Source organism: Colwellia echini (assembly GCF_002843355.2).
In the GTDB taxonomy this organism is placed as follows: domain Bacteria; phylum Pseudomonadota; class Gammaproteobacteria; order Enterobacterales; family Alteromonadaceae; genus Colwellia; species Colwellia echini.
In genome coordinates, this window is sequence record NZ_PJAI02000002.1 from 1 (window position 1) to 57,671 (window position 57,671).

Genomic DNA, 57,671 nt, shown 5'->3' on the forward strand with positions numbered 1-57,671 from the left:
TCCCAATAACCCGTTATTGGCTTCGCTTTCCCGCCTTGTACTACGAATAATTAAAACTATTGTAGATACGTGAATACAAATAGTTGATATTGTTATACTTTAAAATTTCATTATCCCGAACTCAGGTTAACTAGTTTAAGCCTTATTGAACAAAATAGTCGATACTTTTAATGATTAATTTTAGCTATTAATTGTAATAATATGATCTATCTGAAAATTAATGTTTTTAGGGGGAAGCTGTATTTATAGGTCAACGAAATTAATCGTCTAGTTGAGTATCTAGGTATTGTATTTTGTCGGTTACGCCATCCCATTTTTTTGCATCGTCTAAAGGTGGTTTAACTTCTGTGATTCTGGGCCAGTGTTTGGCTAGTTCAGCATTAAGCTCTATAAATTCTTTCTGGTCTTCAGGTACTTCATCTTCTTGGTATATTGCATCAGCAGGGCATTCAACTGGGCATAAATCACAATCAATACAATCATCCGGGCTAATCACTAAAAAATTAGGACCTTCATAAAATGCATCGGCGGGACAAACCGCTACACAGTCAGTGTATTTACATAAGATACAGTTATCAGTTACTACAAATGCCATAGGAGTATTTAAAATCGTTAAAGTGGTTATCAATAATGAGGTAGATCATACCTTTGTTGAGCGCAATTTCAATCTCTTGTTTATAAAATGATAGCGTACAGGTAAAATACCGAAAAATATTACTCTTCTCCTGTTGGATTGCATAAAGAATGATTCGTTTAACCAATATTAAACTTGCGCTTGACCATAAAGATCACGAACTTGAACAAGCTGTTTTATCTAAACTATCTATTAACGCCGATCAATTAGTAAACTTTAGCGTATTTAAGCGTGGTTATGATGCACGTAAAAAAACGAATATTATTTTAATTTATACTTTAGATGTCGAAACCACCCTGAATGAACAACTACTTGTTAATTTTGGTAATGATAATCAAGTAAAAGCAACACCAGATATGGCTTATAAGTTTGTAGCACAAGCGCCAAAAGAACTTAAAAATCGTCCTGTGGTAATTGGCATGGGGCCATGTGGATTATTCGTAGGTTTAGTTCTTGCACAAATGGGCTTTAAACCGATTATATTAGAGCGCGGCCAAGAAGTAAGGCAACGCACTAAAGATACCTTTGGATTTTGGCGTAAAAAAATATTGAATACCGAATCAAACGTACAATTTGGTGAAGGTGGTGCAGGTACATTTTCTGACGGTAAATTATATAGTCAGGTTAAAGACCCAAAACATTATAGCCGTAAAGTATTACATGAATTTGTTGATGCAGGCGCACCAGAAGAAATTTTATATGTTAGCAAACCTCACATTGGTACTTTTAAATTAGTGACCATGGTTGAACAAATGCGCGCTAAAATTTTTGAGTTGGGTGGCGAAATTCGCTTTAATCAACGTGTAGATACCATTCATTTTGTTGATAATGATGGCGCTGAAAAAAACACACAAGGTATCGAAGGCTACCAAAATCAAAAAGTAACTGGTTTAACACTAGCTACCGGCGAACATATTGAAACCAACCATATTGCTTTAGCCATCGGCCATAGTGCCCGTGATACTTTTAGTATGTTGTTCGACTCAAATGTTTATATTAAAGCAAAACCTTTTTCTGTCGGTTTTAGAATAGAGCATGAACAATCAGTTATCGATGAAGCACGTTTTGGTGAGAATGCAGGTAACGAAATATTAGGCGCTGCAGATTATAAACTAGTGCATCATTGTAGTAATGGGCGTTCAGTTTACAGCTTTTGTATGTGCCCAGGTGGCACTGTTGTTGCTGCTGCTTCAGAAGAAGGACGTTTAGTAACTAATGGTATGAGCCAATACTCTCGTCATGAGCGTAATGCTAACAGCGCCATTGTTGTTGGAATTGAGCCGAGTGACTATGTAACTAGCGAGTTTGCTTCAACGCGAGATTACGTACTTGCTGGTATGGAATTTCAACGTAAATTAGAAGAAAAGGCTTATGCGCTTGGAGGCAGTAATTATGATGCACCAGTGCAACTTGTAGGTGACTTTTTAGCTGGGCGTAAAAGTGGCGAACATGGCAGCGTTACACCATCATATAAACCAGGTGTAAGGTATTGTGATTTAAGTGAAACCTTACCTGATTATGCTGTTGCTGCTATTAGAGAGGCACTTCCTGCTTTTGAGAAGAAAATTAAAGGTTTTTCTATGAGCGACGCTACCTTAACGGCGGTAGAAACTCGTACCTCATCACCGATTCAAATTACTCGAGATAAAGAAACATTACAAAGCTTGAACACGCAAGGTTTATACCCAGCAGGTGAGGGCGCAGGATATGCGGGCGGAATTTTATCTGCAGGTATTGACGGTATTAAAGTTGCTGAAGCTATGGCGTTAGCTATGATGGCTGAGCAATAATAGTTGCTGATAATGACTAAGGTTTAGGTAATAGTCGCTAGCAAAAAAGAACTAAAATTTTACCAAAGCCCTTGTTTAAAAAGAGTAAGGCTTTTACAATTGTCGCCGTAAATTTATATTTCAAGAAAGAGAGTTAAGCTCTTTTTTATGTTCAGGATGAACATTAGTAGGTAACCGCAAGAGGCGACAGCCAATACCATTTATTTTAAATTATTAATAAATTCATGCGACGCTTGGTATGCGCCGCCACTGAATAAGGAACAAACATGCCTGTAATTACTCTCCCAGATGGCTCACAACGTAGCTTTGAACAAGCAGTATCTGTAATGGATGTTGCTCTTGATATTGGCCCAGGTTTAGCAAAAGCGACCATTGCTGGCCGTATTAATGGAAATCTTGTTGATGCGTGTGAATTAATCACCCAAGACGCTGACTTACAACTTATCACCAGTAAAGATAGTGAAGGTCTTGAAATTATACGTCACTCTTGTGCACATTTATTAGGGCATGCAATAAAGCAATTATACCCAAATGTTAAAATGGCTATCGGTCCGACTATCGACAATGGTTTCTATTATGACATTGACCTTGAAGAGTCAATTACCGAAGACGATTTAGCTAAGCTTGAAAAGCGTATGACTGAACTAGCGCGTACAGGCTATGAAGTTGTGAAGAAAACTGGTACATGGCAAGACGCTTACGACGCTTTTACGGAGCGCGGCGAAACTTACAAATTACAAATTCTTGATGAAAATATCGAGAAAACAGATACCCCGGCTTTATATCATCACGAAGAATACATTGATATGTGTCGAGGTCCTCATGTACCAAGTATGCGTCATTGTCATCATTTTAAATTAATGAAAGTTGCCGGCGCATACTGGCGTGGTAACTCAGACAACAAAATGTTGCAACGTATTTACGGCACAGCATGGGCTGATAAAAAACAACTGAAAGCTTATATTGTACGTTTAGCTGAAGCTGAAAAGCGTGATCACCGTAAAATTGGTAAAACATTAGATTTATTCCATTGGCAAGAAGAAGCACCAGGTATGGTGTTTTGGCATAACGATGGTTGGACAATTTATACAGAATTAGAAAAATTTATTCGTGAAAAACTTCATGAATATGACTATGACGAAGTAAAAGGTCCATTAATGATGGATCGCGTACTTTGGGAAAAATCAGGCCACTGGGAAAAATACGCAGAAAACATGTTTACGACAACGTCGGAAAAACGTGAGTACGCGATTAAACCAATGAACTGTCCAGGTCATGTGCAAATATTTAACCAAGGCTTAAAGTCGTACCGTGATTTACCGCTGCGTATGGCTGAGTTTGGTTGTTGTCATCGTAATGAACCATCAGGCTCTTTACACGGTTTAATGCGCGTTCGTGGTTTTACTCAAGATGATGCGCATATTTTCTGTATGGAATCACAAGTTCAAGCTGAAGTAAGCAAATGTATTCAAATGGTGTACGATGTTTACGGCTCGTTTGGTTTTGAGGACATAGTCGTTAAATTGTCAACACGTCCTGAAAAACGTATTGGTAGTGATGAAATTTGGGACAAAGCCGAAGCTGGTTTAGCTCAAGCGTTAAAAGATAACGACATCAAGTTTGAATATTTACCTGGAGAAGGTGCATTTTACGGTCCTAAAATTGAATTCACATTAATGGATTGTTTAGGTCGTGGTTGGCAATGTGGTACAGTACAACTTGATTTTGCATTACCAGAGCGTTTAGGCGCAACTTATGTTGGTGAAGACAACGAAAGATATACTCCGGTAATGATTCACAGAGCTATTTTAGGTTCCTTAGAACGTTTTATTGGTATTTTAATTGAAGAATACTCAGGTAAGTTCCCAACATGGTTATCGCCAATTCAAGCGACAATTATGAATATTACCGACAAACAAGCGCCATATTGTGAAAAAGTTGTTAAAAAACTCAAAGAAAATGGCTTTAGAGCAAAAATAGACTTGAGAAATGAGAAGATAGGCTTTAAAATCCGCGAGCACACTTTGAAGCGAGTTCCTTATTTGCTAGTTGTTGGTGACCAAGAGATGGAAGCTGGCGAAATTGCAGTTAGAACTCGAAGTGGTGAAGATTTAGGAAAAATGTCTGTTGATAGCTTTATCGCTAAATTAAGCGAAGAAGTTAAAACAAGAATATAAACTAACTGACATACATTAATTTAATATTATAAGTGATAATTTTATCACTTATAAAGTAGAGTTTTATGTCTGTTTGCGGAGAAAGCGCTGAGTTGACCAACGTCAATAAGCACTTTTGATAAATAAACAGATATAAAGCTCAATTTATAAGTAAATAAAAAAGAGTTCTTTGGAGGAACATGGCTATTAAAGGTGGACAACGAGGCGGGCGTAAAGAGCCAGCTCATCGTTTAAATGAGTTAATTACAGATATACTAAATAACGAAGTTCGATTAATTAAGTTTGACGGAGAGCCTGGTGGCATCGTTACTTTAGATGAAGCAATGGATCAAGCGGATGACGCTGGTGTAGATCTTGTTGAAATTAGCCCTACTGCTAAACCACCGGTTTGTCGTGTGATGGATTACGGCAAGTTTATCTATGAGAAAGCTAAAGAACAAAAAGAACAACGTAAAAATCAGAAACAAATTCAGGTTAAGGAAATTAAATTCCGTCCTGGTACAGATGAAGGCGATTATCAAGTGAAATTACGTAGCTTGAAGCGCTTTTTGGAAGACGGCGACAAGGTCAAGGTTACATTACGTTTCCGTGGCCGTGAAATGGCCCACCAAGAGCTAGGTTTACAACTTTTAACTCGCGTTAAAAACGATTTAGAAGAGTTAACCGTGCTTGAGTTCTTCCCGCGTAGAGCGGAAGGGCGTCAAATGGTGATGGTCTTAGCCCCTAAAAATAGATAATTTTTGGTTTGACAAGTAATAAGTTATTTTCGGATAACTTATTCACCAACTTTATCTTTACGCTGGTAGTAAAGGCTTGCAAGTAAAGTGATTAAGTTAACATTTATGTTTACTGAGTCATTTTCGCCCTCGCTACTTAATATTTGGCATATACCTTCTTTTTAAAGAAAGTATAAATTTGAGAATTATTCACATGCCTAAAATGAAAACCAATAAAGGTGCTGCAAAGCGCTTTAAAAAAACAGCCTCAGGCTACAAGTTCAAACAAGCTGGCCTTCGTCATATCTTGACTAAGCGTCGTACTAAAGTTAAGCGTCATCTTCGTGCTAAGTGCATGATCGCCGCATCTGACATTAAGTCAGTTAAAAAACTTTTACGTCACGGTTAATTAGGAGTATAGAAAATGGCTAGAGTAAAACGTGGTGTACAAGCTCGTGCACGTCACAAAAAGGTTCTAAAGCAAGCTAAAGGTTATTACGGTGCACGTAGTCGTGTTTATCGTGTTGCTTTCCAAGCAGTAACTAAAGCAGGTCAATACGCTTACCGCGATCGTCGTCAACGTAAACGTCAATTCCGTCAACTTTGGATCGCTCGTATTAACGCAGCAGCTCGTCAAAATGGTTTATCTTACAGCAAATTCATCAATGGCTTGAAAATAGCTTCAATTGAAATTGATCGTAAGATCCTAGCTGACATCGCAGTATACGATAAAGCAGCATTTACTTTCTTAGTTGAAAAAGCGCAAGCTTCTTTAGCTGCCTAAGTTAAGAATGTAGTTTAACTAGGCCTTATTAGGTATTGGTTAAACTTGAAAAAAGGACGCTTTATAGCGTCCTTTTTACTTTTATACGTATTACTTATATAGGTATGTTAAATTACGTATAAATAATAATATTTCACCAAAACGACTTACTGCTTAGTACTTAACTGTTTAGTAAAAGTGTACAAGTCGCTTTAGTAAAACACTATTTTAAACATTGAAATATTTGATAATTAATCACGAGAAATAATGATGAACTTAGCTGATAAAGTTTTAGCCGTTAATAATGATCTTCCTATTCGTACTAATGCACCTGTTCATAGCGGTAAAGTGCGCTCTGTATATTGGTTAACTGAAACTGATAGCAAGCGCCTTATTGAAGAAAAGGGCTATGATGTACCTAGCGATACTTCATTAGCCATTATGGTTATTAGTGACCGTATTTCAGCCTTTGACTGTATTTGGTCTGGTGAAAACAATATGCGTGGCGTACCTGGCAAAGGCGCGGCTTTAAATGCTATTTCTAATCACTGGTTTAAATTATTTAAAGATCAAGGCTTAGCTGATAGTCATATTTTAGATATACCGCACCCATTTGTATGGATTGTACAAAAAGCTAAGCCAGTGATGATTGAAGCCATTTGTCGTCAATATATTACGGGTTCAATGTGGCGCGCTTACACCAAGGGTGAGAGAGATTTTTGTGGTATTGAATTACCAGAAGGCTTAGCAAAAGATAGTAAGCTACCTAAGCTATTACAAACACCATCTACTAAAGGAATTTTAAAAGATATTCCAGGTGTTCCTGCAGTTGATGACGTAAATATTACCCGTAAAAATATCGAAGACAATTTTGCGTCATTTAATTTTAAATCAGTTGAAGATATCTCTTTATATGAGAAATTATTAACTGAGGGGTTTGACGTTATTTCAACGGCATTAGCAAAAATAGACCAAGTGTTTGTAGATACTAAGTTTGAATTTGGTTACGTTAAAGATGTAAATGGTGAAGATAAGCTTATTTATATGGACGAGGTAGGTACGCCAGATTCTTCACGTATATGGGACGGTGAAGCTTACCGTGCGGGCAAAGTGGTTGAAAACTCAAAAGAAGGGTTTCGTCAATTACTCCTTAATCACTTCCCAGATCCTGATATTTTATTAAATAAAGATCGTATGGATGAGCGTGAAGCGTTAGCACGTGATAACGAATTACCTTTATCTGTGCTAATGGATGTCTCAAAAACTTACACAGAGATAGCTGAAAAAATAACGGGTCAGAAAATTATTTTATCGGATAACCCAAAAGCTGAAATTATTGCAATTTTACGTGAGCAATATCAATTAATTGATTAAGAATGTAAATTGAGTACGTAGCCACTATTCACGCTAGCAATTGATTACTTAATTGTGTAAAGGTTGAGTTAACATAAGTAGCTTGACGATAAATGACAAATCTTGTGATATATATAAAAGCTTCTGAATTTATTCAGGAGCTTTTTTGTTTTGAAATTCAAATAGTATTTGAGGATAACAGTGAAGGTTATTCGTATTTTCCTTATTTCCTCAAAAACAGTTGGTTCTTGCTTGTACCTCGCATATTATAATCAACAATTTTTAGCCTCTTAGTGAGGCGTTGAGGCTGTAGAATAACTCATTCAGCCAAAGTAACTGATTTTTTTATGCTCCTGTATCGCACTGTAAACCGTTAAAATGATATAGATAATGCATTTGGTACCCCTGATTTAGGGGGAAATTAATAACAAACGAGTAATTCTACAAGCTCATTAAAAGTCGGTAGCATATGTACATCGGTGAAGCATCAAAACAAGCGGGTTTATCTATCAAGGCTATTCGATTCTATGAAGAAAAAGGATTAATCAGGCAGCCTAACAGAAAAGGCCGATATAGAGTATATGATGAAACAGATTTAGAACTTCTCATATTAATTAAAGAGGCAAAGGACTTAGGAATTCCCTTGTCCAAGCTTAAAAGCGTTATTATTTACAGTAATGGTAAGATTGATTGGAAGGAAATAAAAAAATTTTTAAGAGAAATCAGAGAGCAATTAAGTAGTAAAATTGACGATATAAATAAACAAATCAATAATCTTGATAAATGCTATAACCAGATAATTCCCTAAATTAATATTTGACTCTCCCCTTAAGGGGAGACAGTACACTGAATCTCAAATAATTAATATTGGATAATGAGATGAGTAAACGAGTATTAGTTCTAGCAGCAAACCCTAAGAAAAATAGTTTTATAAGTTCTTTAGCTGAGGCGTATGCAAACTCAGCAGAAAAAAAACATGAAGTTCGGCTGTTAAAAATATCAGATATGGAGTTTAACATGGATCTTTCGGGTGGGTATGAAGTGCAAACTTCTATGGAGGATTCGTTAGAGTCATTTCAGGCTTCGCTAGAGTGGTGTGAACACCTAGTTATTCTTACACCCCTTTGGTGGGGGTCGTTACCTGCAAAATTAAAAGGATTAATTGATCGAACATTTTTACCTGGTTTTGCATTTCAATATGAAAAAGGTAAATTGATCCCCAAAAAACTACTAAAAGGTAAAACAGCCCGAATTATAATGACGATGGATACTCCCCCATGGTATTACTCTATAATTCAAGGAGCACCAGCTATCAAGCAGTTAAAGGCAACAACACTCGAATTTGTTGGTTTTCACTCTGTGAAAAGTAAAATGATTGGCCCCATTATAAGCTCTACAAAAAAGTCTAGAACACAATGGATTAATGATGTATCAAAGCTCGGATTTACTGCTAATTAAGCTAAGATTATTTTACTCATTAAAAGGAAGCTCCATGACAATTATAAAGCTTTTAAATCCAGGAGAGATTTGTCTAAAGTTAGTACTTATAGCAAACAAGTATCAAAAGACATAATGAAAGCTTCAGGAACCCTCTCGATGGGAAGATCACATTTTTGGTGTAATTGGGTGGCATAACTCATGAAATTATTCATTAACTTTGCTTTCCTGACTCTTATTTATACTACGAAAATTTAAACTATTGTAGAGGATATAGGTAAGTGATTGATACTATTAAACTACATGCTTTATTATCCTGAAATCAGCTTAAATAGTTAATTAAAGTAACCCAAGTTATTGTTGGGTTACTTTATCAAAAAGGTATGAATTTAATGATTTTGGGAGGTTACTTTATACTTTTCTGAGTTTTTTCACTTTCAGTAAAAATATCCCACTTTACTTCATAATCTTTATAATCTTTAGGCCATTGCAATACAGCAATTAAACGAGTTTTTCTGCCTTGTAAACTTGCGGGAATATGATTTTTCATGTTGTACACTTCATCTTTTAAGCGATTGGCTGCAACATTATTTTTTAACAATATTGATTGTACTGTATTAATTCTTCGCTTCGCTAGTTTTTCATTATAAGCATTAGTTCCTTCAATGCTGGTATCACCAATAAGATACAAACTTGTTTCAGGGTATTTATTTAGGAATGTTGCCATTTCTACCACTCTTTTTTGCTCAATTTTACTTAAGTGATATTTATCAAAGCCAAAATCAATTACTCGATATTTAACTTTTGGTTTACCGGTTAGCTTTTCACAGCCATCATTACTGATAACTGCATCGTCAGGAGTTGTTAAACACAAATCTCGGGCATTTATTACGCCATCTAGATCAGTGTCTTTTAAATCGCGTGTTTGCGCTTGTAGAGGATCTTGTTCGTTATAAAGCTCAGGGTTTGTTATACAAGCAGTTAAACTAGTTAAACAAAGTAGTAACATTGACTGGCGAGTGGTGTTAAAAATATTAGTGAATATTGAATATTTCATTAGTTACTTACCTCTTGCGCTGTTGAACTTGTTGTTTCATCAGTTTGATTATTCTCTTCATCGTCGTTATCTTTTAGCTTCCAAGCATCAGGTGTATCTACCCGTAATTCTTCAATTAATTTTCCTGTAGCGTTAATTAAGCGATATCGGGCTTTCTTTTCATCAAAAGAGGCTTTTAAGTAATTTTTTCGTGCATTAAATAATTCAATTTTTGAGTCGAGTACGTCTAATAGCGAACGACGACCAATAACAAATTGCTGCATATAACCTTTTTCTGTTTGGGTAGCAAAGTCTACATTTTGACGGTAAAAGCCTTTTTGCTCACCAACAAAATGAAAAGCATTCCAAGCGAGGGTAGTGCCTTCTATTACTTGGCGATAGGTATTGTTTCTGATCGCTTTTGCTTCTTCTTTACGCCATGCAGAAGCTTCAGTTCTTGCTGTTGTTCTACCACCGCTATAAATATCGTAACTCATGGTTAGCATAATACGACCATCATCGTCTGGTCCTTCAAAACCACCGATATTGTCGTTATTATTTATATCAAGCTCTAAATCTATTTTCGGCCAAAAACCACTTTTATCACGATCCATTTGTTTTTCTGCCGCTTGAACATCAAAAATTGAGGCTTTAATTTCTGGATGGTTATCTTTAGCACGATCAATAGCTATATCTAACGTTTCAGGTAAATAATTTGAATCGACTTCCGGATTATGCAAATCAATAGGGTATTCACCGACTAGATCAAAATACTGAGCTTTTAAATCAAATTGATTGTTTCTTGCAGCTAATAAACCAGAGTTTGCAGTGGCTAATCTTGATTGAACTTGAGCAACATCAGCGGCACTACTTAATCCTTTTTTGGCTCTATTTTGTATATTATTAAGAATGTCTTCGTGATCTTTAATATTTTGCTCTGATAGCTCAATTACGCCTTGGCTTTGAAATAGGTCGATATAAATTTGTGCTATTTCAAGACTTAAATTTTCAGCGGCAGAAATCAAGGCTTGCTGATCGGCTTTAATTTCATAGTCTAAACGAGCAACTTCATCAACGGTTTCAAAACCAGAAAATAATGATTGGGTAACACGTAAGCCTAACTCGCGACGATTTAATTCTGAGTCATATTCACGGCCATTATTGTATGTGATTTTTTCATAACCTGTAGCGGCATACACTGATACTTGTGGAAGATAGTCACTAAAGGCTGCACGCTTATCTTTATATTTAGCTTCAAATTGAGCATATTTTTGTATCAATTGTGGGTTATTCATCATGGCTTGGGCAATAGATTGCTCAAGCGTCAGTGCTTGCACCGAAGCACTGCAACCTAGCAAAACAGGTATGATTAAATATTTATGCATCTTCATTTCCTTGTTATCTCTCTTTCATGGCGTTAGCTTTTGCTCGTAGCAGCGGCTTTAACCAGTAGTTTAGGACTGTCTTTTGTCCTGTTAGAATATCAACACTTGCTTGCATGCCTGGGATAATAGCACGTTCACCCAAGGTATTACTGTGTGTTTTTATATGAACTTCATAATAAGTTGTGCCGTCTTCAAGTTGTTGAGCATCGGCCCCTATATAAATAACTTCGCCATTTAAGCCGCCGTAAATGACAAAATCATAAGCGGTGAATTTAACCATGGCTTGTAAACCTACATGCAAAAACCCGATGTCTTGTGGGGCAATTTGCGTTTCAATTAACAACTGATCATCTAAAGGAACAATTTCCATAATGGCTTGCCCAGGTTCAATGACTTCACCTACTGAACGGGTGATAATGTTTTTTACCGTGCCTTGCAAAGGAGAATAAATTTGGGTTTTATTGACTCTATCTACCAGTGCTTTGCTGCTTTCTCGCATTTTAGCTTGTATATTAACGACTTCATCCATTTCACTTCTTGCAGTAGCAAGGAATTCGTAACCGATGGCTTTACGCTCTTCAATGGTTTGCTGTTTTGCTGATTGTTGCTGAAGGCTAAGTACTTTGGCACGTTCAAGATCACCTTCTATCATGGCATGATCACGTTGTAGTTTAAAAAGCTCCATTTCGGATACTGCGCCCATAGCAACCACTTCTTCAGTTAAAGTAACTTCCTTTGTAAGCAATTTCAAACGTTTACTCAAGCTTTTTATGTTTTCTTGTTGTTCATTTATCGCTTGTTGGTGCTGAGCAATTGCTTGTTTATTTTGGGCTAATTGTGTTGTTAGTTGGTGAACTCTTGATTGGTAGGAATAGGTAATTTGCTGTTGGGCTAGGGCACTTAAATTACCAAGCGCTATTTCTTGTACGTTAACGATAACGTCATCTTCAGTAAACAAAACCGTTTTTAACTCAGCAGCTAAGCGTATTTGTTTCAAATGCAGTGAAGATTGCTCTTGATCAGATTCACTTAACGCCGCAGAAAAACGTATGTCTTCAAGCAGGATCAATTTTTGTCCTTTGCTAACAAGCTCACCATTTTTAACTAAAAGCTCTTTTAAAATTCCACCGTCTAAATTTTCAATACTTTGCACAGCTTGTGCAGGTACAACGTGACCTATACCAACAACTGATTCTTGTAGTTTAGCAAAACTTGCCCACACAAGCGTGCTAATTAAGGTGATAAAAACAAGTACCACCAATTTTTTAGCTTTGTTAGCGGCATTTTCTTGCTTTACTTGTAAGGATGTCATTCGTTAGCATCCTCGTTTTTAGTTTTAGTTTTAGCTTCTATTTTTGAGGGGATATTTTTATGAGTAATAACTGTATTTTTTCTCGGCATTATATTAACTGAATGGACTTTTCTTTTCGGTTGTGAAAATAACTCTTCGGGCGTTTTTATGGCAATAATCTTGCCTTTTTCCATCACCAAAACTCTATCGCACAAAGATAATACCGCAGGTTTGTGGCTAGCAATAATCATGGTTGTTTGTTCAATGCTTTTTAACGTGGTAATAATCTGTTGCTCGGTAGTGTTATCCATCGCGCTAGTCGGCTCATCTAAATACATAACTGTAGATTTTTTTAATAAAGCTCTAGCTATTAATACCGATTGCCTTTGACCACCAGATAAACAGCGACCAAATTCACCAACTTGGCTTTCTAATCCGGCTTCTAAACGATCGGTAAAATGCGCAATACCACTTTGTTTTATCACTTGTGCAAGGAGGGTAGGATTTAATTGTTCACAGCCTTGTACAATATTTTCAAGTACTGAGCCGTAGAATAAACTGGGGTTTTGCGCAACCCAAGCACTATGCGAGCGAATACTAGCAATTGGCCATTGTTTTACATCAATATCATCAAAGAATATTTGCCCTTGAGTTGGTTGGTATTGGCCACTGATTAACGCTAATAGTGAAGATTTTCCTGAGCCAGCATTACCATATAAACCTATTTTTTCGCCAGATTTTATCGTGAGATTAATATCATTAAGTACTGCTAGTTTTTGCTCTGGATAGTGAAAACTCACTTGATTGACGCGAATATTACCAGTAATAGAAAGTTCATCACCTAATACATTATCATTTAACTCTTGTGGCAGTGCCATGATAGTTTTAACAGACTCCATTGCATCACTGGTTTGCTTATATTTTAATATTAATGAAGATATTTGACTAATAGCGCTGCTTGCACGGCCGCTGATCATCACCATAGCGATTAACGCGCCCATAGAAATATTTCCGGCTTGGATTTGATACACACCTGCAATAATTAATCCTATGGTGGTGACTTGCTGCATGCTCATAACTGTGTGCGTTAAAGAACTGGCAATTGTGCGAGATTCATTTTGCCAGTCGGAGAGTTGACCAACGGTTTGTTCCCAAATGCGCTGACTTTTTCCTTCGGCGTTACATTGTTTTATTTCGACTAACTGATTAATGTATTCAATTAGGTAGGCTTGTTTTTGGGTAGATAATTTAGATGACTCTTCAACGCAGCTATTTAATTTGTTTTTTAAGATTAGACCCGTTAGTAAAATAATTGTCATTGTAGCAATAGGAATTAACACCATTAAGCCACCTAACCAAGTGATTAAGATTAAGAACAATAAAGTAAAAGGTAAGTCGATAGCTGAAACAAGTGTTGCTGAGGTGAGAAACTCTCTGACACTGTCAAATTCTTGCACTTGCTTAGCGTAAGCGCCACTTGATTGCGGTCTATTTTCTAATTTCATGCCTATAACCTTTGAGAATAGGTTACTTGATACTAGAACATCTATTTTTCTTCCCGCAACATCGGCTAATTGAGTTCTAGCTTGCTTTAGAAAAAAATCAAATATTATTGCTAACATTGCACCTATAGATAACGCCCATAGAGTATCGATGGCAGCGTTTGGCACAACTCGGTCATATACATTCATAGTGAAAAGCGGAATGACTAAGGCAAGTAAATTAACCGCAAACGAACCGAGCAATAGGGCGCCATAATAAGGTTTTACCTCATTAAGTATTGGCTTTAACCAATGTTCATCTTTTGCGTTAATAAAGTTACCACGACTTTGCATTAACTTTTTATTAGCAATAAGCCAGCAAGCTTGAATGTCACGCGCAGTTAATTCAGCGGCGCTTAAGGTTAAAGGCAAGTTGTCTTGTGTTAAACCTATAACCGTAAAGCTAACTGATTTATTATTTGTTTGCCTATCTGTAACGAATAATAATGCTCCGTCTTTATCGGCGATTAAAGCAGGTAATATTAATTGTTTAAGGTTGTTTTTTTGCAAACTTGCACTGACATTAATGTTTAATAACCCTTGCTCAATGTGCATAGCAGTCAATTTACCTTCAGGTAAACTGACCAACAATTGCTCTTTAGTCATGGGCAGCGACAAGTGTGTTGCTATAGCTCGACCTAGTTGAATGAAGCTTGGCTGCTCAACTATGATCATGCATCCATACCTTGTGTCTGGTTAGTCATATCATCAATCAGGTTAGCGGAAAAGTTATCGCTGTAAGTACTTTCCTCGAAATTATTGGTCATCATTTGTGATGACGATGATGAAAAATTCATGCTCATAGGTTCAGCCATAGCGCTGTTTACACTAACATTAATTGATTCCACTGCACCATTTGAGGTGTTTCCGTCAAGCTCAGCATAAGGGCTTAATGTTAGATCAAAGTTGTCACCATCACTTGCTCCGACTATTGCTAAACTAGCAACATTGTCAAAATCAACTAGCCAGTCACTACCTTGTTGGCTACCAGCATTTAATGTTAAACCGTCAGGTAAACCCGATACAGTTAAATATCCTTCTTCATTAGAAGCAGGGTTTTGTAATGATAATGCTAAATTTAGCGGAATGTTATTCGGATCAGAAGTTGTAATATCATCAACCGTTTCCCACACGGGTGCATCAACTTCAGGATTTAAGGTCAAGGTAAAGTCAAATATTTCAGGGTCGCCATAGTCTGTTACAGAACTGCCATTAACGGTTGCAGTATCAACTGCAGATACTTCAACTGACATATCAAAGTTACCCCAAGCTAAATTACCTAAGTACATATCAAAGGAGGTTATGTTATTACTATCAACTTCTAACGTTGCATAAAATCCGCCAGAGCCATCACTGACAAAATCTGCGGTTTGATCATCAATACCAATCTTGGCACGTTCTTCAATATTAATTAATGCAGAAGCATCAGATGTTGACAATAAGTTGACTTTAATCTGTATTTTTTCACTGTCTAAAGTATCGGTAGTTTCAGCCCCTAAGTTGACTGTTATAACATCATCTTCATTACCACTGTATTGGCTATTTGGTTCTATATAAACATCAAGTTCATCTGCAATAGGGTTAATACCTACAATAAAGTCAGAGGTTGTTGTTACATAAACACCAGGCTCTTCATCTTTGGTAATCGCTTGTAATGTTAACGGAATATCACCACTAAAATCTTTAGGTGGAATTAGCACTAAGGTTGCTAATTGTGCCTGAGGAACAGTCCAACTATAAGTCGGTTGACCATTAAAGCTGCCGCCGTCTTCACCATTATTCGCTAAGTGAACAGGATCTTCACCTCCTTCTCTATCTGCATCGGTACCTAATATTGCGCCAGCAGGTACACCATTAATGGTAATGTAAATAGTTTCAGAGCCATCCTGGTCGATTAACTCGGCAGATAGAGCAGATAAATCAATAGAGTTATCTTCGTTGCCTTCACTATATTGTGTTGTTAATGTCGCTTCGTCAGTAACGGCTTCTATTGTGATAGCAACTGTTTGTTCGAATTCACTTGAATCAGTTTGATTACCATTAAGCATGGTCGCAGTATCAATCACCGTACCTGAGAATTTAACTTTAAATATCTCTGAACCTGATAAGTGTTCAGTAGGCCTAACGGTTAAACTTGATAGAGTGTTGGATAGCTCTTCTTGAGTGGTGCCAGTAAATTGATAAGTATCAGTGGTGCCATCTACTAAAACAAACAAACCAGTACTGTCAATTAATTCACCTTCATCGAGTAATTGAATGGTTAAATTATTAGTAGAGTCATCAGCATCTATTAATAATACTTCTTGACCACCACTACTAGGTAATAAATCACTATCACTAAAGTTAATGGTTAAATCTAACGATTCAGGTACGTCTTCCTGCATAGTCGTATTATCAGAGAAGGTAAAACCGTCAACAACTGGTGCAATATCAAACTCTAATACTTGTGAGTTATCAATAATGGTGTCACCACTTAAACTATCTGTTGCGATAATTTCAATGGGTACATATAAAACACCGGCAAAGTTACTACCAGCAGAGCTCATGGTTAAATCAGCCAGGGATGCTTCAGTAAAGACATATTCTTTTACCGTAACACCATCCGTAAAGTGGATAATCTGGACATCAGCACCAGAAACACTAACACCTGCAGGTAAGTCAGAAGCTGATATTCTGAACGTAATATTATCATTATCATCACCAGCAATATTACTATTTAGGTGCTCTGATAGTGTAATTAATTCATCTTCAATACCATCTATAGGACTATTTTGTAATAGATTTATTGGACTTGCATTAGAGTCAATGGCAACATCAAACTGTACTTGGAAGGTTGATAGAATTGCTGCAGCATCACTGCCGTCTTCTACACGACCATAGACGCTGATCTCTACAGGTCCATCAGTTACCTCTTTACTAATAATTTCTACACCAGCAAGTATATCAACATTATTTTCCTGTATGACATCAGAGGTTAGGTCAGTATCTATCGGTATACGCCAGTAACCATTACCATCAGGAATTGCCCCATTAGGGTGAGTAACTAACCAATTATCACCTGAAGGTAATAAAATAACGACATAATCAAGAGTCTCGGAGCCGTCAATATCAGCGTCAGTAAAGCCTACCTTGCCTGTTAAATCTATGGCGCTACCATCGGTACTTGTTAGCAGTAAATTGTCTTCTATTTCAAAGCGGGTAGTTAGCTCAACTTTAGGAGTAACATTAATATCTATTGTTGAAGAAATTGTTTCAACAATGCTATCACCAGAAGATGGTGTATCTTCAATGGTGTAATCGATATTTATACTATAAGTGCCAGTTGCATCTTGCGGAGGAAGTAAACCTAATCGACCACTCGTTAATATATCGGATAAACTAATACCTAATTCATCGGCAAGGGTGGTAAGACTTAAGTTACCAGTAAATTCGTAGGCAGAGCCATCTAATGTTAACGTTGTTCCATCAGCTATGCCAGTGATAACCGCTTCAGTAATGACTTCGCTACCATCTTGGTCTTGTGAAAGACTTTGTTTAAAATCTATAGCAATTGCATTATCTTCAATACCAGTAGAGCTTGTTGATAAAGTACTCGCATCTTCATCAATCACAGGCACAATATCAAGGTTTAAGGTAATTTTGTATTCGCCACTAGCGCCATCTGCTTCAGTTGTTATGGCGATAAGGGCTAAAGATATTTGGCCACTAAAGTCTTTTGGTGGTTTAATTGAAAGCTCAGCTAACGCTTCGGTTGTTACGCTGTAAATAGGTAGATCGTTTTCAACCCCCACAACAGGTAAATCAACTTCATTGCCATCAGAGTCAAGTAATGTAGCGCCATCAGGAAGACCTGTTAACGTTAAACTAATCGTTTCAGATAAGTCATCATCAGATGTAACAATATCAAAATTTAGCGGAATGACACTGTCTTCGGTAAGTACATTACTATCACTGTTTGTAACCGTTAATGTATCCTGATCAAAGTCCCAGTTATCGGTATCTGCTAGTTCAGGTGGGTCGATAACACCCGTTAATGTCACTGTAAGTGTTTTAGAATCGCTTTTACTTGGTTCGCCATAAACGCTTATACCATCTGCCTGACTATCTATAGCAATAGCTTGTACACTGACATTAAAAATGCCACTTACAGAGCTGATGTCTTCAAGTGGTATTAACTGAATGTTATTGGCTTCAATATCTTGAGCAGAGGCAGACCAAATATTATTTGTCTCATCAATTAAGTTAACAGAGGCGCCATTAATTGCATTTAAAGACCAGCCATCAGGTAAGGTTAATTCAAAGCTTAAGGTTTCTGAGCCATCCGTATCAGTGAGCTCGCCGGTGATTATTTCACTGACGTCGATCGCGACATCTTCTTGGCTGTTAATATCTTTAACCGTTAATAATGGCGTATCAGCCTCTGGTTGAATATTGATAGTGATCGTTTTAGTTTCTTGCTCCGCTGTATCTGAATTGTCTTCTTCAGTAGCAATAGCGGTAATATCAAAAGTCATAATACCTGCACTATTTAAAGCACTGGTTGCTGATAGAGTGTTTAGTTGATCTTGCGTTAGAATGTCACCATTACTTACTGTAGTCGCGGTACCATCGTTATATGTTAACGTTAGCTTTGCATTTATATTCTCAATTCTGAAAGTAAGGTTTTCAGAGCCGTCGGTATCAATTAAGTCTGCTTTAAGAGTAAGAGCAATCTCGCCGCCATCTTCAATGACTAGCTCTTCTCCATTTGTTTCATAAACATAAACAGAGTTATCGTCGTCCCACTCAGGTAAATCAGCAACAGAATTAATAGTTACTGAAGCACTACTTTCAATGGTACGTTCACCATTGACGTTATCCGTAATGGTAACGCTGACTTCAATGGTAACTTGTTGGTCAGATATAGCATCAGAAGTGTTTTCTGCTGGTGTGAACGCTAATATACCGTTAGGAATAATGACATCAAAGCCTTCATAAGTTGACGCCGTTATTAGGCCGTCCGATAGAATATAGTAGCTACCATCGTCAGGAATAGGATTGCCATTTAAGGTCAATGTTCCGCCATTAAGAGAATCGATACTAATTTTAATCTCTTCAATAGTATCTTCAGTACCGTCATCATCACCAGGGAAGGCGTAAATAGTGATTGGCACTGTTGTATCTTCATTGGTGCTTGCATCATTGATAAGCACGACACCACTACCATCTTGCACTGTTAAGTTTAATGTGCCATTAGCAGTATCACCATCAGCATCAGTTACAACAAAATCAACTTGGTCAATTAAGTTATTGGTCGCGTAATCAAATAGGTTAGTGGTGATAACGGTGCTGCCGTCGGCCTTTATGGTAATGGTACCGTAATTATTATTATCACCACCCGATTCACCATCATTTAAGGTAATAGTAACGCCTGTTGTTGGATCTACCGTGTAGTTCTGACCTCGATAAGTTACTTGGGTAACGGTTGCGCCGTCTGCACCACCGTCCTTTGTAGCTAATAAATCAACAGTCACTTCTCGACCTTCAATAAAAGTAAGATCGGTTGTTGTCGATACCGGAACATCATCTTTTACCGTAATGGTTACTGATTGAGCTTCTGACGTGTCGCCATCAGCATCAGTTGCTTGGATATCAAATGATAATGTTAATGTATTCTCGCCATCACCTGTTGTATGGTCAATGGCTTGTGATTGTTTATAATTAAAAGTGTTATTGGTGTTAAAGCGTATTCTAAATACTTCGCTGTTATCATCTGCAGAGCGTGCTACATACCAGCCACTGTCGGTAGCGGTCTCTGAAAGGTTTACTGCGACACCACCTTGTGTAGTAACCCCTGTTAATGTATAGCCCTCAGCTAAGCCGACACTGACAACTTCATCGCTACCTGAATCAACAATATACGAGCCAACAGTGCTAACGCTATCATCTGTTACAAGTAGACCTTCATCGATAACTTCCGCGGTATCTTCACTGATTAGTTCAGGATTTAAACCATCGTCTATGGTCACTTTCATATTACTGACAACTTCAGTACCATCTTGGTCAACAACCGCAATTGGGATTAACACGGTTAAAGAGTCGGCCTGCGCTCCTGTATGATCAACTGGACCAAGTAATGAGAAGTCAACCGGAGTGCTTTCTGGATGTTGGAAGTCGGTTGGTATTTCAACAGTAAATACCGGAGTTCCATCAGCTAATACACCTTGAAGAACACCGTCACCAATATTAAGCCAGTTAATAGCGGCTCCATTTTGAGTTAAAGCAACACCATTTTCATCTAATACAGGGGCATCATCGACAACATCATAAATTAAGCCCGATAAAGCATCAGTACCTGCAGTGGTGGTAATATTGCCTGAATCGGTATTTGTTGCGCTACTGTTATCAGTATCAACAGGGATTTCGGAAACATTTAATTCAGGAGTCGTTATTTGTTCAGAATCATCATCAATTAAGGTAATCGGCAAAGACTCTGTTGTTGTATCACCATCGTAATCAGTAATGGTTATACTTAATGGTATTTGATCAGAAGTATCTTCATCTAATGTTTTGTATAAGGTAAAGGTATAGCTACCATCTGTGGTATTATTTTCTGCAGCAAAGTTATCGCTTAACTCAGCTTTAAATACAGGGGAGTTAATATCATCGGTATAACCAATTAATGTTTTACCGTCATCACTCAGGCTATATAACACCGGAACATCAGCAACAGTTAAAACAGGTTGTTGCTCAATATTATTGAAAATAACACTAATAATATTATCAGAACCAATCGCGGTAGAAATGTTACCGGTTGCCGTTTTTTCACCACTTTTCAATTCAGCTTCGTCGATTGATATGGCTTCTATTTCGTCAAACTCTGGGTTAGCACCATCGTTGATTGAATAAGAAATATCCCCTGTTGAAATCACCGTACCATCTAAATCTTCGGCAGTTACCGTTAGTGGTAGTGTTAATGTTTCGTTATTAATATGATCAATTGGAGCTAATTGATCAAATGATAACATTGCGAGTAAATCATCGTTATTTTGCTCAGCAGTTAACGTTAGTGTAAATACCGTTGTTTCTCCCGCTAGAGCCGTTATTACATTACCATCTTCAGATGCTTCATAACTTAACGCTTGTCCATTACTCGTTAAATTAACGCTAAGTAGTTTACTGATGGTGTTACTGGTAAATGCTATGCTGTCAGGCAATAACGTATCTGAACCCGCAATAATATCAAAGTTATAGGTGTTGGTACCTCTAGCATCAATATCTGTTTCAACATAGCTCCAGCTTACATCTGACATTACACCTGCTTTACCATCTTCAATGGTAAAAGTTGCTACAGCAGAACCGGTTGAACCATCGAAGTCAATAACGTCATAAGTTAATTCAAAAGATTGTTCGACAGTGTTATCTAAATTATCAATAGCATTAAATGACCAAGCACCTAGTGAATCAACAGTGATTTGACCGTATTCAAAATCAATTGTCACATTACTGCCGGTAGTAATAGCATAATCATTACCCAGTAAGTTGACAGAAGTGACTGTTAATGGACCTTCTGCGGTAAAGTCATTGCCGGTTAAACTACCTATAGCGCTTTCATTTTCGATGACAGAATATTCATCGTCATTGGTTACTGGTGGTGAATCTAATATTTCAATATGAGTTGGTAAAATAACAACTTCAGTTGTTCCGTCTTCATCAGTTTGCACCGCTTGTAGATCAACAGAAGTATTTAATACACTGGTTAAGGTATCAGGGTTGTCAACGGCTTCAAAAATGGTTATCTGTAATTCTGCCGCAAATAGGATTTTAATTTCCATCACTACTGAAGAGTCACTTTCACGAATAACCGTGAGCGATTGTCCATCATCAGCAACAGTGATGTTGACTGTGGAACCAACAGACGTTAATTGCGATAATGCCTCTTGGGAATTACTTAATGTAATTTCAGAATCTGTGGTTAGAGCAGGGTTGTTCAGCGAAATAACATGAGATTTTGTTTGTGAACCCGTTTCAGCGACGATCGACTCAATAAAGACATTTGTTTGTACTATATCGATAATAGGCATATCATCGGTCGCGGTATTACCTGCTAAATCAGTTACAGTTGCAGTGACTTGCCAAGTTTTTTGTGAACTTAAGCCTGATATATCAATACCACTGACTAACCATTGACCAGCACTGGTTACTGAACCTGTAAAGTCTAAACTTGTTGTGCCATCGGTTATAGTAACGGTAACTGCTTGACCTACTTCAGCGTCGGTAGTACCAGAAAACTCAGTAATTTCATTATTACGTAACGCACTAATATCAATACCATTTTCACCAGTGTCTATATCGATTACTACTTGCGTGTCTATGGTTGCTGTATCATTGTTGGAAACTATGTTACCTGCTATATCCTTAACTGTTGCAACAGCGGTTAATAAGCCATCTTCAAAGTTTGATAAGTTAGGTGATATTGACCAAGTTAAATCATTATTTACTGTGGTTGTGAAGGTTTGTGAATTATTTTGACTGTCAGTCAATACAACTGAAACTGTTTGACCTGCTTCAACATTACTTACAGAGCCGGTAATAAGAGTAGGGCTTACTTCATCAAGTATTAGAAGCTCATCGTCACCAGAATCAATGTTAACCTCAATACTGGCAACAGTGTCTTTTTCAGTAGTCGTATTAGTACTTGTAGGGTTTCCTGCCACATCATTGACTGTTGCTGAGTAAGTTAATGTACCATCGTTCAGTGTTGATAAGTCGACATCTATTGTCCATAGACCATTATTTACTGAGGTTGTTTCAATAATCTCTTCTTCACCATCGGTGATAGTAATAGTTACGGTTTGATTATCTTCAATATTTGTTACCGTACCTGATATGGCAACGTTAGTTACTTCATTTGCGTTAATGATGTTATCAACAGTATCGGCAGACGTATCAACTGCTATGGTTATATCTGCTTGTGTATCTTTTATATGAGTAACTTCTGCGTATGCATCGTTACCTACTGAATCGCTAACATTAACACTATAGGTTAACTCGCCATCAGTAAGACTACTAAGATTTGTGTCAATAATCTCCCAAGTAGAGGCATTGACAGTTGTAGTAAAAGAGAGTTGCTTATCGTCACTATCGGTAATAGTTAAAGTAACTTCGCGACCATCTTCAACGTTAGTCACTGTACCTGAGATATCTACTGCGCTTTGCTCTGCGGCATTAATGATATTGTCAGTAGTATCAGCATTGGTATCTACAACAATGCTGATCTCTGCTGTGGTATCTTTTGTACTTGTAGTTTCAGCGGTCGCTAAGTTACCGGCGATATCGTTAACATTTGCGGTATATGTTAGTGTGCCATCTGCTATTGTTGTAATATCTGCAACTTCCACACTCCAGGTATTGTTGCTCACAATTGCTGTAAAGCTTGCTGTTGTTACACCATTGCTTACGATAACACTTACTTGTTGACCATTTTCAATATTGGTTGTTGTCCCAAAGATATGAACCGCTGGCGTTTCATTCGTGTTAATGGTCTCGTCATCAACATCTGCTGAGGTATCAACTTCAATGGTGATTGTTGCTTGTGTGTCTTTCTCGGTTGTTGTTGTTACTGTCGCTGGATTACCTGCATCATCATTAGCCGTTGCTGTATAGGTTAGCTCGCCATCACTTAACGAAGAGAGATCAGCATCGATGATAGTCCATATTCCATTAGCTACACTTGTTGTTAAACTAATATCTTTACTAGTATCACCATCACTAACTACCACAGTGATATTTTGACCATCTTCAATACCAACAACTGTTCCTGAGATAGTTACTTGTGCTGCTTCTATGGTATTAATGATATTGTCTACGGTATCTTGTGAAGTATCTACAGCAATAGTCATTATTGCTTGAGTATCTTTAACAATGATAGTTTCTGTACTTGCATTATTGCCAACAAGATCAGTGGCTGTTGCAGTAAAGGTTAGGTTGCCATCATCTAAGGCTGCTAAGTACTTATCTTCAACAATCCATTGACTATTATTGATGATAGCAAGATAGGTAAGATCTTTACTGGTATTGCCGTCACTTACCACTAGAGTTATTGTTTGGCCATCTTCGATACCAGAGACGGTACCTGAAATAGTCACTTGCTCAACTTCCAAAGCGTTGAGAATATCATCATCAACATTTTGTGATGTATCAACGTTAATGGTTATCTCAGCCAAAGTATCTTTATTGGTTGAGGTTACTGCGGTTGCGGGGTTACCTGCAATATCATTAACCGTCGCTGTATACGTTAAATTACCATCAGCAAGGTTTGATAAATCCGCGTCTTCAATACTCCAAGTATTGTTATCAACGACTGTGGTAAAGGTTTCTGAGCTAGTACCATCATTGACAATGACGGTAATTTGTTGGCCATTTTCAACGTTTGTGGTTGTGCCAAAAATATGAACGGCAGGGGCTTCTGCGGCGTTAATTACAGAATCAGCTTTATCTGCTGTGGTATCGACACTGATGGTGATGGCTGCTAGGGTATCTTTACCTGAGTTAGTGTCAGCCGTCGCTATATTACCCGCAGCATCGTTAACTGTTGCGGTATAGGTTAAATCAGCATCTGGTAACTCTGTTAAATCAGCCGCATCTATGCTCCAACTATTATTGTTAACCGTTGTAGTGAAAGCTTGAGAAACGATACCGTCAGTTACCACAACATTGAGTGTTTGACCGTCTTCAATATTTGTGGTGGTGCCATAAATATGTACCGCAGTGACTTCTGCGGCATTTATTACCTGATCAGCGGTATCTGCAGCAGTGTCGACGTTAATGGTAACATTTGCTTGTGTATCTTTTTCGGTAGTTACTGCTGCACTCGTTGGGTTACCTGCAACATCGTTAACTGTCGCGGTATATGTTAATTCACCGTCGGTGTGTGAGCTTAAATCGGCATTTGTAATTGACCATTCACCATTATTAACCGTTGCTGTGAAACTAAGATCTGCCGTATTAGCATCATTATCACTAACAATAACAGTAACTTGTTGATTATCTTCGATATTAGTAACAGTACCAAATATGGTGACAGTTGGAGCCTCTACTGAGTTGATGACATCATCAGCAGTATCAGCAGAGCTATCTACTTCAATAGTGATTGCTGCTTGGCTATCTTTTTCTATAAGGATTTGAGCAGTAGCAGGATTGCCGGCAATATCTGTGGTCGATACAGTATAAGTTAGTTGACCATCTGCAAGGTTTGATAAATCAGCATCAGTCACTGTCCATTGACCCGAAACTATTGTTGTTGTAAATGATTTCTCAATTGTGCCGTCAGTAACAAGTAGTATAACCTCCTGACCATCTTCTATATTACTGACATTACCCGATATAGTAACGGCTATAGCTTCAGCAGCATTGATGACTGCATCATCAGTATCAGCTGTTGTGTCAACACTAATATCAATAGTCGCTTGAGTGTCTTTGTCTTTAATGACTTGTGCGCTTGATGTATTGCCACCTAAGTCGGTAACTTGGGCACTAAAAGTTAATGGCCCATCGTTTAGGCTTGATAAGTCAGCATCATTAATATTCCATTCGCTAAGACTGTCAGCAGCAACTGTGGTATTAAAAGTTAACTCGGTTGTACCATCTGATACAGTCACAATAATTGGTTGTCCAGCCTCAACATTACGCACTAAACCAGAAATATCTACTTGGCTTGCTTCAGCGGCGTTGATCACTTGATCAAAAGTATCTTCAAAAGTATCAACAAAAATGGTTATACCGTTGCTAGTATCTAGTAGGGCATAGTCATTAGCGATAACAGGGTTGCCAGCTTGGTCTGAGACACTCGCTTGCACCGTAACGCTGCCATCTTGGAAGTCAGAAACATAATCACCGTTACCGTCAATAGTGCCGACATTAGCGCTAGCTTGCCAGGTTAAATCGGCATTTACTGTAGTAGTAACACTGCGTTCTAAACCGGCTTCGTCAATTAAAGTAATCGTGATTTCTTGGCCAGCTTCAATATTGGTTACTGTGCCTGAAACCTCAAGTGGTTGCATTTCTTCTGGGATCAAATAATTATCATCACCAGAGTCTATGACAACGGTAATGGTGGCTTGCGTATCTTTACCTGTTGAGGTTTGTGCAGATGTTAAGTTACCCGCAAGGTCGCTGACACTGGCTTCGTAAGTTAATGTGCCATCAGCTAAACCTGATAAGTCCGCATCAGTTATAGTCCAGCTACCGTTTATTACGGTTGTTTCAAATTTTGCTTGGTTAGTGCCATCGCTAACGATTAAGGTAACTTGTTGATCGTTTTCTACATTAGTGACAGTACCTGAGATGGTAACTTGTGTTGATTCAACGGCGTTGATCACATTATCAATAAAATCTGCAGAGGCATCAACCTCAATAGTAATGGCTGCTTGAGTATCTTTTTCTGTGGTCGTAGTAGCACTTGCAGGGTTACCTGCAACATCGATTACGCTTGCAGTGTAAGTTAATTCACCATCTGTTAAGCTAGTTAAGTTAGCGTTAGTAATTGACCAAATGCCGTTATTTACTGTAGCAGTATAAGTAACATCAGCAGAATTTGCATCAGTATCACTGATGATAATAGTTACTTCTTGGTTATCTTCAATATTGGTTACAGTACCAAAAATAGTAACATTTGCTGCTTCGGCTGCATTAATCACATCGTCTACTGTATCTAATGAACTATTTACTTGGATAGTTACTGCTGCTTGAGTATCTTTTTCTGTGATGGTTTCTGCGCTCGCTGTATTACCAACAAGATCGATAACGTTAACAGAATAAGTCAGTGGGCCATCAGCAAATGTTGATAAATCTGCATCATTAATAGACCAAGCACCAGCTATCACAGTGGTATTGAAGGTTTCTTCATTCGTGCCATCAGTAACGGTTAAGGTGATTGCTTGACCATCTTCTACGTTAGTAACATCACCAAATATACGTACTTGGCTGACTTCGGCTCCATTAAGTATGGCATCATTAACATCCTCTGTAGTATCGACATTAATCGTAATTTCAGCGGTTGCATCTTTAAGTGCTGTTGTTTGTGCATTTGCTGGGTTGCCTGCTAAATCTTGAACCGTGGCAGAGTAGGTGAGTTGACCATCAGCAAGTGATGATAAATCAGCATCAGTTACTTGCCATGCGCCGTTATTTACCACAGCCGTAAAGGTAAGATCTTTGTTCGTATCACCGTCACTAACAACCACAGAAACTGTTTGGCCATTTTCAATATTGATAACGGCACCAGAGATAGTTGTACTTGTCGCTTCTGTTGCGTTAAGGGTATCGTCAGCAATTTCAGCAGCAGTCTCGACATTAATAGTCAGGGCTGCTTGTGTGTCTTTTCCAGTTACCGTTGAAGCTGTAGTAGGGTTGCCGGCAATATCTTTAGCACTGGCGCTATATGTTAATTGACCATCGGTTAAGCCAGATAGGTCGGCATTATTAATAACCCATAAACCGTTAGTGACAGTGGTGGTAAAAGTAAGTTTAGGTGTATTTGCATCGTTATCATTAACAACGACAGTCACTGTTTGGTTATCTTCTATACCTGCAACAGTTCCAGAGATGGTAACTAATGGCGTTTCTACAGCATTGATGGTTTCATCAGCAAAGTCGGCAGAGCTATCGACGTCAATCGTAATAGCTGCTTGAGTATCTTTTGTTGTGGTTGTCTGTGTTGTTGCTGGATTACCTGCGACATCATTAACGCTTGCGGTGAAAGTTAATTCACCATCAACAAAGTTTGATAAATCAGCATTGCTAACCGTCCATTCACCAGAAACAACTGTCGTAGTAAACGTTTTTTCAAGGGTACCGTCAGTGATGATTAAGTTGACCGTTTGACCGTCTTCAATATTACTAACTGTGCCTGCAATCGTCACTTTATTGATTTCAGCAGCATTGAGTAAAGCATCTGCAATATTTGTAGAAGTATCTACTGTGATATCGATACTCGCTTGTGTATCTTTATCTTTAATGACTTCAGCGGTAGAGGTATTGCCACCAAGATCGGTTACTGAAGCTGTAAAAGTTAGCGGGCCATCGTTTAGGCTTGATAGGTCGGCATCTTCTATCTTCCACTCACTGACCACAGCGCCAGAAACTGTGGTGAAAAAGGTTAAATCCGAAGTGTTGTTATCGCCGTCAGATACGGTTATGGTAATAACTTGTCCTACTTCAACATTACGTACTAAACCTGAGATAGTAACTGTGTTAGCTTCCGCCGCGTTGATCACTTGATCGAAGGTATCTTCAAAGGTATTAACAAAAATAGTAATGCCATTAGAAGTATCTAATACGGTATAGTCATTCGCTATTGCGGTATTACCCGCTTGATCTGAGACACTTGCTTGAACGGTAACACTGCCATCTTGGAAATCTGAGACATAGTTACCATCGCCGTCGATATAACCGACATTGGCGCTAGCTTGCCAGGTTAAATCTTCATTTACTGTGGTTTCAACGCTGCGTGCTAAACCCGCTTCATCAATTAAAGTGACGGTAATAACTTGACCCGCTTCAACATTAGTCACTGTACCTGAGACTTCAAGAGGCTGCATTTCAGACGGGATCAAGTAATCATCGTCACCTGAATCGATAACAACAGTAATAGCGGCTTGAGTATCTTTACCGGTTGTAGTTGTTACCGTTGTTGGGTTGCCTGCAATATCAATGACACTGGCGGTGTAAGTTAATTCACCATCTGCTAATTCGGATAAATTAGTATCTGCTAAAGTCCACAAACCGTTGATTATACTTGCGGTAAAACTAAGCTCTTTGTTGTTTTTATCACTAACGATTACTGTGATTTCTTGATCATCTTCAACACCCGTGACAGTACCTGAAATAGTCACTTGTGCAACTTCGGCGGCGTTAAGCACGTTATCACTTTTGTCTTGTGAAGTGTCAACGGTAATGGTTATTTTTGCTTGGGTATCTTTACCTGTGGTAGTTTGTACCGTTGCAGGGTTGCCAGCAAGATCATTCACATTTGCTATATAAGTTAAATCACCATCAGGAAGTTGTGATAAATCAGCAGCTTCGATATTCCAAGTATTGTTATCGACAGTCGTGGTGAAGCTTGCGGTTGCTGAGCCATTACTGACTATAACAGTAATCGTTTGACCGTTTTCGATATTGCTTGTGGTACCAAAAATATTAACGAGAGGGCTCTCAGCGGTATTGATAGTTTCATCAGCAAGATCGGCAGCAGTATCTACTTCAATGGTAACGCTAGCTTGGGTATCTTTTGTGGTAGTCGTTTGTACCGTTGCAGGGTTGCCAGCTATATCATTGACTGTTGCGGTATAAGTTAATTCGCCATCAGCAAGACTTGATAAATCAGCGCCTGTGATCGTCCATTGTCCAGAAACAACTGTGCTATTAAAGCTTTTTTCAATGTTACCGTCAGTAACAACCAGCTTAACTGTTTGTCCGTCTTCGATATTACTCACAGTGCCAGTAATAGTGACTGTGCTAATTTCTGTCGCATTTAATACAGCGTCAGCTACATCAACAGAAGTATCAACACTAATATCGATACTAGCAAGAGTGTCTTTTTCTTTAATAACATCAGCGGTTGAAGTATTACCACCTAAGTCGGTTACTGAGGCTGCAAAAGTTAACGGTCCATCCATCAAGCTTGATAGATCGGCATCATCTATGCTCCACTCCCCAAGTACTTCATCCTCGACCGTGGTAGTGAAGGTTAAATCAGCAGTATTGCTATCGCCGTCGGAAACGGTAACGGTAATAGTTTGTCCAACTTCAACATTGCGAACTAAGCCTGAGATATCAACTTGCCCAGCTTCTGCAGCATTGATCACTTGATCGAAAGTATCTGCAAAGGTATTAACAAAAATCGTAATGCCGTTAGTGGTATCAAGAGAAGCATAATCGTTGGCAATAACGGTATTACCTGCTACATCCGACACACTGGCTTGCACGGTAACATTACCATCTTGAAAATCGGAGATATAATTACCATCAGCATCGATATAACCGACATTGGCGCTAGCTTGCCAGGTTAAATCGGCATTTACTGTCGTGGTAACACTTCTGGCAAGACCCGCTTCATCAATTAAAGTAATGGTAATAACTTGGCCGGCTTCTACATTGGTTACTGTGCCTGAGACTTCCAGAGGCTGCATTTCTGATGGAATTAAGTATTCATCATTACCAGAGTCGATAACCACAGTGATACTTGCTTGGGTATCTTTACCTGTAGTGGTTTCAACACTTGTTGGATTACCAGCAATATCGTTAACACTTGCTGTGTAAGTTAACTCACCATCAGCTAATGTTGATAAGTCTGTATCTGTAAGCGTCCAAATTCCGTTGGCAACCGTTGTGGTAAAGCTAAGCTCTTTATTATCTTTATCATTAACGATTACTATGATTTCTTGATTATCTTCAACACCAGTAACTGTGCCAGAAATAGTCACTTGTGTAACTTCAGCGGCGTTAAGTACGTTGTCACTGGTGTCTTGAGTAGTATCAACGGTAATGGTAATTTCAGCTTGTGTATCTTTAGTTGTCGTCGTTTGTGCTGTAGCGGGGTTGCCAGCAATATCGTTGACATTAGCAGTATAAGTTAGTTCGCCATCGGGTAATTGTGATAAGTCGGCGTCTTTAATGCTCCAGACATTGTTATTTACTGTTGTGGTAAAGCTTGTTGTTGCAGTGCCATTGCTCACTATTAAGGTAATTTCTTGACCGTTTTCAATATTAGTGGTGGTACCAAAAATATCGACAGTAGGGCTTTCAACGGCATTAAGAGTTTCATCGACAACATCTACTGAGGTGTCTACTTCAATACTAATACTAGCCTTGGTATCTTTTGAAATCGTTGTTTGCGCGCTGGTTGGGTTACCTGCGACATCATTAACACTTGCAGTGTAAGTTAAATCACCATCAGCAAAACCGGATAAATCAGCAAAAGTAACTGCCCATTGACCAGCAATAATAGTTGCTTCAAAGTTTTTCTCGATAACTCCATCAGTAACTAAGAGGCTAATCGTTTGACCATTTTCAATGTTGGTAACAGTACCTGAAATGGTTACTTGACTGACTTCGGCTGCATTTAACACAGCATCATTAGTATCTGCTGAGGTATCAACACTAATATCGATACTCGCTTGGGTATCTTTTATTTTAACAACGTCAGCGGTTGACGTGTTACCACTAACATCGGTTACAGATACACTAAAGGTAAGCGGGCCATCATTTAGGCTGGTAAGGTCGGCATCATCGATCTTCCATTCACTTAGCACAGGACCAGAAACTACTGTGGTGAAGGTTAAATCAGCTGTGTTGCTATCACCGTCAGAAACAGTTACCTCAATGGTTTGTCCGTCTTCAACATTACGCACTAAACCTGATATATTAACTTGTCCCGCTTCAGCGGCGTTGATTATTTGATCAAAAGTATCTTCAAAGGTATTTACAAAAATCGTAATGCCGTTGCTAGTATCTAATAAGGTATAGTCGTTTGCTATCGCGGTATTACCCGCTTGGTCAGCCACGCTAGCTTGTACGGTAACACTACCATCTTGGAAATCTGAAACATAATCACCGTTTGTATCGATATAACCAACATTAGCGCTAGCTTGCCAGGTTAAATCGGCATTTACTGTCGTGGTAACACTTCTCTCAAGACCCGCTTCATCAATCAAAGTGACGGTAATAACTTGACCCGCTTCTACATTAGTTACTGTACCTGAAACCTCAAGAGGTTGCATTTCCGTCGGGATCAAATAATCATCATCACCTGAGTCGATAACTACTGTGATACTGGCTTGGGTATCTTTACCTGTGGTGGTTATCGCAGAGGTTGGGTTACCGGCAATATCACTGACACTTGCTGTGTAAGTTAATTCACCATCGGCTAAAGTTGATAAGTCTGTATCAGTAAGCGTCCAAATTCCATTGGCAACCGTTGTGGTAAAGCTAAGCTCTTTATTATCTTTATCATTAACGATTACTGTGATTTCTTGATTATCTTCAACACCAGTAACTGTGCCTGAAATCGTTACTTGTGCAACTTCAGCGGCGTTAAGCACGTTATCACTTTTGTCTTGTGATGCGTCAACGGTAATGGTTATTTCTGCTTGGGTATCTTTACCTGTGCTGGTTTGTGCTGTTGCTGGGTTGCCGGAAACATCATTAACGCTAGCGGTATAAGTTAGCTCACCATCGGGTAATTGTGATATGTCGGCATTTTTTATGCTCCAAGCATTGTTATTAACTGTGGTAGTAAAGCTTTGTATTAATACTCCATTGTTAACAAGAACAGTGATCTCTTGCCCGTTTTCAATATTAGCTGTTGTACCTGAAATAGTTACTTGAGTACTTTCTACAGCATTGATGGTTTCATCAGCTACATCTACAGAGCTATCAACTGCGATAGTAATACTAGCTTTTGTATCTTTACCTGTTACAGTTTGAGCACTTGCTGGGTTGCCGGCAACATCATTAACAGTTGCGCTATAGCTAAGTTGTCCGTCAGCTAAGCTTGAAAGATCTGCTTCAGCAATAGTCCAGGTGCCATTTGTTACGTTCGCAGTAAAAGTTAGATTGGCTGTACTTGTATTACCATCACTGACAATAACAGTGACAACTTGGTTATCTTCAATGCCAGTTGCAACACCTGATATTTTTACTTGAGTGGCTTCTGCGTTATTGATGACTTCATCGTGGGTATCTTGCGAACTATCAACATCAATCGTTAATATTGCTTGAGTATCTTTGCCTGTGATCGTTTGGGCTATTGCTGGATTACCAGCAATATCGTTAACACTTGCCGTATAAGTTAATTCGCCATCAGGTAGTTGTGATAGATCACCACTATCTATGCTCCATTGATTATTAGTAACTGTTGCGACAAAGCTTTGTGTTAATAAACCATTCGTAATTTCAATACTGACTTCTTGGCCATCTTCAATATTTGTTGTTGTACCAAAAATATGTACGCTTGCATCTTCTGCGGCATTAATGACTTCATCATCGGTATCGGCACTGCTATCAACAGTGATGGTAATTTCTGCTTGAGTGTCTTTTACTGTGGTTGTTTGTGCATTTGCTGGGTTACCAGCAATATCGTTAACGGTTGCCGTGTAAGTTAATTCACCATCACTAAGTTCAGATAAATCGGTATCTGCAAGTGTCCATGCACCATTAATAATTGTTGTGGTGAAGGTCAGTTGCTTGTTATCAATATCACTGACTGTGACAGTAACCTCTTGGTTTTCTTCAATGCCACTGACAGTACCTGTAATTGTAACTTGTGTCACTTCTGTATTGTTAATAACGTTATCGTCTGTGTTTTGTGAGGTATCAACGGCGATAGTTATTTCTGCTTGGGTATCTTTGTCTGTAGTGGTTTGAGCACTTGCAGGATTACCCGCAAGATCCGTAACATCAACAAAATAGCTAAGCGAACCGTCATTAAGGCTTGATAAGTCTGCATTTTCTACTTGCCATGTGCTAGCGTTAACTATTGCGGTAAAAGATAAAGTATTAATGCCATCACTAACCTTGAGAGTTACTATTTGGCCATCTTCAATGTTAATTACTGTACCTGATATATCAACCTGACTTTGCTCTGCAGCGTTAATAATATTATCAGCAGTATCGCTGTTGGTATCTACTACAATGGTGATGCTGGCCTGAGTATCTTTAATTGTCGTAGTATCTGCTTCGGCTTTATTACAATTAAGGTCTTCTGCTGTTGCAGTGTATGTTAGTTCACCGTCGGATAATGAACTTAAATCGGCATCATTTATTTGCCAAGTACTTGCGTTTACAACAGTGCTAAAAGTAAGAGTATTTGAACCGTCGGTAACCGTAACGGTTACCGTTTGATTATCTTCCACATCGACGGTAGTACCTGAAATATCAACCGAATAAGTTTCATCGTTATTAATAACATCGTCGTTACCGGTATCAACTGATATGGTAATTTGCGCTAATGTATCTTTAATGAATTGTGTTGAATCTGTAGCGGGGTTTCCTGCGAAATCTGCAGTATTTGCAACGACTATTAATGGGCCATCAACTAAACCGGTAAGATCAGCGTTAAGTACTTGCCATGCACTATCAATAACTACAGTGATAAAGGTAAGACTATTTCCGTCAGTATCAGTAACGGTAACAACAACCGTATTACTATCTTCTACATCATCAACAGTGCCGATAATATCGTATATTTCACCATCAGCAGAGCAACTTTCAATAACTTCAACTGTGATCGCTGCGAAATCATCAGAGCTTTCAGGAGATTGATGTTGATTAGTTGACGTTACGTTTGCGTTTGTTGATGTTGTATCAAAACCAGACTTCGCTATTACTTCGTCACCGGTACGTTGTATTATTTGAAAAGAGTAACTATCGCCTTGTTGCTCTATGTCAATAGGCGCAATGTCAGATTGAGTACTGTCAGTTTCTTGAGTATCTTTCTGGCGTACTTGTTGTAAAACACTATTTGGGACTTCTAGCCAGTCATCATTAACGAAGACAAATACTTTACCATTTTCAATGCTGATATCATCGATAATGACAGTGTACTGTGTCACGCCATCAGGAACCATAAAGTCATCGATAACAGGTTGCCATGTCCCATTAGTTAACACTACCCATGACTGCTCGCCAAAAGTGATAATTAATAATATATTTTGAGTAGGTATGTCCATGTTTAACTTCCTGTGATAACTAACGGTAAATACATCAAATATATTAGCATAAAGAACTTATTTTATAAGTACTTAATTTATAAAAATCACCAAATTTAATGATAAATTTATGCGCTATTAGCAAGAAGATAATCACCGATTAAATAAGAGTATATGAAACGACAACTGTCTTGAAAAATATCGAAACTGTTGAAGTAGGTTTGGGGGAATAATTAACTATTAACTTGAATTTATTGGAAAATGAAGATTAACAATGAGCTATAACACCTTATTTTAGATGATAATATTATGGGCTGTTGACCTTTTGTAGTTAAAATTTATACTGCGTTTTCGCCTGTTAGTGTAGCCAGCTACACGTCACATGCTCTGCCTTGTCTCAATGCCAAACAAGTTTCTGTAAAAGTAATCTCGCAAGATCAACAGACCTTAATCTCATACGCTAATAATTGAGGAATAATTGAAGGATAATTGGTGGTGATCATTAAGCCAAAATAAATTATCGAGGTTAATGATTGAGGTAAAATTTTGCAGTTTCAGCTGAGGCTATTGCATCAGTTATGTTACACACCATACGCTGTTTAGGCATACCTGCAATCATGTATACAGAGCCGACGGTGCGAAAATCAAATTGAGTAAAGTAATCAACTTTTTCAAGTGGGCTGGTAATAAATACTTCTTTTAATGATAATTCATGCGCAATACTGAACAAACCTTGCATAATAAACTTATCAACTTTATTACTTCTGTGTCCCATCACTACTGCTATGCGGCTTATTTCACCTTGCGGTGAAATACGACCGGTTGCTATAGGCTCTTGATTTGTATCGTCACACACTAACATGTGATAAGCCGTACGATCACCTTTATCAAATTCAATCTTCTTCGGAATGCGCCTTTCACAGACAAATACTTTTTCACGAATGTTTTTTAATAATGGGGCGGCTTGTTGCCATTTGACTTGACTGATACTGTAAGACATTTATATAAAGACCCAAGGTTGACGAGAAAAATTATTTTTGATTTATATTGAGATTAGTCAATGAAATCACAGATTGCCAACCAGAAATAAAGATATTTTTGGTATTATTTACTGGAGGGGATACGAGATAATAAAAAGAGGACTTAACGTCCTCTTTTTATTAGGGTCTGTTGATCTGTCAGGGCTAAAATTTATTCAATTTAAAATGCATTTAATCGCGGCGCGAGCTTTGAATCTTAGTTATTCTATTTAAAAAGCGAACAACAAAGAGTAAATTCGTTTTAAATGAACCTAAAGGCCTTGCTACACTTCACATGCTCTGCCTTGTCTAAATACCAAACAAGTTGCTGTAAAAGTAATCTAGAAAGATCAACAAACCATAATTAAAGCATTATCAACATTAAAATTATTTTAATTCATCAATAAACGCAACAGCTCTACCAATATAACTAGCTGGCGTCATTTCACATAATGTTGCTTTAGCAGAATCTGGTAATTCTAATGTCATGATAAATTCACGCATTGAGTCGCCATTTACACGTTTACCACGAGTAAGGTCTTTAAGCTTTTCGTACGGTTTTTCAATGCCGTAACGACGCATTACTGTTTGAATTGGCTCTGCTAATACTTCCCAGTTACTGTCTAATTCAGCTGCCAAATTAGCTTCATTTACTTCTAACTTACTAATACCTTTTAAGGTTGCACCGTAAGCGATCATTGCGTGTGCAAAACCAACACCTAAGTTACGTAAAACAGTAGAGTCAGTTAAGTCACGTTGCCAACGAGAAATTGGTAATTTTTGCGCTAAGTGAGTAAATAATGCGTTAGCAATACCTAAGTTACCTTCTGAATTTTCAAAATCAATTGGGTTAACTTTATGTGGCATGGTAGAAGAGCCAATTTCGCCCGCAATAGTTTTCTGCTTGAAGTGACCCATAGCAATGTAACCCCAAATATCACGATCGAAATCGATTAATATAGTGTTAAAACGTGCCACCGCATCAAATAACTCAGCAATGTAATCATGTGGTTCAATTTGCGTAGTAAAAGGATTAAAAGATAAACCTAATGAAGTAACAAATTCATTAGCGTATTGATGCCAATCTACTTCAGGGTAAGCGCTTAAGTGAGCGTTATAGTTACCAACAGCGCCGTTAATTTTACCTAACATTTCAACGTTAGCAATTTGCTCACGTTGACGTTGTAAGCGTACATATACGTTAGCCATTTCTTTACCTAGCGTACTAGGTGAAGCAGGTTGACCGTGTGTACGACACATCATTGGAATTGTTTTGTACTCAACAGCTAATGCTTTAATTGCAGCTAATATTTTATCCATTTCAGGCAATAAAACTTGTTCACGACAGTCATTTAACATTAAACCGTGAGATAAGTTGTTAATGTCTTCTGAAGTACAAGCAAAGTGAATAAATTCTGTTACTGCATTTAACTCAACATTGTCACTAATTTTCTCTTTTAAGAAATACTCAACCGCTTTAACATCGTGGTTAGTTGTTGCTTCAATATCTTTAATTTTTTGTGCATCAGCTTCGCTAAAATTAGCAACGATTGCGTCTAATACAGCATTAGCTTCTGCTGAAAATGCAGGAACTTCGGCAATAGCATCAGTTGCGGCAAGTTTTTGTAACCAACGTACTTCAACGGTTACACGGTATTTAATTAAGCCAAATTCACTAAAAATAGGTCGTAATGACTTTACTTTACTGCCGTAACGACCATCTACTGGCGATATTGCACTTAATGCTGAAAGTTCCATAGTATTTTCCTAGGTTATATTAATGTGCTCTTACTTTTACAGGCTAATGAAACCTGGTTAGTGAAGAGTTAAATAGTATTAAATATTGAGTAAACAGTTTTTCTAAATTTATTTTAAATTGAGTTAAGTAACTCTTTCGCAGTACTTATTATTTTTTTACGATGAAATAGTATGTTTCTGCGTTTACCGCCAACTTGACGCCATAATACCGCAGCTCTTATCCCAGATAAAAGTAATGCGCGTATTTTATGTTGATTATTGGTTTGCTTCAAAATGGCGGGGTTGCCAGTCACTTGAATGCTAGCACCAAGTGGGCTGATTATATCACTATAAATACTGGCGAAGCTGGCAATTAATGTTTCACTAGTTATTGGGTAGTGGTCTAGTTGTCTGTTACACGCTTCAAGTCGTTCACCTAATAATGATAATTGCTTTGGCTGTTTATTTAAACGACGCTCTAAATTTATCAAATTAATAAGGTAACGGGTGAATTCGGGATCTTTGTCTTTTTTAGCGTTGTTTGATGAGTCGCCTAGGTGTTCAACTAGTAATTCTAGTCCTTGCTTTAAATTAATCATGTCGCTGCCGTAAACAGCTAAGGTGTTCTCAGGAGACATTTGTATTAAGCTATTAAGTAAAACAGCCATGTCCTCTTCATTAATACGATTGTGATGAGACACTTGTTGTACATGATGAGCAACTTGACAAATAGCCGCAAAAGTTAGCGTTTGATCTTTCATTATAATGATTTTATGTCCTTAACGAATTAGCGTATCAATGATGCCACCACCTAAACAAACATCACCTTGATAAAAAACGACTGATTGTCCTGGTGTTACTGAGCTTTGTTGCTCGGCGAAATCAATTTGGTACTCATCGGTTGCTGACTTACTGTCCATGGCACTGTTAACCAGAGTTACAGTACAAGCAACATCTTCTTGGCGATAACGTGTTTTTACTGTGCATTGAATGCTAGTTGTTAACGCTTTTCTGTCAACCCAATGTAATTGATTCGCAATTAAACCTTTAGAGAATAGGCGAGGGTGATTATGCCCTTGACCAACAATAAGCACGTTGCGTAATAAGTCTTTCTCAACCACGTACCACGGCTCTTCACCTGCATCAGCTAAACCGCCAATACGTAAACCTTTTCGTTGGCCTAAAGTATGATACATCAAGCCGTCATGATGACCTATTTCTACGCCTTCAGCTGATTCAATAATGCCTGGCTTTGCTGGTAAATATTGACCTAAGAAGTCTTTGAATTTACGCTCGCCAATAAAACAAATGCCAGTACTGTCTTTTTTGTCGTGGGTAACTAAACCTGCTTCTTCTGCGATAGCACGTACTTCAGGTTTTTCAATATGGCCAACAGGAAAAAGTGTTTGTGATAATTGCGCTTCATTTAATGTATAAAGGAAGTAACTTTGGTCTTTATTGTTATCAAGACCGCGAATCATTTTCCAAGCGCCATCTCCGTTTTCATCAACCCGATAATCACGTTGCACATAATGCCCTGTTGCAATGTAATCTGCGCCTAAATCTTCACAAGCAAATTCTAAAAAAGCTTTAAATTTTATTTCTTTATTACACATAATGTCAGGATTTGGCGTACGTCCTGCCTTGTACTCTGCTAAAAAGTACTCGAAAACATTGTCCCAGTATTCTGTAGCAAAGTTGATGGTGTGTAATTTTATATTAAGTTTATCACAAATAGCTTGAGCATCTTCCAAATCTTGAGCTGCAGCACAATACTCATCGGTATCATCTTCTTCCCAGTTTTTCATAAATAAACCTTCTACTTGGTAACCTTGCTGTTGAAGTAGGTAAGCAGAAACTGAAGAGTCGACCCCACCAGACATTCCAACAATGACTTTGGTTTGCTCAGGTGTTTTGTTATTTGTGGCTGTTAACATGTTTATTTGACCAATAGAGGTTAAAAATTGACGTAAATAAGACCTAAAAAATAAATTAAATAATAGCTGCAGAAGAATATCCGTAGAATAATATATGCAGTATTAGCTGAAATAAGATCTTAAAATAATACGTAAAAGTTTACTAACAAACGCGACAGTATTTGAGGCGCTAAATCAGAGGCGCAAAATTATAACATGAGCCTGTGGAAGGATATAGGTTAAAGATTAGATTTTAATTGTGATAATTCAATTTTATTACCTGCTAGGTAATCTTCAATACACTCTAATACCATAGTGCTGCGTAATTGCGCTTGTTTTTGCTTTATTTGTTCAAAGGTAAACCAATGAGTAGCAATTATATCATCATCTTGAGGTTGCCCTGTTAGAAACTCTTCAAGCTCAATAACAAAACAAAAACGTAAAAAATATAAGGCGAGATCTGGTCGATGATGATAATAAATACCACAAAGATGATTAGGTGAAAGATTAAGCCCTGTTTCTTCAAACACCTCACGTTCTATGGCGCAGATTAAGTTTTCATGTGCTTCTAAATGCCCAGCAGGTTGATTATAAACAAGACGGTTATTGTCCAGTTCTTCAACCAGTAAAAACTTACCTTGGCAATGAATAACCGCCGCTACTGTGGTGTTAGGTTTAAATTGAGAAGCACCATGTTCATTATTTTGGTTATGCTGCGTTATTGAAGTAACTGTTTTGTTAAGACTCAATTTTATATTCCCCATTGTTAATATTATCGATGGTCCAATTACCAATGCGATATCTAATGAGTCGCAAAGTAGGGTAACCAATATTGGCGGTCATACGTCTTACTTGTCTGTTACGACCTTCACTTATAGTAACTTCTAGCCAAGTGGTAGGAATACTTGCACGCTCTCTAATGGGGGGGATGCGATCCCAAACATTAGGTTGAAGCATAATGGCTACTTTAGCCGGCTTTGTCATACCGTCTTTTAATTCTACGCCACGTCGTAATTTTTCTAAATCTGACTCTTGGGGAGCACCTTCAACTTGAACCCAATAAGTTTTCTCGGTTTTTTTTACGGGGTTAGCAATTTGATGCTGTAACTGACCATCATTGGTAAGTAATAACAAGCCTTCACTGTCTCTATCAAGACGACCTGCAGCATAAACTTCGGGGATATTGATAAACTCTTTTAAGGTTCTGCGTTCGCCTTCATCGGTGAATTGAGATAACACGTCAAATGGTTTATTGAAAAGAATCACCTTTCGCTCTTTAGGGGCAGATCTACTTTTGAGAGTTGATTTATTTGATACTGAGCGAGAAAATTTTTTGGTTTGCTTCATTAGTAATTGTTTTTCCTAAAATTAATTAAGCGTAGATAAAGCGTGTTATACGAATTAATTGCCATTAGTTAGTGAACTTAATTATTTATTATTAAGTAGATGAATAGCTAAAAGTTACAAATATAATGGGCTTGCATGGTATTCACTATCATAATAGTGATTATAATAATCAATAATGCAGTTATTAACTCTTAAATTGTCATATTGTGCTAGTATATTTACGCGTAGAATAGAGGCTGATATTTACTTACGTTAAGCCTGCTTATTTTAATATGCTTTAAATTACTATACAATCTTCGCGCAAAAAATAAATTTTATGCTTTGGTGAGTTATTAAATACACTCTCATTTATATTCTCATTGATATAAGGGATTTATATTCACCTTGGCTTTTGGCTAATCAAAGTAGGAAACTCCATGAGCACTGATAACTCTAAAATTATTTATACTATTACCGATGAAGCACCAGCTTTAGCGACGTATTCTTTATTGCCAATTATTCAAGCTTACACAGCATCTTCTGGTATCAACGTAGAAACACGTGATATTTCACTAGCTGCGCGTATTATTGCAAACTTGTCTGATTACTTACCAGCAGAGCAAAAAACAGCCGATTCGTTAGCTGAGTTAGGAGAATTAGCGAAAACTCCAGAAGCAAATATCATTAAATTACCAAACGTTTCTGCATCAATTCCACAGTTACAAGCAGCAATTAAAGAAATTCAAGCGAAAGGTTTTGCATTACCTGAATATCCAGAAGATGCAAAAAATGACGAAGAAAAAGCAATTAAAGCAGCTTACGCTAAAGTATTAGGTTCTGCGGTAAATCCTGTTTTACGTGAAGGTAATTCAGATCGTCGTGCGCCTGGTTCAGTTAAGCAATTTGCTAAAAACAATCCTCACCGCATGGGTGAGTGGAAAAAAGATTCAAAATCACACGTTGCTCACATGAGTGGTGGTGATTTTTACGGTAGCGAGCAATCAGTAACAATTGCAGATGCAACTGACGTAAAAATTGAATTCACAGGTAAAGATGGTTCAGTAGAAGTATTAAAAGCATCTACTCCTTTATTAGCTGGCGAAATTATCGATTCATCTGTAATGAGCTCAAAAGCATTACAAGCGTTTTTAGCTGAGCAAATTGCTGACGCTAAAGCACAAGGCGTTTTATTCTCATTACACATGAAAGCAACCATGATGAAGGTTTCTGACCCAATCATCTTTGGTCAATGTGTATCTGTATTCTACAAAGATGTATTCGCTAAACACGGCGCATTATTTGCTGAGTTAGGCGTTGATGTTAATAACGGTATTGGTGATGTATACGCTAAAATCAAATCATTAGATGAAGCTAAACAAGCTGAAATCAAAGCCGATTTAGATGCTGTTTACGCTGATGCGCCTGCTATGGCAATGGTTGATTCAGACAAAGGTATTACAAACTTACACGTACCAAGTGACGTGATCATTGATGCTTCTATGCCAGCAATGATTCGTGGCGGTGGTAAAATGTGGAATGCTGAAGGTAACGAGCAAGACACTAAAGCAGTAATCCCTGACCGTTGTTATGCAACTTTGTATGACGAAACGATTAAGTTCTGTATCGAAAATGGTGCCTTTGACGTAACAACTATGGGTACTGTTCCTAATGTTGGCTTAATGGCGCAAAAAGCTGAAGAATACGGTTCACACGATAAAACATTCCAAATGTCTGCTGACGGTGTAGTTAAAGTAACTGACACTGCTGGTAATGTCTTAATGGAACAAAACGTTGAAGCTGGCGATATCTTCCGTATGTGTCAAGCAAAAGACTTACCAATTCAAGATTGGGTTAAACTTGCTGTTAACCGTTCACGTTTATCAAATACTCCAGCAATTTTCTGGTTAGATGAAAACCGTGCACATGACGCTGAAATGATCAAAAAAGTTAACGCATACTTGCCACAACACGATACTGACGGTTTAGATATTCAAATCTTATCCCCAGTTGAAGCAACTAAAGTAACATTACAACGTGCTAAAGATGGTTTAGATACTATCTCTGTTACCGGTAACGTTTTACGTGATTATTTAACTGATTTATTCCCAATCTTAGAATTAGGTACTTCAGCTAAAATGCTTTCAATCGTTCCATTAATGAACGGTGGTGGTTTATTCGAAACAGGCGCTGGTGGCTCTGCACCTAAGCATGTTCAACAATTTGATAAAGAAAACTACTTACGTTGGGATTCTTTAGGTGAATTTTTAGCATTAGCAGCTTCTTTAGAGCACTTATCAGTAACAACTGGTAATGCTAAAGCACAAGTACTTGCTGATACGTTAGATGCGGCTACGGCCACTTTCTTAGCTGAAAACAAATCTCCAGCACGTAAAGTTGGTCAAATTGACAACCGTGGTTCTCACTTCTATCTTGGTTTGTACTGGGCACAAGAACTTGCTGCACAAGATACTAACGCAGAATTAAAAGCTGAGTTCACTGATATTGCTGCTTCATTAACTGCACAAGAAGAAAAAATTGTTGCAGAATTAAATGGCGCTCAAGGTGTTGCTAACGATGTTAACGGTTACTACTTAGCAGATACTGCATTAGTATCTAAAGCTATGCGTCCAAGTGAAACATTGAACAAAATCTTAGCTGAACTTGTTTAATCTTGTTTTATAAAGATAATCTTTATAAATAATATAGGTTATCTAATAAAGCCGTTAAGTAAAAAAATAGACTAAAAAGCTAAGTAGAAATACTTAGCTTTTTTTGTTTAAAATTTTTGATTTAATATTTTTGAATAGTAACGGCTATATATTTTATATAGAAAAATAAAAGCTAGGAGAATCAGAGTGGGGGCTATTAATTAATCTTCTGCGCTATACTCCTTACCTTAACTCGATATTAGGCGCGCTAGTGCTAAAAGCTAATGCTATAAATTAAAAAACACAGCGAAGGGGCTGTGTTTTTGGATTTACTCTGTAAGCGCAACGTTTTTATTCTGTTTCGTCTTCGGCTAGTTTAATGCTTGCTGCATGATGTCCTTTAGGACCATCATTAAGCTCGTAGTCGACATCTTGACCAGCTTTTAATGTACGATACCCATCCATTTCTATCGTTGAATAGTGTGCGAAAATATCATCACCACCACTATCAGGACGAATAAAACCAAAACCTTTTGCATTATTAAACCATTTAACTGTACCGTGTGCCATACTTCAACTTCCTTTTATATCCTTTAGTATCAAATTATGTTTTACTTATATTTAATTTATTTGGTTTAACTAACCAATGAACATATACAAGTAAACACATAGACAACAAACTAACATAAGTGACTAAATTATAGCCACCCTTAGAATCCTAGATACATTATAAAATTAGTCAAGTTAAATAATTACTTTTTTAAGTTTTATTAACAAAATGACACACAAAACACATAGAAAGTTACTGCAAAAGTAAAATGAGAGACTAAGATAAAGATATGACCAATTGGAAAGAGTTAATTGACACGCAAGGCATTGTTGAAGAAGATGTTAAAGATCAACTAGAAGAGCCGGCTAAATACCATGTTTTTTTACTTAATGATGACTATACCCCAATGGATTTTGTTGTAGATGTATTGTGTAACTTTTTTAATAAAAGCGAAGAACAAGCAACAGACATTATGTTAACCATTCATTATAAAGGCAAAGGACTTTGTGGCACATATACTGCAGAGATAGCAGAAACAAAAGTAGAGAATGTTGTTCAGTACGCTTTGGATAATCAACACCCATTAAAGTGTGTGATGGAAAAAGCCTAAAGTTATAATTTGGAGTAGCTATGCTAAACAAAGACTTAGAAGTATCATTAAATTTAGCTTTTCGCCAAGCTAAAGAATCTCGTCACGAGTTTATGACGGTAGAGCATTTATTGTTGGCATTATTAGATAACCCTTCAGCAATTGAAGTACTCGGAGCCTGTGGGGCTGATTTGGTAAGTTTGCGTAAAAGTTTACTTGATTTTATAAGCGAAACGACCCCGATTTTCCCAGCAGGTGAAGACGAGCGAGAAACACAACCCACGTTAGGTTTTCAACGCGTATTACAGCGTGCAGTTTTTCATGTTCAATCGTCAGGTAAAAACGAAGTAAGTGGCTCTAATGTATTAGTGGCTATTTTTAGTGAACAAGAATCACAAGCAGCTTATATTTTAAAGAAATCAGACATTAGCCGTTTAGATATTGTTAATTATCTTTCTCATGGTATTGCTAAAGTGGATGAAAATGATGTGTCTCGTCCTTTAGACGGTGAAGCACATGCAGAAGAAGAACCTCGTACCATAGAAAACTTTTCAGTTAACCTTAATGAAGAATCGTTAAAAGGCAATATTGACCCGTTAATTGGTCGTGATGATGAGCTTGAACGTACACTACAGGTATTAAGTCGTCGGAGAAAAAATAATCCATTATTTGTTGGCGAAGCAGGAGTTGGTAAAACAGCTATAGCAGAAGGGCTAGCGAATCTTATTGTCGCTAAAAAAGTGCCTGAATTTTTAGCTAATGCAACTATTTATTCGTTAGATATGGGCGCACTTTTAGCGGGCACTAAATACCGAGGCGATTTTGAAAAACGTTTTAAATCTTTATTGAAAGACTTGGAAGCTGATAAAAATGCAGTGTTATTTATAGATGAGATTCACACTATAATTGGCGCAGGCGCAGCGTCTGGAGGCATGATGGATGCATCTAATCTACTTAAACCGCTTTTATCCGCAGGAAAAATAAGGTGTTTAGGTTCAACAACGTATCAAGAATATCAAAGTATCTTTGAAAAAGATCGTGCTTTAGCTCGTCGTTTTCAAAAAATAGATATTGCAGAGCCAAGTGTTGCTGATACCACGAAAATACTACAAGGCTTGAAAGAAAAATACGAAACTCATCACGGTATTCGTTACACAAGCAAAGCCTTACATGCAGCAGCTGAGCTTTCAGCTAAATATATAAATGAACGTTTTCTTCCGGATAAAGCCATTGATGTTATCGATGAAGCCGGTGCTAAGCAGCAATTAGTGGCCGCCAGTAAACGTAAAAAAGTGATTAATAATACAGATATTGAAAATATTGTTGCAAAAATGGCAAGGATTCCTGAAAAATCAGTATCATCGAATGAAAAAGATAGCCTTAAGAATCTTGACCGTAATTTAAAACTTGTCGTCTTTGGCCAAGATAAAGCAGTAGATGAACTTACTTCAGTCATTCGTCTATCTCGAGCAGGGTTAGGTAATGATGAAAAACCAATAGGCTCTTTCTTATTTGCAGGCCCTACAGGGGTTGGTAAAACAGAGATTACTAAACAATTAGCGAAAATATTGGGAGTAGAGCTACTGCGTTTTGATATGTCAGAGTACATGGAAAAACATGCGGTAAGTCGTCTTATTGGCGCTCCTCCAGGCTATGTTGGTTACGAGCAAGGTGGTTTGTTAACTGATGCCGTTTTAAAGAATCCTCATGCAGTTGTTCTATTAGATGAAATAGAAAAAGCGCATGAAGATGTTTATAACATTTTATTGCAAGTTATGGATCACGGTACTTTAACAGATAATAACGGTCGTAAAGCAGACTTTAGAAATATTATTCTTGTCTTAACAACAAATGCAGGTGTTCAAGAAACGATACGTCAATCTATTGGCTTTAAGCAACAAGATCATAGTTTAGATGCATTAAGTGAAATTAATAAAGTATTCTCGCCTGAATTTAGAAACCGCTTAGATAATATTATTTGGTTCGATCATTTAGACAATATAGTTATCCATCAAGTAGTAGATAAATTTATTGTTGAATTACAAGCTCAGCTTGATGAAAAGGGCGTTTCTTTAGAATTAACTAAACAAGCGAAGCAATGGTTAGCTGAGAATGGTTATGATAAATCTATGGGCGCACGGCCTATGTCTCGCTTAATTCAAGAGCATTTGAAGAAAGCGTTAGCAAATGAGTTATTGTTCGGTGAATTAACGCATGGTGGCATTGCCAAAGTTGATGTGAAGAAAGGTAAATTAGTTATTAATTATGAAAATAAAAAAGAGCTAGTGAGCGAAAAGTAAAATAAGCAATTAATCTTAAATAAAGTAATTAAAGCCTAATATAAATATTAATTATATTAGGCTTTTTTGTGAAAAATTAATCAGGTTTACTATTAAAACTTAGGCTTTCCAATAACCCGAAGCATAGGTTTGTTTGTTGGTATATCCGGGCATCTCTTTTACAAAATCTTTAAGTTGTTTTACCTGGCGAATTTCTCCAGCAATAAATATTGCCGGTTCTCCAGGCAGCCAAGTGCTAGTTTTTAAGGCCTCTAACAGTGCGTTTTTACTCAAGTCAGAATTAATTACCCAGCAAATGTTAATACCTTTAGGTGCGCGGATAACCTGTTTATCTTGCGCTGACGGCACTTGAAAAATAGCAGCACCTTTTGCGTCTTCAGGTAGTTTTTCTATTACAGCGGCAGCAGCTGGCAGCGCGGTAAGGTCAGCAACAAATAAGTGCCAGTCAGCATTATAGTTTGTATGCTTGGTATCTCCAGGCCCAGCAATACCCAAGTAATCGCCAATTTTTGCATTACTTGCCCAATTAGTACCTAAACCTTGATGATCATTCACGGCAAAATCAACGGTGAGTGCTTTACTTACCTTATCAAAAGCGCGAATTGTGTATGAACGCATCCATTTTTTAAAGCCAAAATACATGCCTAATTTAGGTTTTGTTTTTCCTGGTTGTGGAAAAATAGCTTTAAAGTGTGCGCTTTCTTGATCTAACGGAAAGTCCGTTAAATCGTCACCTGTTAAAGTGATACGGCGCATATGTGGACCTAAGTCTTCTATTTGAGCAACTTGTGTCATTCGCATTTTCATAAACATCTCCCTAATATTAGCTTTTCATAAAGGATTCTAATTTTGGTTTAATCACTAATGCCATCAACATCGCTATAATTAAGCCAAACGGTAGTGCGGCAAAAAAGTTATGGCTCCACATAATTGAAAACTCGTTTAAGTCAGTAAAACCAATATGATTAATGGTTGAAGTCGCTGCCATGGCTGTCTCCATAACTACTGCCATCACAACACCTGTTAGTAGCTTTTGCGACAGGGCGCTAGCACCAGATAATACTTTTTCAATTAACTTACTCACTAATCCCATAACAATTATGCCGATAGGTAGTGCAACTAAACCAGCAAAAATAAAGGCAGATGCCCATTGGTTTAGAAAGGTTTCACTACCGTTACGGTTTGCAAAACTCATAATGCCTGTCAGCGAACCACAAATGGTGATCATAATAAGTGCGATAATGGCAATTTTTTGATAAACAGGACGGCTTCCTGAATTTGATTGTTCGGTAAAAGAGTGGGTTACTACTGTCATATATGCTCCTTGTGTATTGCAGTCTTTAACTATAGTTGATAATATCTACTATAATTTAATATGGTTGATTGTGTCAACTAGTTTTTTGGTGGGGATTATTTATGGCAGATATAAGTACAGTAGAAACGCTAAGATCTTTAGCTCATGGTGTTAAAAAACAGTTAGCTATTCAATTAGAAGCAGAAGACCTTGGCCTTGTTCCTATGCAAGTCAGGGTAATGAAGACCATTGATAAATGTTCACCTTGTACCGCGTTAGACGTAGCTAATTTTTTACAGCGAGATAAAGCACAAATAACTCGGTTAGTGAATGGCTTACTAGAGCAGGGGTTAATTGAAAAAGTGCCAAACCCACAAGACAAACGCAGCCAATTTTTATTGTTAAGTAAAGAGGGCGGTAAAATACAACAAAGCTTAGCCAAAATTACTAAGCGAGCAGAGAAGTCTATGATTGCAGGAATAGCCGACGAGGAAATGCAAAGCTTTTTAGTGATTGCTCAAAAAATGCTTAAAAACGTAGAAAATAAATAGTAATTGCTCAGTTTATCAAATATATGAAAGTCACCAATAAAACACAGGAAAACTATAGACGAAAAAAAAACACGATATATATCGTGGTTTTTTAATGTGGCTCCCAACTCTTTGTTTAAGCAAAAGGCTCGAACCAGTGACACATGCTGTTTATTATAGAGAGTACAGTCCATCGCTTTAGTAACTGGATATTCAGGGAGGGAACAAGTAAAGTTATTTTCTATAGACGAAAAAAAACCACGATATATATCGTGGTTTTTAATGTGGCTCCCCAAACTGGGCTCGAACCAGTGACACATGGATTAACAGTCCATCGCTCTACCAACTGAGCTATTGGGGAATAAACTTTTTTAACTTCTGTTTATTATGAAGTTTAATGTGGCTCCCCAAACTGGGCTCGAACCAGTGACACATGGATTAACAGTCCATCGCTCTACCAACTGAGCTATTGGGGAATTATTCGTTTTGTTTATTAATTGGTGTTAATAAACGCATAATTGATACTTGGTTATTAAATGATGATATGCGTTACCATATTATATTTAATTATCAATCACGCTGTAATGTGGCTCCCCAAACTGGGTTCGGAAAACCAATCAGTGACACATGCTATTTATTATAGACAGTACAGTTCATCGCTCTACTACTCTAGCATCTATCGCTATTTAATGTGGCTCCCCAAACTGGGCTCGAACCAGTGACACATGGATTAACAGTCCATCGCTCTACCAACTGAGCTATTGGGGAATCTCGATTAACCTCATCGGCTAACGGGGCGGAATATTAAAGACCTGTGGCTTAAGTGTCAACACAAAAACAATAAAAATTTGAAAAATAAATCTGTTTGTTGAATTTACATTCAAAAAAGATGAATTCACAACAAAAGTAGTGTGTTTTTCATCCATGTAAATTTTGTTTTATGATTAACGGTTGAAAATTAAGCTTATATTTAGTTATCCACTATTCCTGTGGATAAGTATGTGGGTTAAAGTGTTAATCTTTGTACATTTTTCAATTTTATTGGCCTAGCTTTAAGTCAATATAAAAGTAATATATTTTAAAGTCTTTATTTTTCAGTTGCTTATTGTTTTTATCGTTTTTTTAATAAATGAGATTGATTTTTAACCACAGCCAAAAATGACTGTTGTTAACTGTGCGTTGTTTTATTACAAGATGTTTATTTAATTGAAAATTCGAGATTAATCTTTCTAATATTAACCTATTGCATAAAATAATGGGGTCAATAAATATTAAATAACTATCGATAACGCTACTTTCGTAAATATGCTAACAATAAATAGCCAATAACTATTAAATAGGGACTAGGTAAAAGTAGTTTAATCTTTTACAATGTATTGCCGCTTATTATTCACCTCAACGACAATAGAGTCTTTAATTAACCTTTCGATTGTAAATAGACGTTATTATAGAAAATTAACATGACTTTATTAATAAACAGACGCGATTAAAACTGATACTACTCAATGATTCCAAAAATTACCGTGACGAATAGCAATAACAAGCAAGTAAATTTGCTAGAAGATCCAGTAACGAGCACGATAAAACGAATAACCATTCCTATGATTTATGGCATGGTGCTGTTAATGACCTTTAATCTTATTGACACTTTTTTCGTCGGGCTTCTTGGCACACAACCTCTTGCTGCCATCAGTTTCACTTTTCCTGTCACATTTACTGTGCTTAGTTTAATGATAGGTTTGGGTATCGGTACCTCTGCTGTTATCGCAAAGTTACTCGGTAAAAAAGAAACAGCTTTAGCTAAAAATACAGCAACCGCTGCAATGTATTTAGCTGCCATTATCGTCGCGTGTATTTCATTTATTGGTTATTTAATTACCGATCCCTTATTTACTTTACTCGGTGCACAAACTTCATTGCTACCTTTAATCCATGAGTATATGGACATTTGGTATTTAGGTAGCGTTTGTCTAATTGGTCCTATGATTGGTAATGCAATATTACGTGCTTCTGGTGATACTAAAACACCGAGTATTATTATGGGCAGTGCAGGGCTTATTAATGCGGTACTGGATCCTATTTTTATTTTCGGTTTGGGACCTGTTCCAGCGATGGGAATAAAAGGGGCAGCTATTGCAACGTTAGTGTCTTGGCTTTTTGGCTTGCTCTTTGTTTTTTATATTTTAACTAAAAAACTAGATCTTATTCATCGTCGATTAATACCATTAAAAATATTATTCACTTCATGTCGTGATATTTTAAGAATAGGTCTACCTGCTGCGGGTGCTAATATGTTAACGCCAATTGCGGCGGCAATTATGACCGCAATAGTCGCAACTTATGGTGAGTCAGCTGTTGCTGCGTTTGGTGTTGGCTCTAGACTTGAATCTATTGCTTGTTTAATTGTATTAGCGTTATCGATGACTTTACCACCATTTATCAGTCAAAACTTTGGTGCAACACAGCTTAAACGCGTAGAAGAAGCGTATAAAGTATCAATTAAATTTATTTTGGTTTGGCAACTGATTATTTATGCCATTTTAGCTGTAAGTGCAAACTGGATTGCTCACGCATTTGCCAAAGAGGCAGCCGTTGCTGATTTAATTCAACTATTTATTTGGATTTTGCCTCTAGGCTACGGGTTACAAGGGGTTGTTATTTTAACAAACTCCTCACTTAATGCGCTACACAAACCCATGATAGCTTTATGGTTAAGTATTATAAGACTCTTTATTTGTTATGTACCATTAGCTTATATTGGTAGTTTATATTTTGGTTTGATAGGGCTTTTAGTCGGCGCTGTACTAGGGAATATGATGATGGCGATGATTTCATATGCTCAGTTTATCAAACAATTTAAACATATTGAATTTATCACCTTGGAGCAAGCTTAAATGAAAAACATAACACTTTGCTCTGATTATATTCCTAGTGGCGATCAACCTACGGCAATTAAACAGCTGTTAGACGGTATTGAATCAGGTTTAGCGCATCAAACATTGCTTGGGGTTACGGGCTCAGGTAAAACATTTACCATCGCTAATGTCATTGAAAAACTTAATCGTCCAACCATGCTGTTAGCGCCAAATAAAACATTAGCAGCTCAGCTTTATGGTGAGATGAAAGAGTTCTTCCCTAATAATGCGGTTGAATACTTTGTATCTTATTATGATTATTATCAACCCGAAGCATATGTGCCAACCACTGACACTTTTATTGAAAAAGATGCATCAGTAAACGAACATATCGAACAAATGCGTTTATCCGCTACTAAAGCTTTATTAGAGCGCCGTGATGTTATTATTATTGCTTCTGTTTCTGCCATTTATGGTTTAGGCGATCCCGATTCTTATTTGAAAATGATGCTGCACATTAGTGTCGGTGACATCATTAATCAGCGAGACATTTTACGCCGTCTTGCCGAATTACAATATAAACGTAACGATGTCGCCTTTGCTCGTGCTACTTATCGAGTTCGCGGAGATGTTATTGATATTTTTCCTGCTGAATCAGATCGACTTGCTTTACGAGTTGAGTTATTTGATGAAGAAATTGAAAAAATAAGTCAATTCGATCCTTTAACAGGGCAAGTAGAGCAAGCTCTAGCGCGTGTAACAGTTTATCCTAAAACCCATTATGCTACTCCAAGAGAAAAGATTTTATCGGCTGTTGAGAATATTAAAATTGAGCTTAAACATCGCTCACAACAGCTCAAGGATAATAACAAACTAGTTGAAGAACAACGTATTGTACAGCGTACTCAATTTGATATTGAAATGATGACCGAGCTTGGTTATTGCTCAGGCATAGAAAACTATTCTCGTTATTTATCAGGACGGGATCAAGGTGATGCGCCACCAACGTTATTCGACTACTTACCGCCAGATGGTTTATTAATTATTGATGAGTCGCATGTTACCGTTCCGCAAATTGGCGCTATGTATAAAGGCGATAGATCACGAAAAGAAAATTTAGTTGAATATGGCTTCAGGCTGCCATCAGCCTTAGATAACAGGCCAATGAAGTTTGATGAGTTTGAAGCGCTTTCACCGCAAACCATTTATGTATCAGCCACTCCAAGTAAATACGAATTGGAAAAGTCTGCAGGAGATATTGCTGAGCAAGTTGTTAGGCCAACAGGACTACTTGATCCAGAAATTGAAGTACGTCCAGTTGAAACACAAGTAGATGACTTATTATCTGAAATACGTAAACGCTTGCCATTAGATGAACGAGTATTAGCAACCACGTTAACTAAACGTATGGCGGAAGATTTAACTGACTATCTAGATGAACATGGCATTAAAACCCGTTACTTACATTCTGATGTTGATACCGTTGAGCGTATGGAAATTATCAGAGATTTTAGGCTCGGTAAGTTTGACGTACTTGTTGGTATCAATTTACTTCGTGAAGGCTTAGATATGCCTGAAGTGTCATTAGTAGCGATATTAGATGCTGATAAAGAAGGCTTTTTGCGATCCGATCGTTCTTTAATTCAAACTATTGGTCGTGCGGCACGTAATATCAATGGTCGTGCTATTTTGTATGCAGCTAAAATAACTGGTTCTATGCAGCGCGCTATTGATGAAACGCAGCGTCGACGTGCTAAACAGCATCAATTCAATTTAGATAATAATATTACGCCAAAAGGTGTTATCCGTAAGATAACTGATGTTATGGGCGTAGGCAGCTACAGTGATGCTAAATCACTAGATAAAGTGGCTGAAGCTAACACCAATTATCATATAAATCAAAATGCCGAAGAGCCACTGTTAACCACAGCTCAAATAGATTCTAAAATTACTGAACTTGAAAAGGTGATGCAAACTCACGCACAAAATTTAGAGTTTGAACAAGCAGCGGCAGCACGCGATAAAATAGCAAAATTACGCATACAACAATTATCGAGTTAACAAAGCTTATTTTACTTAAAAGATATTAATTCGAGTATTGTTTAAATATTTGAGCAATAGCATCACTGTTGCAATAAGAAAGCTGACTAATATCTTCAATTATTTTATCTTGTATATCGACAGGAAACAGCATGAGCTGCTCTAAGTATAAATGTGCGTAAGTAATATTATTTGTATCGACTAGTTGCTTAAACTCTTGTGCTTGATATTTTCCCGTAGCACTCATGCGATTTTCCAAATATTCATTGAACACGCTATAAGTTTAGGAGAAAGATAAATTATTGATAGAAGGTTTTCATCTTAAAATAAATTTTTAAGGAAGATTTTAATCTATAAAATAATAAGCCATTAATAACTCACCTGAATTCGGGATAAACAAAGTGCTACAACAGCCTTATTCATTCGTATTCTTTCGTTAAGAAAACTCCCAATCATTCGTTATTGGCTTCGCTTTCTCGCTTTGAACTGCGAATAACTAAAACTATTGTAGATGCGTGAGTACAAGATAGTTGATATTGTTATACTTTACAGTTTCATTATCCCGAGCTGAGATTAACTAGTGTGTTAATGGCTAATTAGTTCGGCACAATAGACTAATATTTACTCGTAACTGATAGGATCAGTCACATTATTTTCTGCAAAAGACTCTAGCCTCTCTTGGCAAGCACCACATTTTCCACAGGCTTTTTCGCGGCCGTTATAACAAGTCCAAGTATTACTGTAATCTAATCCCATTGAAATGCCGTCTGCTAATATGGCTGTTTTGTTCACGGTTAAATAAGGGCTGAATATTTCAACACTTTCATAGTTGGCAATTTTACAAACATCATTCATCTTTTCAACAAATTCAGGACGACAATCAGGGTAGATAGCATGATCGCCAGAATGTGCGCCATAGTAAACTTGATCAGCGCCAACAGAAACTGCATAGGCAACCGCTAACGATAATAAAATCATATTACGATTAGGCACAATCGTTGATTTCATATTTTCAGCTTCGTAATGACCTTCAGGAATATCAATATCATCTGTTAATGAAGATCCAGCAAGTAATTGGTTAATAGCCGAAATATCAATTACTTTATGATTGATACTTAATTTAGTACAAACAGATCTCGCACACTCTAACTCTTTTACATGACGTTGACCATAATCAAAAGATAGCGCGTACACCTCTTTGCCATCTTTTAGCGCACGATTTAAAACCGTAAATGAATCCATGCCACCGGAATATATAACAACAACTTTTTCAGCCATTTGAAGCTCTCTTAATTGATCTGGGGTACAATACCTTATTCGTTAAGTAATGAGCCATGTGGACTTCGCATAACAAGATCATAAACTTAATGAAAATAGTATAATAAAAAATCCAGCTATCTTACTTGAAATAGGGGGTAGTTTAAATAGACGTCCCAGTAAATAGTTACTCTGGGTAAGTTACTCGGAATAAATGACTTGAGTGTAGTTATTTGGAATAAGTTATTATACAGAGAATTAATGGCGTACTACATAATTGGCTCAGAACTAAAAACTTAGCATTTAAAAAATAAATTTCGCATAACAACTCGCATAACTAGAACAGAGAAAAATATCCGTATGAATTATAAAATTAATGAGCTTTTTGAAACCATTCAAGGCGAAGGCTCTTTTACTGGACAACCATCAATTTTTATTCGCTTACAAGGATGTCCTGTAGGTTGTTCGTGGTGTGATACTAAGCATACCTGGGATATTTCAGTTGACGATCAAGTAACGCCAGCAAGCATGTTAACTAAAACGGAAGAAACTTCGCATTGGGCTAACTTTAGCCCTAAAGATATCTTAGCATTAGTGAATGAGAAAAAATTCAACGCTAAACATATTGTTATCACCGGTGGTGAGCCATGTATGGTTGATTTAACTCCCTTATGTCAGCTATTTGAGCAACAGGGTTACAGTACGCAAATTGAAACATCAGGCACCTATGAAATAATTACCACAGATAAATGTTGGGTTACGGTTTCACCTAAAATTAATATGCGCGGTGGCTATAAAATTTTAAGTACTGCAATGGCGCGTGCTAATGAAATTAAACATCCAGTAGCAACAGATCAACATATTGATGAATTAAAAGCACTATTAGCTGAGCATAAGGTAAAAGATACTGCTATTTACCTACAGCCTATTAGCCAAAAGAAGCGTGCTACCGATTTAGCCATTGCCACCTGTATTGCTAATAATTGGCGTTTATCTGTACAAGTACATAAATATATTGGGATTGAGTAGAATCGTTATCCTGGTATTAGTACCTAGTATCTATCCTAGAATTTAAATTAGCTCAAACTGACTTTCGGTACTCGCTTTGATACGCGTGTTAATAACTCATAATTAATGGTGTCGCTGTATTTCGCAACGACATCAATACTAATGTTTTTACCCCACAATTCTGCCGTATCACTAATGTTTACTTGTAGTAGATCAGTTACATCAACTGTAATCATATCCATAGAAACACGACCAACGATTGGCGCAATCTCACCATTAATAAAAACAGGGGTTCCTGCTTTAGCATTACGCGGATAACCGTCGGCGTAACCTATTGCGATAGTGGCAATTTTAGTTTCTCGTTTCGCTTGCCAAACATCGCCATAACCCACAGTTTCACCCGTTTTAATGGTATGAATAGCAATTATGTTAGCCGTTAACGTCATCACAGGAACAAGCGGATTACTGATGTCTGTAATACCGATAGGTGAAATACCATAAAGGGCTAGACCTAAGCGGTTATGATCGCCATGACTTTCTGACCAATTTAAAATACCGGCTGAGTTAGCCATGCTAAATTTACAATTATATTTAGCAACTAGTGCTTTTAACTTAGCCAATTGCGCTAATGGTTTATCACTATGAAGTTGTTCGGCAGTAGAAAAATGAGAGCATAACACTAGCTGACTTTGTTGAGATTGAGATAATTGTGAAATCACTCGCTCAACACAGCTTATTTGAAAACCTAAACGGTTCATTCCTGTATCAATTTTAAGCCACATTTGAGAAGGATTGTCAGTAGGTAGATTGACACTTTTTTGATCAAAAGCGTTTGGGCTAAATGCTTTTAACCATTCTATTTGATAATCGCTATGTAACATCAATGAAAAATTATGTTCATCGGCTACAGCAAAGTCAGTCGCTTTAGATGGTCCTTCAAGAATCAAAATTTGGGTATCTATACCGCCACTACGCAGTGCCAAAGCCTCATCAATAAAACCAACGGCAAAAAGGCTGACTTTATCTCGTAAAGCATGGGCGACTTTTATCGCATCATGCCCGTAAGCATCGGCTTTAACGACAGCAATAGTATTGCTATTACTGGCAAGGCTATCAATATATTGGTAATTGCTAACGAGAGCATTTAAGTCGATAACCGCTTGGGTAAGTCTGGAAGTATAACTCATGATGAATGGCTGTTCTTTGACGGCTAAAAAGGAGGATAAAAGTTAATTAGCTATTATGAGCTAATAAAATTAACTAAGAAATACTAAAGCGAGTATTTCAACAATAAAACTATATAAAATTATAAAAAGCTGACTAAATTACCTATTTATTATGTGTCAGCAGTGTAACATGATAAATAACAGTGACTTTAGCTTATATTGTAACAATGAGAGAATATATGGATCGGCAAGCAAATTTAGTAAATGAGTTAAATAATATTACAACCGAAGGGCAAAATCCTAATACCCTTAATATAGATTTACTTGATTCGCTTGGCGTACTTCAAAAAATAAATGCGGAAGATAAAAAAGTAGCGGGCATTATTGAACAATTACTACCTGAAATAGCTCAAGCTGTTGATTTGATTGTTGAAGCATTCTCGCGTGGCGGCAGGCTCATTTATATAGGAGCAGGCACAAGTGGCCGTTTAGGTGTTCTTGACTCGGTAGAGTGCCCGCCAACCTTTAGTGTTGCACCTGAGCAGGTTATTGGTATTTTAGCCGGCGGAGCTAGTGCCATGTACAAAGCCGTTGAAGGGGCGGAAGATAATAAACAATTAGCCATT

At 37.5% G+C, this 57,671-nt stretch carries 34 protein-coding genes and 3 tRNA genes (1 of these 37 running past the window's edge); 16 read left to right on the top strand and 21 right to left on the bottom strand.

Features of this window, described 5'->3' with window-relative positions; all coding sequences use genetic code 11:
• Nucleotides 1-259 precede the first annotated feature (259 nt).
• The gene (gene fdxA / locus CWS31_RS02635) at nt 260-595 is read right to left on the bottom strand and encodes a ferredoxin FdxA (protein WP_101343901.1); all 336 of its coding nucleotides are present in this window, start codon (nt 593-595) and stop codon (nt 260-262) included.
• A gap of 149 nt (nt 596-744) precedes the next feature.
• Here fdxA and CWS31_RS02640 point away from each other — a divergent pair, with 149 nt between their 5' ends.
• From CWS31_RS02640 to CWS31_RS02675, 8 genes are all read left to right on the top strand, one after another.
• Nucleotides 745-2,424: an NAD(P)/FAD-dependent oxidoreductase gene (locus CWS31_RS02640; RefSeq protein ID WP_101343774.1), complete on the top strand. Its 1,680-nt coding sequence runs from the start codon at nt 745-747 to the stop codon at nt 2,422-2,424.
• 266 nt (nt 2,425-2,690) lie between these two features.
• Nucleotides 2,691-4,601 (top strand): threonine--tRNA ligase, encoded by a 1,911-nt coding sequence (gene thrS / locus CWS31_RS02645; RefSeq protein ID WP_101343775.1) that lies wholly within the window; start codon nt 2,691-2,693, stop codon nt 4,599-4,601.
• Between the two features lie 179 nt (nt 4,602-4,780).
• Nucleotides 4,781-5,338 (top strand): translation initiation factor IF-3, encoded by a 558-nt coding sequence (infC, locus tag CWS31_RS02650; protein ID WP_101343776.1) that lies wholly within the window; start codon nt 4,781-4,783, stop codon nt 5,336-5,338.
• A 193-nt stretch (nt 5,339-5,531) separates the two neighbouring features.
• Nucleotides 5,532-5,726 carry a 50S ribosomal protein L35 gene (gene rpmI, locus CWS31_RS02655; RefSeq protein WP_033094689.1) on the top strand — a complete coding sequence of 65 codons (195 nt, stop codon included), beginning with the start codon at nt 5,532-5,534 and terminating at the stop codon, nt 5,724-5,726.
• A gap of 15 nt (nt 5,727-5,741) precedes the next feature.
• A complete protein-coding gene (gene rplT, locus CWS31_RS02660) occupies nt 5,742-6,101 on the top strand; it encodes a 50S ribosomal protein L20 (protein ID WP_101343777.1) in 360 nt (119 codons plus the stop codon).
• A gap of 249 nt (nt 6,102-6,350) precedes the next feature.
• Complete coding sequence (locus CWS31_RS02665) at nt 6,351-7,454, top strand: phosphoribosylaminoimidazolesuccinocarboxamide synthase (protein ID WP_101343778.1); 1,104 nt, start codon at nt 6,351-6,353, stop codon at nt 7,452-7,454.
• Nucleotides 7,455-7,902: 448 nt separating this feature from the next.
• Nucleotides 7,903-8,241, top strand: a complete 339-nt coding sequence (locus CWS31_RS02670) for a MerR family transcriptional regulator (RefSeq protein WP_101343779.1) — start codon at nt 7,903-7,905, stop codon at nt 8,239-8,241.
• Nucleotides 8,242-8,312: 71 nt separating this feature from the next.
• Complete coding sequence (locus CWS31_RS02675) at nt 8,313-8,891, top strand: NAD(P)H-dependent oxidoreductase (protein WP_101343780.1); 579 nt, start codon at nt 8,313-8,315, stop codon at nt 8,889-8,891.
• Between the two features lie 385 nt (nt 8,892-9,276).
• On the opposite strand, the gene CWS31_RS02680 is transcribed toward CWS31_RS02675, so the two are convergent.
• From CWS31_RS02680 to CWS31_RS02730, 11 genes are all read right to left on the bottom strand, one after another.
• Nucleotides 9,277-9,927, bottom strand: a complete 651-nt coding sequence (locus CWS31_RS02680; RefSeq protein WP_101343781.1) for an OmpA family protein — start codon at nt 9,925-9,927, stop codon at nt 9,277-9,279.
• Entirely contained in the window at nt 9,927-11,291 is a 1,365-nt protein-coding gene (locus CWS31_RS02685; protein WP_101343782.1) for a TolC family outer membrane protein, read from the bottom strand. Before CWS31_RS02685 ends, CWS31_RS02680 begins: the two co-directional genes overlap by 1 nt.
• A gap of 13 nt (nt 11,292-11,304) precedes the next feature.
• Nucleotides 11,305-12,603 carry an HlyD family type I secretion periplasmic adaptor subunit gene (locus CWS31_RS02690; protein WP_101343783.1) on the bottom strand — a complete coding sequence of 433 codons (1,299 nt, stop codon included), beginning with the start codon at nt 12,601-12,603 and terminating at the stop codon, nt 11,305-11,307.
• Nucleotides 12,600-14,798, bottom strand: a complete 2,199-nt coding sequence (locus CWS31_RS02695; RefSeq protein WP_101343784.1) for a type I secretion system permease/ATPase — start codon at nt 14,796-14,798, stop codon at nt 12,600-12,602. The genes CWS31_RS02690 and CWS31_RS02695 overlap by 4 nt, the downstream gene beginning before the upstream one ends.
• Nucleotides 14,795-34,831 (bottom strand): T1SS-143 repeat domain-containing protein, encoded by a 20,037-nt coding sequence (locus CWS31_RS02700; RefSeq protein ID WP_101343785.1) that lies wholly within the window; start codon nt 34,829-34,831, stop codon nt 14,795-14,797. Before CWS31_RS02700 ends, CWS31_RS02695 begins: the two co-directional genes overlap by 4 nt.
• Before the next feature lie 505 nt (nt 34,832-35,336).
• Nucleotides 35,337-35,810 carry a GNAT family N-acetyltransferase gene (locus CWS31_RS02705; RefSeq protein ID WP_101343786.1) on the bottom strand — a complete coding sequence of 158 codons (474 nt, stop codon included), beginning with the start codon at nt 35,808-35,810 and terminating at the stop codon, nt 35,337-35,339.
• Nucleotides 35,811-36,216: 406 nt separating this feature from the next.
• Nucleotides 36,217-37,587, bottom strand: a complete 1,371-nt coding sequence (purB, locus tag CWS31_RS02710; protein WP_101343787.1) for an adenylosuccinate lyase — start codon at nt 37,585-37,587, stop codon at nt 36,217-36,219.
• Nucleotides 37,588-37,700: 113 nt separating this feature from the next.
• Complete coding sequence (gene hflD / locus CWS31_RS02715; RefSeq protein ID WP_101343788.1) at nt 37,701-38,327, bottom strand: high frequency lysogenization protein HflD; 627 nt, start codon at nt 38,325-38,327, stop codon at nt 37,701-37,703.
• An 18-nt stretch (nt 38,328-38,345) separates the two neighbouring features.
• On the bottom strand, nt 38,346-39,503 hold the full coding sequence (gene mnmA / locus CWS31_RS02720) for a tRNA 2-thiouridine(34) synthase MnmA (protein WP_101343789.1): 1,158 nt from the start codon (nt 39,501-39,503) through the stop codon (nt 38,346-38,348).
• Nucleotides 39,504-39,721: 218 nt separating this feature from the next.
• Nucleotides 39,722-40,231 (bottom strand): NUDIX hydrolase, encoded by a 510-nt coding sequence (locus tag CWS31_RS02725; protein ID WP_246143300.1) that lies wholly within the window; start codon nt 40,229-40,231, stop codon nt 39,722-39,724.
• Nucleotides 40,221-40,829, bottom strand: a complete 609-nt coding sequence (locus tag CWS31_RS02730; RefSeq protein ID WP_101343791.1) for a pseudouridine synthase — start codon at nt 40,827-40,829, stop codon at nt 40,221-40,223. The genes CWS31_RS02725 and CWS31_RS02730 overlap by 11 nt, the downstream gene beginning before the upstream one ends.
• A gap of 416 nt (nt 40,830-41,245) precedes the next feature.
• Between CWS31_RS02730 and CWS31_RS02735 the strand changes: the two genes are divergently transcribed.
• Entirely contained in the window at nt 41,246-43,477 is a 2,232-nt protein-coding gene (locus CWS31_RS02735) for an NADP-dependent isocitrate dehydrogenase (RefSeq protein WP_101343792.1), read from the top strand.
• Between the two features lie 330 nt (nt 43,478-43,807).
• Here the strand turns inward: CWS31_RS02735 and cspD are convergent, their stop codons facing one another.
• The gene (gene cspD / locus CWS31_RS02740; protein WP_101343793.1) at nt 43,808-44,026 is read right to left on the bottom strand and encodes a cold shock domain-containing protein CspD; all 219 of its coding nucleotides are present in this window, start codon (nt 44,024-44,026) and stop codon (nt 43,808-43,810) included.
• Nucleotides 44,027-44,295: 269 nt separating this feature from the next.
• Here cspD and clpS point away from each other — a divergent pair, with 269 nt between their 5' ends.
• Both clpS and clpA read left to right on the top strand, forming a co-directional pair.
• Nucleotides 44,296-44,616, top strand: a complete 321-nt coding sequence (gene clpS / locus CWS31_RS02745) for an ATP-dependent Clp protease adapter ClpS (RefSeq protein ID WP_101343794.1) — start codon at nt 44,296-44,298, stop codon at nt 44,614-44,616.
• Between the two features lie 20 nt (nt 44,617-44,636).
• Nucleotides 44,637-46,895, top strand: coding sequence for an ATP-dependent Clp protease ATP-binding subunit ClpA (clpA, locus tag CWS31_RS02750; RefSeq protein ID WP_101343795.1), 2,259 nt, complete (start codon nt 44,637-44,639; stop codon nt 46,893-46,895).
• A 99-nt stretch (nt 46,896-46,994) separates the two neighbouring features.
• Here clpA and CWS31_RS02755 read toward each other — a convergent pair whose 3' ends face one another.
• Both CWS31_RS02755 and CWS31_RS02760 read right to left on the bottom strand, forming a co-directional pair.
• On the bottom strand, nt 46,995-47,702 hold the full coding sequence (locus tag CWS31_RS02755; RefSeq protein ID WP_170252751.1) for a siderophore-interacting protein: 708 nt from the start codon (nt 47,700-47,702) through the stop codon (nt 46,995-46,997).
• Between the two features lie 16 nt (nt 47,703-47,718).
• Complete coding sequence (locus CWS31_RS02760) at nt 47,719-48,210, bottom strand: DUF2798 domain-containing protein (protein ID WP_101343797.1); 492 nt, start codon at nt 48,208-48,210, stop codon at nt 47,719-47,721.
• Nucleotides 48,211-48,311: 101 nt separating this feature from the next.
• On the opposite strand from CWS31_RS02760, the gene CWS31_RS02765 reads away from it, so the two are divergent.
• Nucleotides 48,312-48,740 carry a MarR family winged helix-turn-helix transcriptional regulator gene (locus CWS31_RS02765; protein ID WP_101343798.1) on the top strand — a complete coding sequence of 143 codons (429 nt, stop codon included), beginning with the start codon at nt 48,312-48,314 and terminating at the stop codon, nt 48,738-48,740.
• A 264-nt stretch (nt 48,741-49,004) separates the two neighbouring features.
• On the opposite strand, the gene CWS31_RS02770 is transcribed toward CWS31_RS02765, so the two are convergent.
• From CWS31_RS02770 to CWS31_RS02780, 3 genes are all read right to left on the bottom strand, one after another.
• Nucleotides 49,005-49,080, bottom strand: a tRNA-Asn gene (locus CWS31_RS02770).
• Between the two features lie 39 nt (nt 49,081-49,119).
• Nucleotides 49,120-49,195 (bottom strand) — tRNA-Asn (locus CWS31_RS02775).
• Nucleotides 49,196-49,411: 216 nt separating this feature from the next.
• Nucleotides 49,412-49,487 (bottom strand) — tRNA-Asn (locus tag CWS31_RS02780).
• Nucleotides 49,488-50,224: 737 nt separating this feature from the next.
• Here CWS31_RS02780 and CWS31_RS02785 point away from each other — a divergent pair.
• Together CWS31_RS02785 and uvrB are read left to right on the top strand one after the other, a co-directional pair.
• Nucleotides 50,225-51,613: an MATE family efflux transporter gene (locus CWS31_RS02785; RefSeq protein ID WP_211355786.1), complete on the top strand. Its 1,389-nt coding sequence runs from the start codon at nt 50,225-50,227 to the stop codon at nt 51,611-51,613.
• Nucleotides 51,614-53,635, top strand: coding sequence for an excinuclease ABC subunit UvrB (gene uvrB / locus CWS31_RS02790; RefSeq protein WP_101343799.1), 2,022 nt, complete (start codon nt 51,614-51,616; stop codon nt 53,633-53,635).
• Between the two features lie 25 nt (nt 53,636-53,660).
• Here uvrB and CWS31_RS02795 read toward each other — a convergent pair whose 3' ends face one another.
• Nucleotides 53,661-53,861, bottom strand: coding sequence for a hypothetical protein (locus CWS31_RS02795; protein WP_101343800.1), 201 nt, complete (start codon nt 53,859-53,861; stop codon nt 53,661-53,663).
• A gap of 374 nt (nt 53,862-54,235) precedes the next feature.
• Nucleotides 54,236-54,892, bottom strand: coding sequence for a 7-cyano-7-deazaguanine synthase QueC (queC, locus tag CWS31_RS02800; protein WP_101343801.1), 657 nt, complete (start codon nt 54,890-54,892; stop codon nt 54,236-54,238).
• Between the two features lie 339 nt (nt 54,893-55,231).
• Between queC and queE the strand changes: the two genes are divergently transcribed.
• Nucleotides 55,232-55,900, top strand: a complete 669-nt coding sequence (gene queE / locus CWS31_RS02805; RefSeq protein WP_101343802.1) for a 7-carboxy-7-deazaguanine synthase QueE — start codon at nt 55,232-55,234, stop codon at nt 55,898-55,900.
• A 47-nt stretch (nt 55,901-55,947) separates the two neighbouring features.
• Here the strand turns inward: queE and alr are convergent, their stop codons facing one another.
• On the bottom strand, nt 55,948-57,066 hold the full coding sequence (alr, locus tag CWS31_RS02810) for an alanine racemase (protein WP_101343803.1): 1,119 nt from the start codon (nt 57,064-57,066) through the stop codon (nt 55,948-55,950).
• 218 nt (nt 57,067-57,284) lie between these two features.
• On the opposite strand from alr, the gene murQ reads away from it, so the two are divergent.
• On the top strand, nt 57,285-57,671 hold the 5' portion of the coding sequence (gene murQ / locus CWS31_RS02815) for an N-acetylmuramic acid 6-phosphate etherase (protein ID WP_101343804.1). It continues 537 nt past the right edge of the window; only the first 387 of its 924 coding nucleotides appear in the window; its start codon is at nt 57,285-57,287; the stop codon falls past the right edge of the window.

What these genes read in the sequence shown, in the direction of transcription:
- thrS (WP_101343775.1), top strand. Translation starts at nt 2,691, where the DNA reads ATGCCTGTAATTACTCTCCCAGATGGCTCACAACGTAGCTTTGAACAA.
- CWS31_RS02785 (WP_211355786.1), top strand. Translation starts at nt 50,225, where the DNA reads ATGATTCCAAAAATTACCGTGACGAATAGCAATAACAAGCAAGTAAAT.
- CWS31_RS02730 (WP_101343791.1), bottom strand. Translation starts at nt 40,829, where the DNA reads ATGAAGCAAACCAAAAAATTTTCTCGCTCAGTATCAAATAAATCAACT.
- CWS31_RS02675 (WP_101343780.1), top strand. Translation starts at nt 8,313, where the DNA reads ATGAGTAAACGAGTATTAGTTCTAGCAGCAAACCCTAAGAAAAATAGT.
- queC (WP_101343801.1), bottom strand. Translation starts at nt 54,892, where the DNA reads ATGGCTGAAAAAGTTGTTGTTATATATTCCGGTGGCATGGATTCATTT.
- CWS31_RS02755 (WP_170252751.1), bottom strand. Translation starts at nt 47,702, where the DNA reads ATGAAAATGCGAATGACACAAGTTGCTCAAATAGAAGACTTAGGTCCA.
- CWS31_RS02760 (WP_101343797.1), bottom strand. Translation starts at nt 48,210, where the DNA reads ATGACAGTAGTAACCCACTCTTTTACCGAACAATCAAATTCAGGAAGC.
- CWS31_RS02705 (WP_101343786.1), bottom strand. Translation starts at nt 35,810, where the DNA reads ATGTCTTACAGTATCAGTCAAGTCAAATGGCAACAAGCCGCCCCATTA.
- CWS31_RS02685 (WP_101343782.1), bottom strand. Translation starts at nt 11,291, where the DNA reads ATGCATAAATATTTAATCATACCTGTTTTGCTAGGTTGCAGTGCTTCG.
- queE (WP_101343802.1), top strand. Translation starts at nt 55,232, where the DNA reads ATGAATTATAAAATTAATGAGCTTTTTGAAACCATTCAAGGCGAAGGC.
- CWS31_RS02765 (WP_101343798.1), top strand. Translation starts at nt 48,312, where the DNA reads ATGGCAGATATAAGTACAGTAGAAACGCTAAGATCTTTAGCTCATGGT.
- CWS31_RS02690 (WP_101343783.1), bottom strand. Translation starts at nt 12,603, where the DNA reads ATGACATCCTTACAAGTAAAGCAAGAAAATGCCGCTAACAAAGCTAAA.
- CWS31_RS02700 (WP_101343785.1), bottom strand. Translation starts at nt 34,831, where the DNA reads ATGGACATACCTACTCAAAATATATTATTAATTATCACTTTTGGCGAG.
- alr (WP_101343803.1), bottom strand. Translation starts at nt 57,066, where the DNA reads ATGAGTTATACTTCCAGACTTACCCAAGCGGTTATCGACTTAAATGCT.
- CWS31_RS02665 (WP_101343778.1), top strand. Translation starts at nt 6,351, where the DNA reads ATGAACTTAGCTGATAAAGTTTTAGCCGTTAATAATGATCTTCCTATT.
- hflD (WP_101343788.1), bottom strand. Translation starts at nt 38,327, where the DNA reads ATGAAAGATCAAACGCTAACTTTTGCGGCTATTTGTCAAGTTGCTCAT.
- CWS31_RS02695 (WP_101343784.1), bottom strand. Translation starts at nt 14,798, where the DNA reads ATGATCATAGTTGAGCAGCCAAGCTTCATTCAACTAGGTCGAGCTATA.
- infC (WP_101343776.1), top strand. Translation starts at nt 4,781, where the DNA reads ATGGCTATTAAAGGTGGACAACGAGGCGGGCGTAAAGAGCCAGCTCAT.
- uvrB (WP_101343799.1), top strand. Translation starts at nt 51,614, where the DNA reads ATGAAAAACATAACACTTTGCTCTGATTATATTCCTAGTGGCGATCAA.
- CWS31_RS02640 (WP_101343774.1), top strand. Translation starts at nt 745, where the DNA reads ATGATTCGTTTAACCAATATTAAACTTGCGCTTGACCATAAAGATCAC.
- CWS31_RS02670 (WP_101343779.1), top strand. Translation starts at nt 7,903, where the DNA reads ATGTACATCGGTGAAGCATCAAAACAAGCGGGTTTATCTATCAAGGCT.
- clpA (WP_101343795.1), top strand. Translation starts at nt 44,637, where the DNA reads ATGCTAAACAAAGACTTAGAAGTATCATTAAATTTAGCTTTTCGCCAA.
- rplT (WP_101343777.1), top strand. Translation starts at nt 5,742, where the DNA reads ATGGCTAGAGTAAAACGTGGTGTACAAGCTCGTGCACGTCACAAAAAG.
- purB (WP_101343787.1), bottom strand. Translation starts at nt 37,587, where the DNA reads ATGGAACTTTCAGCATTAAGTGCAATATCGCCAGTAGATGGTCGTTAC.
- clpS (WP_101343794.1), top strand. Translation starts at nt 44,296, where the DNA reads ATGACCAATTGGAAAGAGTTAATTGACACGCAAGGCATTGTTGAAGAA.
- mnmA (WP_101343789.1), bottom strand. Translation starts at nt 39,503, where the DNA reads ATGTTAACAGCCACAAATAACAAAACACCTGAGCAAACCAAAGTCATT.
- fdxA (WP_101343901.1), bottom strand. Translation starts at nt 595, where the DNA reads ATGGCATTTGTAGTAACTGATAACTGTATCTTATGTAAATACACTGAC.
- cspD (WP_101343793.1), bottom strand. Translation starts at nt 44,026, where the DNA reads ATGGCACACGGTACAGTTAAATGGTTTAATAATGCAAAAGGTTTTGGT.
- CWS31_RS02680 (WP_101343781.1), bottom strand. Translation starts at nt 9,927, where the DNA reads ATGAAATATTCAATATTCACTAATATTTTTAACACCACTCGCCAGTCA.
- rpmI (WP_033094689.1), top strand. Translation starts at nt 5,532, where the DNA reads ATGCCTAAAATGAAAACCAATAAAGGTGCTGCAAAGCGCTTTAAAAAA.
- CWS31_RS02735 (WP_101343792.1), top strand. Translation starts at nt 41,246, where the DNA reads ATGAGCACTGATAACTCTAAAATTATTTATACTATTACCGATGAAGCA.
- CWS31_RS02795 (WP_101343800.1), bottom strand. Translation starts at nt 53,861, where the DNA reads ATGAGTGCTACGGGAAAATATCAAGCACAAGAGTTTAAGCAACTAGTC.